Raw genomic sequence first — 57,671 nt, 5'->3', positions numbered from 1 at the left:
TTGGGGTGAAATGTATCGGGGGAAAGCTCGCCGACCCAATGCCATATACGACAAACGGTGGACAAATTGCACTGCACTGCAACTCGTCCACCGTCTTGATCCGGTCTTTTTTATGAAGCGAATCAGAATTCGCTTGTAAAGTGGAACCGGATATTTTTGAAATCCATCTGTGCCATCTGCAACACATAGTTCGAATCGGCCAGGAAAACATCGCGTCCTTCACGATCCTTGGCCATATACTGATATTTACGTTTCTTGAATGCTTCCAACTCTTCCAGGTCATCGCTTTCAATCCAGCATGCTTTGTACAAACTCAACGGCTCCCAACGGCAAGAAGCATTGTATTCGTTCAGCAAACGATATTGAATAACCTCAAACTGCAACTGACCTACCGTACCGATAATCTTGCGACCGTTGAACTGATTGACAAACAACTGGGCCACACCTTCGTCCATCAACTGGTCGATGCCCTTGGCAAGCTGTTTCTGCTTCATCGGATCGGCATTCTCTATGTACTTGAACATCTCCGGTGAGAAGCTCGGCAAACCACGGAAATGAAGCTGTTCTCCTTCGGTAAGCGTATCGCCAATCTTAAATGTTCCGTTATCCGGCAAACCGATAATATCTCCGGCCCAAGCCTCATCAATAGTTGTCTTACGTTGTGCCATAAACTGGGTGGGTGAGGAGAAACGCATAGTCTTACCATGACGTACATGCAGATAAGGGGCGTTTCGTACAAACTTACCTGAACAGATTTTGCAGAAGGCCACGCACGAACGGTGATTGGGGTCGATGTTAGCCGTAATCTTGAAAATAAAACCGGTAAATTTAGGCTCCTCGGGGATCACCTCACGCTCTTCGGCATGTACGGGACGGGGGGCGGGGGCAATCTCAACAAAACAATTGAGCAGTTCCTGCACACCAAAATTATTTAAAGCCGAACCGAAAAAGACCGGTGCACACTCTCCCTGCAGATATGTTTCTACATCAAATTCGGGATATACACCTTCTATCAATTCCAAATCACCGCGTAACTTATCTGCCAGCGTATCGCCGATCTGCCGATCCAACTCGTCAGAATGAATATCTATTTCCACTTTCTCCGTCACCACTTGTTTGGAAGGTTGATAGAGGTCCAGTTTCTGTTCGTAGATATTGTAAACTCCCTTGAAGCGGGGTCCCTGTTCGATAGGCCAAGACAGAGGACGTACCTGAATCATCAGTTCTTCTTCCAATTCATCCAGCAAGTCAAACGGATCTTTACCTTCACGGTCCATTTTGTTCACAAAGATGATTACCGGCGTATTCCGCATCCGGCAGACTTCCATTAGCTTGCGGGTCTGGGTTTCCACACCCTTCGCTCCATCTACCACGATGATGACACTGTCTACCGCCGTCAAGGTACGATAGGTATCTTCGGCAAAGTCCTGGTGCCCCGGAGTATCCAGAATATTAATCTTATAGTCCCGATAGTCAAACTCCATCACCGAAGTTGTCACCGAGATACCACGTTGTTTCTCGATCTCCATCCAGTCGGAAGTTGCCGTCTTTTTGATCTTGTTACTTTTTACTGCTCCTGCCACCTGAATCTGTCCGCCAAACAACAGTAACTTCTCAGTCAACGAAGTTTTACCGGCATCCGGATGTGCAATAATGGCGAAAGTGCGCCGTCTTAGTATTTCTGTATTATCTGCCATATTTCGAGAATTGAGGATGAAGAATCAAAGTGTCTCCATTCTTAATTGATTAATGCAACGTTTCAGGCTCTCCTCCCAATGCGGGATCTCAATGCCAAATGTATCTTTTATCTTTGTTTTATCGAGTACGGAATAGTGCGGACGGGGTGCCTTTGCCGGATAATCGGCGGTATGCAACGGTTTTACCTTGCACGAAGCAATGCCCGCCAGGCGATGGATGGCTATGGTAAAGTCATACCAGGAACAAACACCTTCGTCACTGAAATGGTAAATGCCACGGACAACGCCTTTATTGATCGCTGCAAAAATAGCTTGGGCCAAATCATTAGCGTAAGTCGGTGTACCGATCTGATCGAAAATGACTCCCAAAGAATCACGCTCCTGCCCGAGACGAATCATTGTCTTTACAAAATTATTGCCATAGATGGAGTACAACCATGCCGTACGAATTACCATAGCTTTCTCGCAATGATCCATCACGTTCTGTTCGCCCGCCAGCTTGGTAGAGCCATAAACCGAAGCCGGACAAGTAGGTTCCTCTTCCGTATAAGGGATATGCGCTGTACCGTCAAACACATAATCGGTAGAAACTTGAATCATTGCAGCGCCATTAGCCTGAGCCGCCCGTGCCAGATATCCCGGTGCTATATTATTCAGTTTGTCGCAAAGTTCGGCATTATCCTCAGCCTTGTCTACCGCTGTATAAGCAGCGCAATTCACGATGATGTCAATCTTATGTTCACTCACATAGGCATAAACAGCCTGTTCATCACAAATGTCCAACTCCTGTACATCCGTAAAAAAATACGTATGCTGCAGGTTTTCTCTGGCAAGTACCTGCATTTCATTGCCAAGTTGCCCGTTGGCTCCGGTGACCAATATATTCATCTCGGTATTTTTTTAGTTGGATTCACCACAGAGTAACACGGAGTCTCACAGAGTTTTAACCTCTTGTTTATAGGATATTAAGAGAAAACCATCTCTATGGAACCCTGTACTACTCTATGGTGAGTCTGATTCGTTTTATTCCAGTTTTAACTCTCCTTTTCTATCCTTATCATAATAGTTGGCCAACATAGACAAAAAGCTACTGATAGCTTCCATTGCCTTCGTAGTCTCCGGACTGACCGGCTTCTTTTGCAAGCGCAACAGCATCATGCCATACAAAGCTTCGAAACAGGTTTCCAGCTCCGGTTCTTCCTTCTGACCGTTTTTATTTCGTAATTCTACAATAAAGGGTAATGCTTTGAAATAAGCCGAACTATAGAAAGGAAATTTAGGTGATGCCAACAGGGCAGCGTGCAATTCGGTCAGGTTGATGATTACGTTCCGGTTAATCTGGAGATGTCCTTTCTCACGAACTCCCTCTTCCCGCATCATCGAAGCCAGATTAGCATACCATTCTGTCAGTTCACGACGCTCTTCATCGCTCACTTGATAACGGGAAACGATATTCTCCTCAATCCGGTCGACATCACAATCATTGGCACGGATCAAATCCTCTATCTGCCACATATAAATAAGGTATTCGGCAATGTTCTTCTCCTTGAGTTGTTGCGCTATTTTCATCTTCTGTCTTTTCTCCTATCAATAAATAGATTCTCCCAGCAAAGTGAATATGAGTCCGAACACGGATACTGCCATCACGATACTGCCAATCACCCGGTTCAAAATCCAGATACCCCGCAAATTGAATCGCGTCCGCACTTTATTAACAAAGAAAGTTATTCCAAACCACCACGCCAGCGCTCCGAGGGCAATGGCCAGATAGCCCGTAATCTCTTCAAAGACCAATACTCCGGGTTGCACAAAAGCAAAACGGGCAAACAGACCGATGAAAAGAAAAATAATAAGCGGATTGGAAAGTGTAACCGCAAAGGCGGTAATGAAGTTGTGGAAATAAGAACCTTTATTGGCCGATACAGGCCGAATGGATTGCACAGGATTGCTGCGGAATGTATAAATACCAAAAGCCAATAGCATGATACTTCCGAGGAGTTGCAGATAAAAAATATTTTTATTGATATAATCGAATACGAAGCTCATGCCATATCCCGTCAAAAGAGCATAAGCAATATCACTCAACGAAGCCCCCAGTCCGGTGACAAATCCATACCAACGCCCTTTGTTCAAAGTACGCTGAATACAAAGGACACCTACAGGCCCCAGCGGCGCAGAAACCACAATGCCGATAACGAATCCTTTAACCAGTATATCAAGTATAGTCTCTATCTGAATCATTCCGCAAATATCGCATTTTTTTATGATATGCCAGTATCTTGTTAACGTTTTCTATCACAATTTTGTCCTATTAACCGGTACACATCTTCATTCTCACCTACCACCCACACTACATCTCCTTCTTCAAAAGGAACATTCACGTCAGGCGTCATCAAAGCTTCTCCTCCCCGCTCCACGCCGGCAATCAGGCAATGGTATTTATCACGAATGCCCGATTCACGCAGCGTTTTGCCCAGAAAAGCAGAGTCTGTATCGATCAACAATTGCTTCAAAGTCATTTCACTCTTCTCAAACACTCCCGAATCGATCACAGCAACATGCGACATCTCTTCTGCGAAGGTATTCAGCTGGTCATCAGTACCGATCACTTGTATTTTGTCCATCGGAAACAGACGGATAGAACCACCCGGAATGTTAATCCTACGTTTTCCCCGAAGAATGGAGACTACATGCACTCCATACTTCTTACCCAGATTCAGTTCAAGCAAGGTTTTTCCGGCCCAAGCCGACTCTCCCGGTATTTCAAAATCAGTCAGATGCAGGTCTCTTGAAAGCAAACGTCCGGCATAAGCCGGTTTTTTCTCTCCCAAATACTCAGCGCGTATATCACGTGAACGAAGATTCTGAAAAAATTTACGTTCTATCAAAATGGATTGTTTTTTTAACTGCCTCGAAAGTATCATCAGAATCACCAGTAACAAAGCCACTCCGAACATCAGTCCTACCGAAGCTTTAAACAAACGGGTAATGACAAACATAACAAACAGAACTGACACTGCGACACGAAATACAACCGTGGAAACCAGCGGTCCGCGATTGACACGATTATCATTCCACAAAGTTATAAATTCGACCGAGTGATTCTTCTTCACCATAATGGCCCGCAAAAAAGGGGATATGCACAAGATAGTAAAAACAGCTCCTGCCAATGGGCCCCAGATACCCGGCAAATGTTCGCGTAGCAAAGGTACTACAAAACGGAACGAAAGGGTAATTACCGAAATACTGACAATGGAATACACCACCAGAATACGTGCTAAGGCAAACAATAGCTTCCGCCACAAACTTTCGTGATTGACAGTCCGCGTACCGGTAGTATATCGCATCAGGAAACGTCTCCAGGATTCGGGTAACTTACGATCGACGAAGTTTGAGGCAGGCTCGGCAACACGAATCATATAAGGAGTCAGAAATGTCGTGATCACGGAAACAGCCACCACAATCGGATATAGGAAATCACTGGTCACATGCAGTGATAAGCCCAGAGAAGCAATAATAAAAGCAAACTCTCCTATCTGCGTCAGGCTAAAGCCACACTGCATGGCTGTCTTTAAAGGCTGTCCTGCCAACATAACCCCCATTGTTCCGAAAAAGGCCTGTCCCAGAATCACTGCCAACGTAATGACTATGATAGGAACCGCATATTCAATAATCATCGCAGGATCTACCATCATCCCGACCGATACAAAAAAGATAGCACCAAATAAGTCTTTCACAGGCTTTACCAATCGATCGATAGATTCCGCCTCAATCGTCTCGGCCAGGATAGACCCCATAATGAAAGCACCAAAAGCAGCCGAGAAACCGGTATTGGCAGCAATAGCCACCATACCGAAACAAAGAGCCAGAGATACGATTAACAGCGTTTCTTCACTCATCAGTTTCCGACAACGCTTCAGGAACTCGGGTATGGCATAAATGCCAACGACAAACCAAAGAATAAGGAAAAAAAGTAACTTACCGATACTGCCCAGCATTTCTGTCCCTTCAAAGTTATTGCTGACTGCCATCGTCGAAAGCATTACCATTAAAACAATGGCAAGTATATCTTCAAGAATAAGAATACTGAGTACTAAACCCGTAAACTGTTTCTTCCGCAATCCTAAGTCATCAAATGCCTTATAAATAATTGTAGTAGAAGACATGGCGATCATACCTCCCAAGAACAGGCTATCCATACGTTGCCAGCCGAACCCCATACCGACGGCAATGCCAAGAAGAATCATACAGAAGATAATGGTACAGGCGGCAATAACAGCCGTCCCTCCCACCTTGACTATCTTCTTAAAACTAAATTCCAATCCAAGAGCAAAAAGCAAGAAGATGACTCCAATATCAGCCCAAGTTTTAATATTGGCCACATCCATCACCGAAGGTGTATAGGGCATGTGTGGACTGGCAAGAAATCCGGCAACCACATAGCCCAGCACAAGCGGTTGCTTCAACTTCTTGAATAACAGAGTCATTATACCGGCACAAATCAGAATCAGGGCGAGGTCGGCTATTAATGTTGGAAGTTGTGACATTCGAATAGAATTTAAATCGAATGCAAAATTAGTGTTTTCTGTTAACTAACAACAGAAAAACTATAAAATCACACTTTATAATCTACTCATCTCCCCTTCCACCTGTCGGGCTTTCGAATCGGCAAGTGAATGTCCCAGTTGTGCAGCATGTTCAAAACATTCTTTTGCTTTGTTCAGAATATAGTATCTGGTGTTTTTAATATTCCGCTTATCTTTTCTTCCTTTTACTTTTGGTAATTCTTCTACGACAGAGTGTAGCTCAGTACCTAATTTATACCACATTTCCTGTTGTTTATTCATTAACTCCTGACTCTGGGCATCGATCGTCACCTGTTGGTTGGCAATTGTATTTTTCTGATTAGCTATTGTCTGTTGTTGGTTCGCAATCTCCTGTTTGAGATTGTTGATTTCAATCTCTTTTTGCTCAATAATACTTTTCAATTTATCCATCGTTGCCAACAGGTTCTTACTGCTGTCACTACGCTTACCCTCAACAGCACTTAAGCGCTTTTTCAGAGTCTGAAGTTTCTGATTGATCTCTTCTGCCTGGCTCAATTCCCCTACTCCATGCTCTACATTCACACGCAAAGAATGTGTATTGCCGGCTATCTGATTTAATTCTGTCACCACATTATTAATAATTTTACTTTTCTCTAAATTATCTTCAATAACAGCCGCTTGCTGTTCGTTCAACTCCTTATACTCGGCAATCTTAGCATCATACTTACTTTTAGCAACCATCTCAGTTGATGAGTTACTGCAGGACACGATAATAAAAAACAAAAACGGAATCGAATAAATCACTTTGAAATTGTCCATGTCGTTTGTTCATTTATATTAAATACTATTTTTATTTTATCCAAATCTTTATCATAGTGAATTGCTCCATTACCCAGTTCTCCTGAAACAAATATCATTTTATCAGAATTAAAATCCAACTTATACACTTTAGGAGAAGATTTACCGGTTATCAAAAGTTGAAACGTTCCATCTTTCACTTTTTTAATAATACCACTGGATACTTGGATCTGCCCCGCAATAGATTTACTAACAGTGTAATTTCCTTCCAGTCTATCCGGAGCAATCAATTCCATCTTCATTTCATTCTGATCAATTTCTTTTTTATCCGGCATGGGATTAAAAAACAGTCCTATCAGAACAGTAATAAAAGCTATTACAAAAATGATAAGTAAATTGGTTATTAATGCCCTTCTTCTATCTCCCTTTATTTGTGCCGGAAGCGTATGATTACTCACCACATGATAAATCTTCACACATTGTCCGGCCAACGGGTAAATGGTTAAAGCAATACCCATTATAATCAAAGGCCGCGGAATCAGAAATAAAGCCGCTATTGCCAATGAAACAATAGTCACGGTTTCCCGTTTAGATACACGCGAAGTGAACAATTCGGAATATGGTTCGGAACTTGTTTCAACTTCATTGAGATCCGCTTCGTGTCCTATGACCAAAGCAGTCTTTTGAGCATCGCTCAAACTACGATAAACTTCCTGCTGCTTGGCTGGTTCCAAAAGAATCATTAAAAAGATATCTGATACGATATTTCGTTTCAATGCATACATTAAAACAAAAAAGAAAGCGGCAACAAACGATGTTTTCAAAACATAATCTGCAGCGGCAATCTGAAAATTCTCCATAAAAGGAATTCCAATGGCCTGCAACGCTATCGCATCTTCCATTCGTCCACTGGATAAAATAATAGCCGAAGCTGCTGCAGAAATTGAAAACAATAAACCAAGTCCCCAATTAATGATCTTTTGAGTCCACATAAGGGCTATAACATTCTCTCCCAATAAACGCTTCACCAGCATAAACATCATCCAACGGCATAAAAGCATTATCAGACATACAAACATGAAGGTCAATAACCATGATTTAAAAATATAATACCCAAATGATGTTATTTTTAAAATGGGGGTTAAAACACACTTTCCGTAAAAGTTCTCCGAAGGAGTTCCTATATATTCCAAACAAGTAGAAATTACTGAAATCGCAGAGTTGATTCGATATTTTTTATATGAAGGTAACTCATTTAGTTCCTGAATACGAACTGAAGTATTTTGCAGAAACAATGGAAGAGTTTCTTCTAAACCTCTCTCCTGTATTTGCTTTTGCAAATCTAAATAATCCAGTCCGGAAGTTGCTCCTGTCATATTGCAATAAACCCGATATCGATTACCCAAACGTATTTGAATGAGCTTCGGATTTTTCGAAACAAGCACCAACATCCCCCTGTACTTAAAATCTCTTGACTCGGATATCGAATCTACAAGATCATTAAAACATTCATCAGCATAAGCTCCCATTTGGATGGGTTCGATACTATCTACAGCATAAAGAATTGGAACAATCCCGGCAGGGTAATCAAAATTAAGAAATTCTTCTTTCACTCTATTGCTCAATAGATTACCCGTATCAAAAACTTTAGGGGAATATAGACATTGCTCAGTATCGTCAGTACAAGCCGAAAACAAAAAGAGAGCAATAAAAAACGACAAAAACAAATATGTCTTTTTCATATAAAAGCCCGTAAGATTAACAATGTAAATTATAGTAAGTTAGTATTCAGTTCAAAGAACAAAAGCTGTTCTTCAATACACATACAAATTCAGTAAACCTTCTGACAAAAGAAAAATATGAAAATTTTCTGATATTCCGCATCCCCGCAAACATTACCGTCAGAGTTGCGATATCATATAAATAAAACTCAATAAGCCCAGGAACCTCTTTAATCTTGTTTCATTTAACCTGTGCTCCGGCACTTCTTCCTGTTCTCACCATATTTTTCATTTTTTATGTCTTTATTCCTCTGACTGTTCCCCCTTTCTTCAAGAGAACATTACGGTTACCGATGAAATTCGTCATTGTCGGTAGTTTCCATTATCACCAGAATTACACAACTTTTATTAAGAAAGCAACGACAAAATCCATTTTCTAATATCCAGTTTTCTAATACCAATAAAATATTTGTTATGTAAGTGTAACACCTCTATCAAATCTTATTATCAAAGTTCTCTATTTCTACTTAGAAGATCTTTTCTAAGAAAGAAAAGATAATCATCGAACAATCGATTAACATTCTTTCAATATCTTAAATTTTCTATTTAATATCTTTTAGTGTTGCAGCAAATATAGCGCTTAGATTTATTATTTCCAATAATTAAGAAAAAAAATATTTCAATATTTACTAAATCCATGTTATAAGACTCACTATTTACCATTATAAAACGATATTTAATACACATTTGTCACTGAAAACAGTGATACGCCTATCACTTTTATATTACACATTCAGTTCATAGAAAACAAAATTCAATCATCTAATTGACCTAATGATTCTTTCTATTGCATTATATATACAGATCAAAAATACAAATAAATATTAATTCTAAGAAATCAAAAAAAGTAGAAATCAGAATATAATGCAAATATAATAGCCTATATAGGCAGAAATAGAGATCATTCTGAAATAAAAATATTTCATAGATATAACCGAGAATAATATTAGAAAGGGAATAATATGTCTGAGTATAGAGACAAATTGACTGAGGAAGACTTTTATATCTGTTAAATGAGACCTCTAATATTCCAAACATATCCGAAAGAACGCAAACTTTCCATTTAAACAAAAATCCCCCTCTGCCTTTAAAGACAGAGAGGGATTTCAACGCTTTATTCGTCAATATTCTATTTACGGAAAGGCGGTTTTACTACTACAGCTTTCAACTTACGTCCACGCATATCAATACATATTTCTGTACCGATCTTACTATATTCAGGTTTCACGTATCCCATACCAATACCAATCTTACGAATAGGAGACATTGTACCTGATGTTACTACCCCGATTTTATCATCTTCCGCTGTTGTCAACTCATAACCATGACGAGGAATCCCCCGGTCAATCATTTCAAAACCTACTAATTTGCGAACGGTGCCTTCAGCTTTTTGTTTTTCAAGCATCGAACGATTTGTAAAGTTCTTGCCATCCACAAATTTAGTGATCCATCCCAGCCCGGCTTCAATAGGAGATGTAGTATCGTCCAAGTCATTACCATACAGACAGAATCCCATTTCAAGACGAAGAGTATCACGCGCACCAAGCCCTATCGGTTTTATGCCGAACTCAGCCCCGGCTTCAAAAACAGCATCCCAAATCTTCATGGCAGCATCCGGATAAAAATATAGTTCAAATCCACCTGCTCCGGTATATCCCGTATTGGAAATAATCACATTCTTCTCACCGGCAAACTCACCGACTTTAAATGTATAATAAGGAATATCGGCAAGATTAATATCTGTCAATTTTTGCAGAGCTTGAATGGCTTTCGGACCTTGTACGGCAAGTTGTGCCATATTATCTGAAGAGTTTTCCAACTCAGCACCTTCCGTATTGTGAGAAACGCACCAATTCCAGTCCTTCTCTATATTCGAAGCATTAACAACCAAAAGATATTTTTCCGGTTCATATTGATAGACCAGTAAGTCGTCAACAATACCGCCATCTTCATTTGGAAAACAAGTATATTGAATTTTACCCGGCACCAAAGCTGCCACATTATTTGAAGTCACTTTCTGCAAAAAATCCAACGCATGAGGACCTTTCACCCAAAATTCGCCCATGTGTGACACGTCAAAAACACCGACACCGTTACAAACAGTAAGGTGTTCGTCAATGATGCCCGAATACTCAATAGGCATGTTATATCCTGCAAACTCGTGCATCTTAGCACCAAGTGCAATATGTTTCTCGGTAAATGGAGTGGTTTTCATGAAATGAGAATTTAAGAATTATATAAATAATGATTACTTCGAAGCTACCAGTTCAGCGATCTTCACAATGACTTTCATTGCCTTTTCCATATTCTGGATGGGAACAAATTCATAGCGACCGTGAAAATTCAAGCCACCGGCAAAGATGTTGGGACAAGGCAACCCCTTGAATGATAATTGTGCGCCATCCGTTCCTCCACGAATAGGTTTCACATTCGGTTTCACCCCTACGGCTTCCATTGCAGCAAAAGCAGTGTCGATAATATGCATTACGGGTTCTATCTTTTCACGCATGTTATAGTACTGGTCACGCAATTCAAGCGTAGCAGTGCCTTCACCAAACTCTGCATTAATCTTATTCACCAAATGTTCTATCTCTTTTTTACGATCCTCAAATTTATTACGGTCATGGTCACGAATAATGTAAGATACAGTGCTCTGTTCCACATCTCCTTGGATGCCGATTAAGTGGTAGAAACCCTCATATCCGGAAGTATGTTCCGGAGTCTCGTGCCGGGGAAGCATGGTAATAAACTGATTGGCTATACGGATCGAATTAATCATTTTATGTTTAGCATATCCCGGATGCACATTACGCCCTTTGAAAGTGATCTTGGCAGCGGCAGCATTGAAATTTTCAAATTCCAACTCTCCAACTTCTCCTCCGTCCATCGTATAAGCCCACTCACAACCGAACTTCTGAACATCAAACTTATGAGCACCCTCACCTATTTCTTCATCCGGATTGAAACCGATCCGAATTTTACCATGCTTAATTTCGGGATGCTCCTGCAGATAGACAACAGCTGATACTATTTCAGCAATACCTGCCTTATCATCTGCCCCTAACAGAGTTTTACCATTGGTAACGATCAGATCCTCACCCTTATGCTCGAGCAACTCAGGAAACTGACTTGGTGAAAGTACGACATTCTCTTCGGCACAAAGCACAATATCCGAACCATCGTATTTTTCTACAATACGTGGAGTGACATTTTTTCCACTCATATCGGGACTCGTATCCATATGTGCTATAAAGCCGATGACAGGCAATTCTTTCTCTGTATTGGCAGGTAAAGTAGCGAAAAGATAACCGTTCTCGTCCAATGTTATATCTTCTAACCCTAACGACTCCAACTCAGACTTTAGATATTCCGCAAATACCATTTGGCCCGGAGTGCTGGGGGTAAGTCTTGTCAGTTCATCCGACTGTGTATCAAAGCTTACGTACTTCAAAAAACGTTCTACTAAATTCATATCTTTAAAATTTAATAATTTGCTAAATTCTTATTTTTCACGCCTGTAAAGGTAAAAAAAGAGCCGTGAACTGCCAAGCAATTCACGGCTCTTTTTTTATACATAATCTTATATTAAGTCACTAATAGCCACTTAGGAACAACTGGATCCGTCAAAACAATGGGTACAAACTTTACACTTTGGTAATCCGATGGCTTCAATCAGTGTTTCAATCGTATTGAATTTGAGAGACGAAAGTCCAAAACGCTTGGCGATGATGCCTACCATCTTCTCATATTCCGGCGAACCTGTAGTAGCATATTTATCCAGATTCTTATTTTCATCTCCCTCCAGTTCTTTTATTATCTGCCTGGTGATGAGTTCCATATCCGACTTTGAAGCCGTAAAACCAATAAACGGACAGCCATAGATAAGCGGTGGGCATCCGATACGCATATGTACCTCTTTTGCTCCATAATCAAAAAGAATCTTCACATTATCATGCAACTGCGTACCACGCACAATGGAGTCATCACAAAAAATAATACGCTTATCCTGAAGCATAGCACGGTTAGGGATCAACTTCATCTTGGCCACCAAAGAACGTAATTCCTGCTTGCTCGGAGTAAAACTACGGGGCCAGGTAGGAGTATACTTGGTAATAGCACGATGATAAGGAATGCCTTTCCCTTCTGCATAACCCAATGCCTGCCCGATACCCGAATCCGGAATTCCACAAACACAATCAGCATCGCAGTCGTCTTGTTCACCCATTTTCAACCCGCTCGTAAAGCGTACCTCTTCTACATTCCGGCCTTCATAACATGAATTAGGAAAGCCGTAATATACCCACAAAAATGAACAGATTTGCATTTTGTCATCAGGCTTGCGAAGTTGTTCAAGACGGTCAGCATGCATACAGACTATTTCACCCGGTCCTAAATAGCGTTCTATTTCAAAATCAAGATTCGGAAAGCTGTTAGATTCACTCGTGGCTGCATAAGCACCCTCCTTCTTCCCGATAACAATAGGAGTACGTCCCCATTTATCTCGTGCGGCAATCACTCCATCTTCTGTCAACAGAAGCATAGAACACGAACCTTTTATATGGTTATATACATTCTCTATTCCTTCTACAAAATTTTTACCCTGAATAATCAATAAAGCGATAAGTTCCGTTTGATTGGTACTACCCGAACTAAGTTCAGCGAAATGCATGTTCCGTGAAAGTAGTTCCTCTTCAAGTTCTTTAAGATTTGTGACCTTAGCAACCGTAACAATAGCAAATCTACCGAGATGTGAGTTAATAATAATAGGTTGTGCGTCTGTATCACTAATAATACCGATACCGGCATTTCCCTTAAATTTATCCAGTTCTTCTTCAAACTTAGTACGGAAATATGAACTTTGCAGGTTATGGATCGAGCGGATAAATCCCTGTTCTTCACTATATGTCGCAAGTCCTCCCCGTTTTGTTCCCAGGTGTGAGTTATAGTCTGTGCCGTAGAATAAATCGGTCACACAGCTCGTTTTCGAGACTGTTCCGAAAAAACCTCCCATATGATTCTTTTTTGATGTTGTTTTTAAAAAGATGGCGCAAAAGTACAAAAAAAGATTCGTGTTGGCATAAGTTTCTCCGAGAAATCACTTTTTCAAACGTTCCTCCAAAAAAGCTTGTAAAATACGGGCATGATTATAAACCGGCTCCTTTGAAGCATACAAAAGAGTCACTGATCTACAGGATCGTATCCGGGATAATAACTCGGACGTTTTATCAGAAGCTTCAAGTTCTTTTCGATACATCTCCGCAAACTCTTTCCAGTGTCCCGGAATATCGTCATGAAACCATTTTCTTAAATCAGATGAAGGAGTCAGCTCTTTTGCCCAATAGTCATACTTTAAATATTCTTTTTTCATTCCACGTGGCCAAAGTCGGTCTACTAAAACACGATACCCATCCGCATCAGAAGAATCTTCGTATACACGTTTTATTTTTATTTCAGTCATACCTAAATCCTATTTTAATAAAACAACCCATAAAAACCGAAAAGGTTTATCAAGAAGACAACCTCAAACAGCCACAAAAGGCTTTTCACGAAAGTTACAGACATAATCAGTAAACCGGCCTCCTTCGTTTCTTATAATGGAAGTTACAAAAGATGAAATATAGAACATCCCTGTTTAACATACCTCTTACCAGTGCTACAAAGAGATCATAATAATGAATACCTTTTTAATAAAGACAATATACTGAGAAACAAATAAATGGGAAAGCAATTGTATACACGAATTGTCTTGATTTCATTCACAAGCATATAATCTTCTATTTCACAAAGCTTTGCATCTTTACAAAATCAGACAATCTTAAAATAAATGAAGAAATATTTGCAACCAACAAAAACTATTTATATTTTTGCGACCGTTTTGCGAATTAGGCGTATCAAACGCCGGATTACTAAAAACAATTATTGGCGAATAATAACAATTAATGTTTAACCAAAACCAATTTAAAATTTAGAAAAATGAAAAAAAGTATTTTTTTGTTTGCATTAGCGACATTGATGAGTGCAAGTGTATTTGCTCAGGATAATGATGCCAAACGTCTTCCGGGATATAAAACAACCTTTGAGGGCAATGGATTTTGGAACAACTGGTTCATGTCAGCAAACTTTGGTGCACAATCTCTGTTCGCAGAAAATTCAAAAGACGCTAAATTCAGAAACACAATCACTTTCATGCCGACACTTTCTGTAGGTAAATGGTTTAATCCTTACTGGGGAGTTCGTTTACAAGGTACAGGCGGTTCACTGCACGGATTTACTTCTGGCGCTAACTCAATGTTGCACTATCAATATGGTGCTGTTCACGCAGACTTTATGTTCGGACTGATCAATTTCTTTGCTCCTTATAAAGAAAATCGTCGTTTTGACATCGTTCCTTTTGCAGGTATTGGGGGAGCATTTATTCGTAAAGGCGACCAGTCGTTTACAATCAATGCAGGTATTCAGGCGCGTTACCGTATCTCAAAACGCTTCGATATCAACGTTGAATACCAAGGAGCTATCCTGGATGACGATATGGTCGTTCGCGGTGGTTTCCCGAATGATGGAATCAGCGGTCTGACAGCCGGTGTTACTTTCCGTTTCGGAAAGACAGGCTTCAAGAAAGGTTACTCTTCACGCCAGTACAACGCAATCAAGAACAACTACTCTGATCTGGAAGCAAATTACGCAACTTTGAAAAAAGAAAATGCTGCGCAACAAGCTGAAATAGCAGAACTGAAAGCACGTAAACCGAAAATTGTCAAAGAAGAAACTGTAATTGACAATTCAGAAATCAAGGCTCTTCCGAGTACAATTACTTTCCCATTCAACAGCAGCAAAATCGAGCTTTCACAGGAAGTAAGTATCTTCAATATTGCTGAATTCCTGAAGGCAAATCCTGAAATCCGTGTTCGTCTGACAGGTTATGCTGACAAACGTGGTTCAGAACAAGCTAACAGAATCGTTTCTGAAAGACGTGCCAATGCAGTAACTGACGTATTTGTCAACAAATACGGAATTGCAAAAGACCGTATCACCACAGAATTCAAAGGTACCAGCACTAAGTTTGAAAACGATGACTGGAACCGCGCAGTAGTAGTAGAGTTGATTAAGTAATAACAATTATATTACCTTTCAAAAAAAGCGCATTGATGAGAATATCAATGCGCTTTTCTTTTAATGATCTTTCTTCAGCTCTGCCGCACATTCAGCACAACATCCTTTTAAGACATAATTTATACTTCGTACAGCAAATCCCTCAGGTAAATCGACCACAGGAACGTGGATATTCTCAAGGCAAAAGGTCTTATGACAGTATTCACAATAAAAGTGCGTATGCAAATCCTTTACCGCACAAGTACATTCACTATCACAAACCGCATATTTCAAAGATCCTGTACCATCATCTACACTATGCGCCAAATGATGAGAGACAAACAAAGTAATCGTACGGAATATGGTCGACTTATCAACTGTATCCAGCTTATTTTCCAAATCAAGAAGTGAAACAGCCTGCTCCGTCTCTATCATGGCCTTTAAAACCAACATCCGTATGGCTGTAGGTTTTATGCCTCTCTGCTCCAATATCTTCAAACATAAATCTTCCATTATCATTTAATCATTTTCTGTATACGAACAGCATTGATTATTGCAATCAATGTAACACCAACATCCGCAAAAACAGCTTCCCACAAGGTAGCTATACCGCTTGCCCCTAAAATCAGCACCAACAACTTCACCCCAAATGCCAACAATACATTTTGCCAGATAATCCGACGCGTACAACGCCCAACCTTAATAGCTGTTGCCACTTTTGAAGGCTGATCGGTCTGGATGACTACATCCGCCGTTTCAATGGCTGCATCGCTACCCAAGCCTCCCATAGCAATACCCACATCACTCAAAGCAAGCACCGGGGCATCATTCATCCCATCACCAACAAAAGCAATCTGATTTCCCTTCTCCTCCTTCAATCTCTCAATATGCTCCACCTTTCCCTCTGGCAGGAGATCACCATAAGCTTGAGTAATTCCCAACTTATTTGCAAAAATGGTAACAATACTCTGTTTATCGCCCGACAATATCTGAATATTCTTAATATTTAACTCTTTAAGTGCCTTGACGGTATCTGACGCATCGTCTTTTAACACATCCGACAAGATGATACAACCTATATATTTATTCCCGACAGCACATACAACCGTTGTTTCTGTTATTGAAAGCACAACCTTCGGAAACTCAATGGAATATTTCGATAACAATCTGGTATTACCTACCAGTACCCTTTCTCCACCAATCTCAGTCATCAGCCCATAACCAGCAATCTCTTCTATATTTTTAGTGACAATAAGATCAATCCCTTTATCTTGGGCATAAGCTACAATAGCCTTGGCTATCGGATGGTTACTGCTTTTTTCAATGGAAGCAACTACACGCAATAAATCTTCTTCTGAAGTCTCGGGAACAACCCGACAAGATTCTACTTCGAAAACTCCTTTAGTCAGAGTACCTGTTTTATCGAATACGACTGTATTCACCCGAGTTATGGCATCCAGATAATTCCCACCTTTAAACAGAATACCCAATCGGGATGCTGCCCCAATTCCCCCAAAATATCCTAATGGAATACTGACAACCAATGCACACGGGCAAGAAATCACCAGAAAAACCAATGCCTTATACAGCCAATCATTAAAAACAAACCCAAACAACGGATTTATAAATGAATAAATATATGGAATCAACACTATCAGAAATGCAAAGCCGATAACAATAGGAGTATAAATACGTGCAAATTTTCTAATAAACAATTCTGCAGGTGCCTTACGTTCGGAAGCATCCTCTACAAGTTCCAGAATACGCGCCAATGCACTTTTATCAAAAGGCTTTGTCACCTTCATCCGGATTACTTTGTCTGTGACAATCATACCTGCAAGTACCTCTTCTCCCCTACTAATATCCCGGGGAACACTCTCTCCGGTAAGAGCTGCCGTATTGAATGCCGCCACTTCATCCAACATTACTCCATCTAACGGTACACGCTCACCGGCTTTTATCTCAATGATTTCATTTATAAGAACCGATCTCGGATCCACCGTAACAATCTCGTTACTTCTCACAACCGCTGCCTTTTCAGGTCGGACATCCAGCAAAGCACTGATATTACGCTTAGCCTTGTCTATCGCTTTATCCTGAAATAATTCACCAACTGAATAAAATAACATAACGGCAACTCCCTCCGGATATTCACCAATATAAAAAGCGCCTAACGTTGCAACAGACATCAACGTAAACTCACTAAAGAAATCTTTCTGAAGAATACTCTCCCATGCTTCTTTTATCACAGGTAAACCTACAGGCAGATAAGCCAGTATATACCAAACCAAAGATATCGTATTATCTCTGAAAAAAGCAACATCCAACTGATTCATTATTGCACCCGCTATCAACAGTAACAATGAAAGCATTACCTTCCAATATTCCTTTACGAAGCCATTCGCTTCCTGACAGCTTTCTACTCGCACATTTGCATTCATTTCACATTTACAATGTCCCATAATCCAATCTACTATTAGGTTTATGATGCAAAGGTAATAGTTTGCAAGTGCAACAAAGTTGCAAAAATTCTATCGGGAAAAGAATCAAGGATATTCGGAGACCGGAAGAAACATCTTCTTACATTAAAACAGGAGCAAGGAGTTTTACCAAAAAATATCCTCCGACAATTAGCCATAAATACAGCAAAGAAGCAAGTACAAATGGTTTGGCACCAGCTTTCTTAAATTTGTCGATACTGGTTTCCGCACCTAATGCAGTCATTGCCATAGTCAGCAAGAAAGTATCCAAATTATTGATAAAAGCTATTAAACTTTGTGGTAATAGATCAAAGGAATTAAAACCGATAACCGCTAAAAAACCGATAGCAAACCACGGAATAGATATGTCCTTCATACTACCTCCTTGTCCACCTGCTTTCACGGCAGCCCTGGATACCATAAAACTGGTTATCAATAAAACAGGTACCAACATCATCACACGAATCATCTTCACGATAATAGCAACATCCGAAACTTCCTTCCCCATCGCATTTCCTGCACCAACAGTGTGCGCCACTTCATGCAACGTAGCACCGGTAAATATCCCCATCTCGTTGGGTGAAAGTACAAAAGTTCCATTTCTATATAATATAGGATAGATAAACATGGACAAAGTTCCGAAAATCACTACAGTAGAAACAGCTACCGCCGTTTTATATGGTTTTATCTGAATGGTCGACTCAGCCCCTAAAATAGCTGCCGCACCACAAATTCCACTACCGATAGAAGTAAGTAACGCCACTCCACGGTCCATCTTAAGCATACGACCGATTAAGATACCTCCAAGAATTGTTACAGTCACTACAATAGCATCAATAAAGATTGCGGGCAGTCCCACCGCCAATACATCCTGAAAAGTCAACTTAAAACCATATAGGATGATACCTATCCGTAAAATACGTTTTGAACAGAACTGTATACCCGGCACCCATGTCTCAGGAAGGTTGTTTCGGAGACTGTTAGCATACAACATTCCCAAAATGATTCCGACAATCATCGGACTGAAAGAGAGTTTTTTTATGAACTCCATGTCACCTATATAAAAGGCTGCACATGAAAACAGGGTTATTAACAAAACCCCGTGAAGCATACTGTTTCTTTTCTCGCTCAACATAAATGAATTTATTTATAGTGTCTTTAATTAGTACACCACAAAGGAAGCACTTTAAATTGAGAGGCAAGCACTTAATTTTTTTATCCCTTATAACCTATGGTTATTCACGTCCACTGAAAAGGACAGTAAAACAGCCGATAGTTTGGAACAACAACCACACCATTCAATTCAACATGTGATTCTCCGGTGCATCTACCAATGATAAAACTACTGCAAAACAACTTCCTTTACCTTTTTCAGAGTGTACTTCTATACGTCCGGACAACCGCTCGATAATAACTTTAGAGATGGCAAGACCAAGACCGCTTCCCTGTTCAAACTCGTCAGTTTTATAGAAACGCTCAAAAATCATCATAAGTTCCTTTTCATCAATTCCCTTACCACTATCTTCCACATATATGCGAACCTCCCTATGCTTCTTGTCTACTTTACACCCCAAAGCGATATATCCATTTTGGGTAAACTTGTTAGCATTATTCAATAAGTTTGAAATAACCTGAGCAAAACGGAGACGATCTATATGAACAGGCACAGGAACAGTATCATCCAATTCGAGACGAAACTGTAAAGAAGACCGGATTAAGGGTTGGTACGTCTTATAAATCTCTTTGACAATATCTGTCATATTCCATTCCTTCATGTCAAAATCCAGACTTCCGGAATCCAGGCGGGAAATTTCCAGTACATCATTAATGAGCTTCAAGAGCAATTCATTATTATGATTGATAATCTCAAGCATACTCGCCTTTTCATCCGGGTCAATCTCCTCGGAGCCTTCACCCAACAATACATTTGTAAACCCCACAATGGCATTGAGTGGAGTACGGATTTCATGACTCATATTATTAAGGAAAGATTGTTTCAGTTCAGCTTTCTCAGCCATTTGTTTCGCCACAATCAACTGATGCTCATGTTCTACCGAGTCCTGAATATTCTGTATGATCCCCGCCAGCATCATCTCGCCTTTAATATCCTTCAGACTGCGGCACCGTAATTCATACCATTGATAACCTTTCTTTTCATCAAAGCGGAAACGTACCCGTTGTATTTCTACACCCGGAGATTTGCACAACATTTCATAAAAAGAACTTAATAACAGTGAGTCATCGGGGTGTACATACTCTAAAAAATCAGTTCTCTTAAACTTCCTTTTTTCTACTCCTGTCAAACGCGTATAATTATCATCAAACTCAATATCACTTCCCTGCATATTCCAAAGTGAAATCTGTCCTCCATCCGTAGAAAGAGTCAAACGCTTGTGTGCTTCTTCCAATATTTTCAAGTTTTTGCGTTCAATCAGTGAACGCCTCCGAGTATGCAGTAAACTGACGGAAATAAAAATGAATGCAAAAACAAATAATACACCTAATAAATAAAGCTCGTCACGGTAATGATCATAAATAGGATAATTAATAATGCGTACATTCTTGCCCACGTTTTTAATATCATAACCATTATAAGTAGAAAAAACGCTCCAATCGAGAACATATTCTTTTCTCAAATCCCTTATTTTAGGCATACCTATTTTTTCTTTATTCATCAATCGGGTAGACAGATCGGCTGCAGCCTGCACAGAAATCTCTTTGGTGGCCATATAGCCGCCAACAATTTTATTTCCTTCTCCGAATCCGGCATGTACACAACTAAATGAAGGTATACTTAAGGCATTCACTATCGGAAACGATACCATATCGAATTTATCAAGCAGAAATGCTTTCTTCCCCTGCTCACTTTTTGAATTTTCCATCATTACAAGCAAAGAAGCACCTTTAATATACCGGAAAGGGCAAAGGCTTATTGTCAGCTCATTCTTTTTTATCCGGTTATTTGCTACGGCAGGCATCAGATTATAAAACTCAATCATTTCTCTCATTTCTTTATATTCATACTCCATGGAGAATACTGATTTATGTCCCAGAATCTGTACATCTTTTCTATCAACCACCTGATTTAATAAGTCAAAAGATTTATGACCGAGAGGCGTCAAGTCAATGTTATAAACGATTTCCAGACCAACATGTGGCTGCAAAGACCTTATAAATTCCATATTATGCTTAAAGTCGGGGGTATCTCTTAGAGCATATACTTTTCTGGATTCATATTCTTTTAAAAGACCTTCATCAGGAAAATGCACATTACAAGCTATTACCGGAATGGAATAGAGCAGAGGATGCCGAGTCGATAATAAAGAATAACTTGCCTGATCTTCCATTACCAAGATAAGGTCTATCGGCTTAATTTTCAGAGTTTCAAGATAATTACCGATGTGTTCTATTTCTACTTTCTGACTAAAATGATTGCAATCAAGATAAAATTTATCAAATATAGGTTCTACACCTTTCGATCTAAATTCCTTCTTTAGCAGTTCTTCAAATTGTCCCCGGTCAGCCTCTTTTTTTGAACAGGAATATATAAGAGCAATATGTTTTTCGATCCGATGGTTAGTTACATACCATTGTTTGAAATTATATCCACATAAAAAGACTTCTAGCAAAAGAATGAAGGCCAAAATATACTTAAATTTAAGATTTATGAATTCCATAGTTAGTTCTTTATTCATGCAAAAGTAACATAAATTTAATTAATAAAACAATGCGTGACTAGAAAATGACAGTTGCATTCCATCTTTTATTCTTCTCAGAATCCGGATTTTACCCAATCCCATTTCTTAGCTTTTTTCTTGTAAACCCAATCTCTTTTTAATATCTTTATCCCCCGATCATAATGTATCCATGATCATCTTGTTCCAATCAATTCATAACCTTTTTAACTAACCACAATGAACAGTAAAATAGTTTATCAAAGTTTAATGGGAGTCTTCTGCGGTACATGCTCCATAACAGTAAGTGCACAAGAACGCCCCAATATCATTGTTTTTTTAGTCGACGACATGGGATTAATGGACACCTCCGTTCCCTTTGTTACAGACGAAAACGGAAATGCACAGAAACAACCGTTAAACGATTGGTATCGTACTCCCAATATGGAGCGCCTGGCAAACCAGGGAATCCGCTTCTCCACTTTTTATGCGCAAAGCGTGAGTTCCCCCTCCAGAGCATCCATCATGACCGGCCAAAATGCAGCCCGTCACCGCACTACGAACTGGATTAATGCAGAAAGTAACAACCGCACTCCATACGGACCATTCGATTGGAATTGGAAAGGGCTCACTCATCAGGATATGATCTATCCCTATTTATTACAACAAGCCGGATACAAAACGATCCATGTGGGCAAAGCACACTTCGGATGTCTGAAAAGCGAAGGAGAAAACCCTACCAATCTGGGCTTTGATGTCAACATAGCCGGTTCGGCAATCGGCCATCCGGGTAGTTATCATGGAGAAAATGGGTACGGTTGGATCAAGGGTCAAAGAGCAAGAGCCGTACCCGACTTGGAACAATATCACAAAACTCACACCTTCCTGAGTGATGCTCTCACATTAGAAGCCGGTAAAGAGATAGAAAAAGCCGTAGTAGAAGAAAAGCCCTTCTATCTAAACATGGCACACTATGCCGTTCACTCTCCATTCGAAACCGATGAACGCTTCATCAGCCACTATACCGATCCAAACAAATCTCAACAAGCACGCGCTTTTGCCACCCTGATCGAAGGTATGGATAAATCCCTGGGAGACATTCTGGATAGACTCGAAGATATGGGAATAGCGGAAAATACTTTAATCATCTTTTTGGGAGATAATGGTGGTGATGCTCCACTCGGGGATGCTGCCGATTATGGTTCATCCTCCCCATTCAAAGGAAAAAAAGGATCGGAATATGAGGGGGGAGTCCGTGTTCCTTTCATCGTCAGCTGGGCACATCCCGACCAAAACAATAAATTCCAAAAGGCATATCCTATAGCCCGGAATGTCATACAAACCCAAATGGGAACGGTTATGGATATATATCCAACCGTACTTTCCGTTGCCGGTGTCAAGCCCGCCCCCAACCATATTTTAGACGGGGCCGATTTAAGAAAACTGTTAAAGGGAAAGAGAGATAAAAAGCATCGTGATGATTTCTTAATGCATTTCCCACATGAGCACCGCGGTAGCTATTTCACCTCTTATCGTAAGGGGGACTGGAAATTTATCTATTATTATAATCCACAGACTCCGGAGGCACCTACCTATAAACTGTTTAACCTCTTAGAAGATCCTTACGAAAAAAATGATCTGTCAAAAACAAACCAACAAAAAGCGAAAGAACTCTTCCGTCTAATGGTTCAAAGACTGGAAAAAGAACAAGCTCTCTATCCGGTAGATACCAATAAAAATGTATTGAAACCGATATTTATTGCCAAATAATCCCTAAGACAGGGAGCTCGCAACAATCTTTTCACTACGAATTACACGGATTATCACAGACTGAAAGCAAATAAAGCAGTACTTTTCTTGATAATCCGTATAATTCGTATTGCCTTTTCAGGATTTAAAGTCTTTCACTGCTTTCTTCAGCCTTTCTAAATCCAGTTCTCCGGATTGCCTCCAAAGCTGTTCGCCCTCTCTCATTAAAATAAATGTCGGGACCGATTCGATCGTATAGAAATTAGCCAGAGCATCTTCCTGATCGATATCGACCTGTACCACCTCAAGAGTCCCTTTCATAAGTTTCCTGAATTCTTCTACAACGGGCTGCATGCGTTTGCAATGAGGACACCACGTAGCATAAAATTCTGCCATTACCCAATCAGCGGTTGCTAATTTTTCCCTGTTCCGTTCTTGACGGGCTTCTTTTTTCTCTTCCATATCGGTATGTTTTTAAATAACTGACTGCACTCCGAAACAATACCCAAAAAGAAAAGTTTGCAGTATAACATTTATTTAGGCTATAGCGATCTAAAGAAATTGAATTTGAGGCTATGGGAAAATACTTTTTAATAAGAACCGGACAACTGTAATTATAAATTCGGTAGATTACTCTTTAAGACTTGGAGCACAAAGTTTCCCAAAAGCCACAGAAACAGCACCACCACATTAAGCGAATCTGCACGATGCGACAGGGATGCGAACCATATAGCCAACTTCGAAGATTGTTTCGTACGCCACATCCATATCTATGGTACAAAGAATATTGATCCCATGGATACCCTGACCACACGGCGATTGAGTAAGGCACAAAAGTTATGCAACGGCAAAACGGCATCTCTGCCGAAGGAAACAACCGAACAAAGAATTGCTCCAATGTTAGTTGTGCCGACAGCTCTATCTATCACCACGATACGTTTGGCTTCCCGGCATACTTCTTCCACACTTCGTAGTTAGGGACACCACATGACATAAAGTACGTATGCTACACATAAATATATATCACGCTCATCTATATAGACCGAAAAAGTCAACGCAAACACTCCACTATCCGCCTCCCGTTATAGCTATCTTGATAACTCTCTCCAGCTTGTTTTCAAAGATACGATAAGCTTCTTCTATTTCGTTCAACGGAAACCTATGCGTAATAAGAGGAGTAGTGTCTATCCTGCCTTGCTCAATCAGACTGAGAATCTCGGCACAATCGCAACCATCTACCCCACCTGTTTTGAAGATCAAGTTCTTGCCATACATATCGGGCAAAGGTAAAAACTGAGGTTTGTCATAAAGGGCTACGATGGTAACGATGGCATTGGGGCGGGCACACTCCCACGCCAGACGGAAAGTTTCTTCGGAACCCGCCACTTCCAACACGACATCCGCTCCACCATGATCGCTGTTGCAGAGTACAAAATCCCTACAGTTTTCAGGTTCTGTCACCAGCACGTCAGAATAATGTTCACGAACAAACCGGATTCTCTCAGCAGACCGTTCACAAACAATAATGCGCCGTGGCTTCTTTAACATCACACACAGCAAAGTACAGATTCCGGTAGGGCCGGCACCTATAATTAAAACCGTATCATCTTCGGATATCTCTGAAATGCGAGCAGCCCAGAACCCCGTCGCAAGCACATCACCTACAAACAGAGCTTGTTCATCACTGACATTATCGGGAATGCGGTTCAATCCTTGGTCAGCATAAGGGACCCTGACATATTCCGTCTGTCCGCCATCAATACGGCAACCTAATGCCCACCCTCCATCGGGATCAGTACAATTGTTCACATATCCGTGTCGACAGAAGAAGCATTCTCCACAAAAAGTCTCGACATTGACTGTCACTCTATCACCGGGTCTGACGGAAATGACGCCGGAGCCTACTTCCTCCACAATGCCCACCATCTCGTGGCCGACTGTAATACCAGGAACTGCACGCGGAACACTGCCATGTTTAATATGAAGATCACTGGTGCAGATACTGCCAAGTGTTACACGTACGATTGCATCCCGGGCATCTTTTATTTGTGGCCTCAACTTCTCCAAAAGTTCAAACTTCCCATGTTCGACATATGTATATGCAAGCATTATATCTCCTCCTGATTAATCAATATATCCATATATGCAGCAAAAATAGTGATTTCATCGGTAAAACATATACTTTAATATCTGTTTCTGACTCATGGATAGCATCACTTCACCGGATAGAGTATGTTTTCTGTGTACCCTTCCCTGGAGCATTGCCACTTCAATATCGGCCTGTTTCCCCGTTTCTTTCTATAATTAAGTATACTTTTACAAGTGGTATGCCGTACATTTTTATCAGAATTACGCCAACATTGCATCGTGTCTTTTTGTTTTCTTTAAAGTATGGAGAACGGGATTAAAAAAATATTAAGAGATAAATATGGACTTTTTGAAAAAGATATAGAAATATTGCTTGAAAAGTTCACAAAATTTTCTGTGCCCAAGAGAGAGATTATCCTTCAAGAAGGGCAAACAGATCACTATATCTATTTTGTTGAGAAAGGGATTGTAAAAAGTACGATTCTAAGAGAGGGCAGAGAATTTATCATATTTTTTGCATTAGAAAATGATGCCCCACTCAGTTCACCCAACCTGACAGAGAGCAGACAATCACTATATACTTTAGAGGCAGTAGATACTTGTATTTTATGGAGAATCTCCCGTAAAGACTTAGCCACCTCATTCAAAGACTCTCTTAATTTATCCAATTGGGGAAGAATGATTCTTCAGGAATGGCTTACTTCATCTTCTTTCTATTTTTCATCTATCCACTGGATGAGCAAAAAAGAACAATATCAATATCTACTTAAAGAAATGCCCAAACTGATACAAAGATTATCAATGAGAGACCTCTCCGCATGGCTGGACATAACTCCACAATCCTTAAGTAGAATCAGGGCCGATATGCATTAATTATCTTTTGGTAACTTTTCATTCTTCCCTGTAACCTACCTTTGCGCTCAAATTTTAATTCTGTATGATATGAAAAGTTTAAAAGGTATTATTTATGCAATGATTTCATCAGGTACATTTGGGCTCATTCCATTATTTACAATTCCATTAATGGGAAATATGGAAATGAATGAATCCAACATTCTTTTTTATCGATTTCTATTTTCTACCCTTATGATGGGAGCAGTATGTCTTTTGCACAAAAGTACTTTAAAAATAAATATGAAACATCTGATCTCTATCATCGGTTTAGGTGCCTTGTATGCTCTTACAGCGCTATTTCTTATTTATTCCTACCATTATATAACTAGTGGAGTGGCTACAACCATTCACTTTCTCTATCCAATTTGTGTCAGCTTCTTAATGGTAGTATTCTTTAAAGAACAAAAATCCAAATCTCTATTCTTAGCAGCCTCACTCTCACTAATCGGTGTTGCACTTATGTGTTGGTCGGGAGGAGGCAGTATCCGATTGATGGGTATCGGACTCGCAGCTCTTACGATATTAACCTATGGGATATATATTGTTGCTCTGAATCAATTGGATATAGGTAAATTACCTGCTGAAGTGCTTACGTTCTATGTGCTTTTAGGCGGTTGCGTAATCTTTTTCATCTACAGTCTATTTACAGCAGGTATATCCTCCATCCCCAGCACAAAAGCCGGATTTTATATTTTGGCATTGGCATTTCTATCTACCGTCATCTCCGACCTTACGTTGATTTTAGCGGTAAAATATGCCGGTTCGACAACAACAGCCATCCTTGGTTCAATGGAACCTTTGGTCGCAGTGGTTGTAGGCGTATTGGTATTTTCGGAACATTTCACATTACAATCATTAATCGGTTTATTACTGATACTAATGTCTGTTATCATTGTAATATTAGCCGATCAACAAAAAAAGTCGAAGAGAATCACAGAACAGAAAATCATTAAGCCACATTGAGGAATAGAACTCACAATTAGTCTCAGACAATTGTCTTCTACCAATATCTTTATTAAAAGCGTAATGAAAAGTCATTAGAAGGAAAGAGAGGGTATCTGATTAGCATATCTCTGTCGCCTTCCAGCACCTTCCTGTATTCAGCGATACAATATACCTATGGGGGACAAACGAGAAAAGTCCGATCATGCGCACATGACGAGGGTCAGGAGACCGATCCGCAAGTAGCCGATTCTGATAATCATGAATATCGTGAAAATCATCGTCACAATAACGGTCATTCTTTCTAAGAATCTGTCTCCCCCCTTCATACCCCGATTAAATGTTTATTTCTCACAACCTTTTTATTTTGATATTTTCAATCGCTTTCTACTTTCTTTCTTCTTCTCATTCTCTCTCACTACTTGCAGCATTTCATTGATCAATTCCTCTCCGTCTTGCGAATAAAAATACTTTGTCTTTTCCACCCTCTCAACCATATTTCCCCATTTATCATATTTAGAAAGTACAATACGTTTAGACGTATCCGAAAGATAAACGCATCTTACCTCTTTCCCATTCTTATAATAAGTGCTATCAATATCCGTGCAATCGTCCAGTACAATACGATCAACGTGAATATCAAAACTATCCGACTTAAATTCCGTGAAACTACCTGTGAACTTCATGTCAGCGTCGAATATAAATTCCTTTTTCCCTTTTTCGTCAACAATCGTCTTGTTAATAGAACTGACAATACCATTCTTTATACATTTCCTGATAAGGGTGTCTCCTGCCATTTTCTCTATATCGCACACGATGTCATAGTCCTCGTCTGTACGGGGAATCCTTTTTTTAGCTTCCTCATAAGATAGTCCCCGAAAGAAGTAAGTGGTTCTTTTTTTCCCTATGTCAAAATAGTATTGCACTCTTTTTGTTAGATTACCATTCCCGTCGTATTCATTCTTTTCCTCATAGTCGTTGTCTTCATGCAGTACATAGTCATTGTTTATATTTCTAACATACACTAATTTGAGTTTACTTTTATCATAATATTTCTGCAATAAATAATCAATGGTATCCCCTTGAGCATTTAATGTTAACACCTCCTCCCTTTGGGGAGCATATCTCATAATCTTGATATTTCCCGACCTCTTTGACTTTCTTCTTACTGTAAACTCTTCGTTGTTGATATACGTATAATAATACGTGCTTTTATCATCAATTAAATCAATTGTTTCAGAATCTTCTTCATACCTATGATGAGATGTTCTGGTCAATTGTACCTCTGACAAACGATTATTTTCATCATACTTGTTTTCATAAGTCGTCATGGTTATTCGATCATAAGATTTCTCTTCCGAAACCGTTTTAGTTCCACACGCATACAAAACGAAGACCAAAAACAATAATTTTACTTTCATTGTATATCTTTTTTGGGGCAGGGCAGTGTCGGCAAATCAATAGATTTTCTTATTAATAACTCCTTCCTGTAAATCCCGTATCGTTAATCGTTGATATTCTTGTTTTCTTCTCATGAATGTCACATCAGAATACGTATTCGAACTTCCTGCGTATTCTTCTATTAGCCTAATCAAATCTCTATTTATTTGTATTTTCATTTAAATCATCAACTTCGACAGATCCCATTAGTGTCAAAGCACAATAAATTTCATTTTTCACACATTCATTACATAAGGGCAACCTATATAAATCGGCAGATTGTTGCTTTGGTTGAGACTTACCTAAACAACTTATGACAAACAACATGCAACAAACAATTCTATTGATTTCATAATACAAAATTAGTGTATAGTCTTTTTGCCCGTCTGTACAGCCTGCAAACGTTATTTGATTATTGTTATGTTCTTGGCTGCGATGACAGGCTAATCATGTTTTTCACTTGTCCAAGCATAAATATAAAAAGTCTCGTAAAACCTTGATTTTACGGGACTTACTTTTACTTTTCCGTCATTTATCTTTGACGCTCAGCGGAGAGACAGGGATTCGAACCCCGGGTACCTCGCAGTACAACGGTTTTCAAGACCGCCGCAATCGACCACTCTGCCACCTCTCCAGAACTACGGTTAAGTAGTGCTTTTCTCTTAAAGCGATGCAAAGGTACGAATCATTTTTAAATCCACAAACATTTTGCCATTTTTTTCGTGGAATAATCGTATTTTTGCGGAACAATTCAATTGAAACTGTTATATAGATAAATTAGATAATCCATGATATATCCCCAGAATTTTGAGCAGAAAATAGGATTCGACCAAATCAGACAATTATTAAAAGACAAATGTCTCAGCACATTAGGAGAAGAGAGAGTGAACGAAATGAATTTTTCCGATCACTTTGAGGAAGTTGATAAACTGCTGAATCAGGTTGCAGAATTTGTTCGCATCATACAAGAGGAAGATAACTTTCCCGACCAATTTTTTTTCGATGTCCGCCCCTCTCTGAAACGAATCCGGATAGAAGGAATGTACATGGACGAACAAGAATTATTTGATCTACGACGTTCGTTGGAGACCATCCGGGACATCGTCCGTTTCCTGCAGCGCAATGATGATGAAGAAGAATCGGATTGTCCCTACCCCAGCCTGAAAAAACTGGCCGGTGACATAACTGTCTTTCCACAACTTATCACCAAGATTGATGGCATTTTAAATAAATATGGCAAAATCAAGGATAATGCTTCGACCGAACTGTCACGCATCCGACGGGAACTGGCTAACACGATGGGAAGTATCTCACGTTCGCTTAACAGCATACTCCGAAACGCACAATCCGAAGGCTATGTGGACAAAGACGTGGCACCAACCATGCGCGACGGTCGATTGGTTATTCCAGTGGCTCCGGGATTAAAACGTAAAATCAAAGGAATCGTCCACGATGAATCGGCCAGCGGAAAAACTGTATTTATCGAACCAGCGGAAGTAGTGGAAGCCAACAACCGTATCCGTGAACTGGAAGGGGATGAATGCCGGGAGATTATCCGTATCCTGACTGATTTCTCTAACACCCTGCGTCCTTCTATCCCGGAAATACTGCAATCGTATGAATTTCTTGCCGAGATAGACTTCATTCGTGCCAAAAGCCACTTCGCCATTCAGACAAACAGTATCAAACCCAGTCTGGAGAACGAACAATTATTGGACTGGACAATGGCCGTCCACCCACTATTACAACTTTCGCTTGCCAAACATGGAAAGAAAGTAGTGCCTTTGGACATAGAACTGAATCTCAAACAGCGTATCCTTATTATATCCGGCCCCAACGCCGGAGGTAAATCCGTATGCCTGAAAACAGTCGGGTTACTACAATATATGCTGCAATGCGGCATGCTCATACCCATGCACGAACGAAGTCATGTAGGGTTGTTTGGCAGTATCTTCATCGACATCGGTGATGAACAATCCATTGAAGACGATTTAAGTACCTATTCTTCACACTTGACCAATATGAAAATCATGATGAAGAACTGCAACGAACGAAGTCTGATTTTGATTGACGAGTTCGGTGGAGGTACAGAACCCCAGATCGGCGGAGCTATTGCCGAAGCTGTACTGAAACGATTCAACATAAAGGGTACTTTCGGTGTTATAACTACACACTACCAGAATCTAAAACATTTTGCAGAAGATCACGAAGGTGTAGTAAACGGTGCCATGCTATATGACCGTCATCTGATGCAGGCACTTTTCCAACTTCAGATCGGTAATCCGGGCAGTTCATTCGCTGTAGAAATCGCTCGTAAAATCGGATTACCGGAGGATGTGATCGCAGATGCTTCTGAGATTGTGGGAAGTGAATACATCAATGCCGACAAGTATTTGCAGGATATCGTACGTGACAAACGTTATTGGGAAGGAAAGCGTCAGACTATCCGCCAGCGCGAAAAGCATATGGAAGAAACCATTGCCCGCTATCAGGCTGAGATGGAAGAATTACAAAAGTCGAGAAAAGAGATCATCCGTCAGGCAAAAGAGGAGGCGGAGCGGTTGTTGCAAGAATCAAATGCACGTATCGAGAATACCATCCGTACCATAAAAGAGGCACAGGCTGAAAAAGAAAAAACACGTCTGGTACGCCAGGAACTGGCGGACTTCCGTGAATCGATAGACAACCTGACTTCCAAGGAACAGGAAGATAAGATAGCCCGAAAGATGGAGAAGCTGAAAGAGAAGCAAAACCGCAAGAAGGAGAAAAAGCAAAACGGCACCAAAGAACAGCCGGCAGTTCAGCAAACTCCCAAAGCGACTCCCATCACCGAAGGGTGTCCGGTACGTATCAAAGGACAAAGTTCGGTCGGAGAAGTACTTGAAATCAACGGGAAGAATGCCGTGGTAGCCTTCGGCAGCATCAAGACAACTGTAAAGACGGAGCGGCTGGAACGCAGCAACGCAGTCCCCCAAAAACAAGAGTCTGCCAAAAGTTCTTTTGTCAGCCACCAGACTCAGGACAGCATGTACGAAAAAAAGCTGAACTTCAAGCAAGACATCGATGTACGGGGAATGCGAGGAGACGAAGCTCTACAAGCTGTAACCTACTTTGTAGACGACGCTATCCTGGTCGGTATGAGCCGGGTACGCATCCTGCATGGGACCGGTACGGGCATCCTGCGTACCCTTATCCGCCAATATTTGCAAACCATACCGGGAGTCCGCCATTTTGCCGACGAACATATCCAATTTGGGGGTGCAGGTATCACGGTAGTCGATTTGGCATAAAAAAAGAAAAATATGAAGAATAACCTGTTAAGTGAAAGATTAGTTTATAACGGTGAGAGCCAGACTCCCACCCACCTGCATTTGTGTACTTACAACGCTCTTGTGATGCAGGAGGTTTCAGATGCCAATTTCCAGACTGTCGCCAATTCTCTCAACCGCGAGCAGATCAACTGGCTACAGGTGCACGGACTTCAGAACACTGAAGTCATTCGGGAAATATGCAGTCACTTTGAAATAGACTTTCTTATCCTTCAGGATATTCTGAATGCCGAGCATCCCACTAAAATAGAGGAGCATGACAAGTACACAGTGCTTATCATGAAGCTATTCCGCTTCAACAACAAAGAAGAGAAAAGCCCGGAAGATGAACTGGATGAACTGGAACAGCAACAAGTATGCATCATCCAAGGAAGCAACTTTGTACTCACCTTCCTGGAAAACGAAACCGATTTCTTTGACGATGTCACCTCTGCCCTTCACAATGATGTACTAAAAATACGGGGCAGACAAAGCGACTACCTGCTCAGTGTCTTACTAAACAGCATAATGGGGAATTACATCGCCACCGTATCTACCATCGACGACTCCCTGGAAGACCTGGAAGAAGAGTTGCTCACCATCAGTGACGGTAACGATATCGGCATCCAGATACAGGCACTCCGCCGGCAGTACATGCTGATGAAGAAAGCCATTCTTCCATTAAAGGAACAATACGTGAAACTCCTGAGGGCGGAAAACTCCCTGATGCACAAAGTGAACCGTGCTTTCTTCAATGATGTCAACGACCATCTGCAATTCGTATTGCAAACCATCGAAATATGCCGGGAAACCCTATCGTCCCTGGTTGATCTTTACATATCCAACAATGACTTGCGGATGAATGATATCATGAAGCGCCTCACCATTGTTTCCACCATCTTTATTCCGTTGACTTTTCTTGTCGGAGTGTGGGGAATGAACTTCAAGATTATGCCCGAATTAGACTGGCGATATGGATATGTATATGCCTGGATATTGATGCTCCTGGTGGGCGGAGCCGTATACTGGTTTTTCCGAAAGAAGAAATGGTATTAAGTTACCAAAAATGTTGAAAAAACAATTACCTTTGCGCAACAACCTAATTAGCTAATATGAAATCAATAAAAGAACTCTATCGCATTGGAACCGGACCTTCGAGCAGTCACACCATGGGACCTCGCAAGGCAGCAGAAATGTTCCTCACACGACATCCTGAAGCAGCATCGTTCAAAGTGACCCTCTACGGAAGCCTGGCGGCGACAGGAAAAGGACACATGACGGATGTAGCCATCATTGACACACTGAAACCGACCGCACCGGTAGATATTATATGGCAACCCAAAATCTTTCTTCCTTTCCATCCGAACGGAATGAACTTCGTGGCACTTGATGCCGGCGGCAATGAACTGGAAAACTGGACTGTCTACAGTGTAGGAGGAGGTGCATTGGCCGAAGACAACAAACAACCGTCTATTGAAAGCCCGGAAGTATACTCCATGAACAGCATGACCGAAATTCTGGATTGGTGCGAACATACCGGAAAGAGTTACTGGGAATACGTGAAAGAATGCGAAGATCCTGATATATGGGACTATCTGAAAGAAGTATGGAATACGATGAAGGAGTCTGTCCAGCGTGGTCTCGAACAAGAAGGAGTGCTGCCCGGCCCGTTGAACCTGAGACGTAAAGCTTCCACATATTATATCCGCGCTACCGGGTACAAGGCTTCTTTGCAGTCGCGCGGATTGGTATTTGCCTATGCGCTTGCCGTAAGTGAAGAGAATGCCTCGGGAGGCAAAATCGTAACGGCACCCACATGCGGATCGTGCGGAGTGATGCCTGCCGTTCTTTATCATCTTGCCAAAAGCCGTGAGTTCAGTGAGATGCGTATCCTCCGTGCATTGGCAACAGCCGGATTGATAGGTAACATCGTCAAGCAAAATGCTTCCATCTCCGGAGCAGAAGTCGGTTGCCAGGGAGAAGTAGGTGTGGCATGCGCCATGGCATCGGCTGCCGCCAACCAGTTATTCGGAGGAAGTCCGGCCCAAATTGAATATGCTGCCGAAATGGGACTGGAACATCACCTGGGGATGACTTGTGATCCGGTATGCGGATTGGTACAGATTCCCTGTATCGAGCGTAATGCTTACGCGGCCGCCCGCGCATTGGATGCCAATCTATACTCTTCATTTACCGACGGAATGCACCGTGTCTCTTTCGACAAGGTAATACAAGTGATGAAACAAACCGGCCACGACCTCCCCTCACTCTATAAAGAAACAAGTGAGGGTGGACTGGCAAAGGATTATAAGCCGATGTAAAAAGCAATTCTCCATAAAGCGCAAGAGGATGTGCAAAACTCACCACAGATTGCACATCCTCTTGTTTTTACTATTCACGTGCCTCGGTCGGCACATTCAACCTTTAAACCCTGGGCCAATGTGTGTCGTCACCGTTGGTAACATCTTTTTCGTGCAGCAAACCACCGCCTTCCGAAAAATACAAGTCTACCTTTTTACCCTGTTCCACAGTCACCACAAATTCCGTAAAGGGTTCATTCGGATATTCCAATATCGCCACATCATCCACTACCCAATTGCTGTAACTCGACTCCATAAAAGCCGTCAACACTGCCGGCGGCAGGTTATTGATACTGTTCAACTCTGTTTCCGTCATCAGCCAGTTGGCATTGGCATCGAACCAAACTTCCTTCTCTCTGCCGTCGGCCTGGCAGTCGGCTACGTAATAAACGCCCTTTTGCTCCCATTTAATGGCAGTGGCATTGGGATAAAGCTTCTTCAGTGCATCCTGAATGGCCTGGCTCGGCGGAAGATATCCCGTATCGTCATCATCGCCACACGAACTGAAAGCAAACACAACCGACAGCAACACGGCTGTCAACAAACTAAATTTCAAAGATTTCATAATCAAGGTCTTTTTTAATAGGTTTATTCCAATTTATCAATGCTCCGCTTTACGAAACTTACCGTCTTTGGTAAACTTCAAGCTCAAATCCGTATTCAACTCGACTTCATACCCCTTGCGGTCGCGCTCTATCTGAGTCACAAATTCAGAGTGATACCCATTGGCTTTCATATATTCCTTCACGAAGTCAGGGACAATTGTTGCAGGAACAGCCGCTTTTTTACAATCCACTTCAATCCAGTTGCCCAGGTTATCAAAGTCGATCTCGGTTGCATTAGTCAACAACACATCGTACTTCTTTGTTTGCAGAATCCCATTTTCTATCTTAATATGCGAAATCTGCGGATTAGAAAAGTGCTGATTAATAAAGTTACGTGCCGGAAGAGGCAATTTCATCGCGTCCTTCGTAATGATTTCACCTGCAAATGCTAATTGGACGGCTACGATAGCCAATACAAGAATAGATAAAATCTTTTTCATAATCGTTATTTTTTTAGTATCAATAATAAGTTTCGGAACTATTTTACACTGCAAATAACGAGTTAGAAACAGGAAAGATTTGGGAATAAATGAAGAGAAGAGACCTTTTTGTATTTTTTAACGGGCGGATGTGTCTTCATCGTACACCTCTTCCAGAAGCTCTTCTTTCTTCATACTTATTTTTCCGTCGGGTGAGATCGTGATGGAAATAGGTACATACAGGTCTGTCTGCGGATAGCAGATACTGGCAGCATAGACAATTCCTTCGGGAGTCGTTTTATCATAAACAATCCCTTCCAAGATAGATTTCGCCATAAAATCATCTCCTATCAGAGACCCGAACTGCTTTTTGGTAAAAGTCCGGCTGAAAACACGTTCGTTCCCACGCGTCAGTCTAAGCACTATCTGATTGTCGACATACGTATTCCCCATCTGGCTTACCACCCGGGGAAGCGAATCATTGGGCGTACGGGAAATAAACGAATGGTACTCTTTGCCTTTATATTTAATATCTACCTCGCTCTTACGGGCCGTCATGCGCTGCACTCCATGTGCATCGGTGCTATCCTGCATCAAAACACGGATATCGCTCTTTTTCTTTTCAGCCGAACCGGAACAAGCAGCGACGGCCATAAGCATTGCCAACCCAAGCAGATAAATAAGCTTTTTCATATTCGAATTATCAGTTTATTAAATCGTACGGCAAAGGAACAAAAAGCGAGGGAAATATACAAGTATTTTGGTAATTAGTAATTGACAATTAGTGGTGGGCCGGCCACTATGCCGATGTCCGGTCCATCACTAATCATCAACGCAGAAGTTTATCTTCCGCCTCCTCTTCTCTGCTCCCGCTCGGCCTGCTTCTTGGTATAAGCAGCATACTGGTCTTTCGTCATAATTTTCTTCAGACCGGCCTCGTAGGACTCACGCGAAGCTTTCATCTCCTGACGCATCTTTTCTCTGTCCTCTTTAGACATGCGAGGAGCTTTTCTCTTATCCTGTTTACAAGTGCAGCTGTCGGTAGCCTGACTCTGCCCCTTCTTACCTTGTCTCATTTCCGGCTTCATCCTTCCGGGACGCTCTCCCATCTTTTGCACGAAAGCCATATTAACCTCAAGCAACTCTTTCTTCTGAGTTTCATTCAAGGAGTATTCTTTCGCCATACGTTCGGTCATGCGTTCGGCACGTGTTTTCGGGTCCATATCCTGACCGCCTCTGCGCGGACCTTGTGCCATCGCCATTCCTCCCATCATTAACAGGGCTGCTAATAAAAAACTTATTCTTTTCATTGTTCTTTCCTTTTTTAAGTTATCAAATAATCATCTGTCTTTTTTGTTGCAACTGTTTATATGACTAAAAAGTAAGAGGGAAGTTTAAAGGTGAGGGCAACTTTAACAAAACGCAAACTTCTTTCTATTTTGATTAGATTACTCGAATTCACGCACTAACGACTCATAGGCATTGGATGCGGATAAGGAAGGGCGTTAAAGTAGCATTCTGTCATATTGATAATCGAATGGTCCCAGATTGGCTTTTTTCCGGGCAAAGATACGGTGAAGTGATTTTTTCGTCTCCTTTTCCCGTCAGCAATTTCCGTTTTATCACTTTAAGTTCCTGTTTCTATGCAAGGAAGCGGTTCTTCAAGAAAGAAAAGAACAAAAAGGACAGTATTCAATCCTGATGCTTCCCTTTTATCTTTTTCAGCATGTTCATTTCCGGAGGGCAACCAGAAAGAAATCCTTCTTTTTTCCTCTTCGGAACAATTACAATATATGTAATGAGGGAAAACATATAGAGATATTCCAAAAAGAAGTAAGCATTTTCTCAACTTGCTTGCGTCTTTCGGAGCAAATGCTTACTTCTTTTTCGGAAAACACCGGCACTTCCCGACCCAAACACCGGCTTTCGGATATCAAAAGCCTGCTTTCTGGGGAAAAAATGCCCTGCTTCGGCACTTCCGCTCTTCCCGTTTGACTTGAACCGCAAAAGACCCGGTTACTCCCCAAGGGATATTCTTCTCTTTCTGACAGCTAAAAGAAGAAAAAGGTATCAAAACGAAAGCCACTCCCATTTATCGTACACCGGACATACGAAACAAGGCAGCCTATAAGGTTTCATCTATCAGCCGATAAATATTATCAATCGGATTTTTTGCTGAAACGGGAAAATTCGCCCTATTTTTGCATCGGAAACAAATAAGAATGAATCTAAATAAGAAACAATTATGGAACCAATTATCAACTCACAGATGCCTGAATTCAAAGTACAGGCTTTTCAGAACGGAAGTTTTAAAACAGTAAGCAGCGAAGACGTAAAGGGAAAATGGGCTATTTTCTTCTTCTACCCGGCGGACTTTACCTTTGTGTGTCCGACCGAACTGGTAGACGTTGCCGAGAAATACGAACAGTTCCAAGCTATGGGTGTAGAAGTATACTCGGTAAGCACCGACTCACACTTCGTACACAAAGCATGGCACGATGCTTCGGAAAGCATCCGTAAGATCAAATATCCGATGTTGGCAGACCCGACAGGCGTATTGAGCCGTGGATTCGGTGTGATGATTGAAGAAGACGGAATGGCTTACCGCGGAACGTTCCTCGTCAATCCGGAAGGAAAAATCAAGATTGCCGAAATACAGGATAACAACATCGGACGTAATGCCGACGAGTTGCTCCGCAAAGTAGAGGCCGCGCAGTTTGTAGCTACTCACGACGGAGAAGTTTGCCCCGCTAAATGGAAAAAAGGCGAAGCAACCCTGAAGCCGAGCATCGACCTGGTCGGTAAGATCTAAACAGCAATCCTATGAAGACCGGTATCCCACATATCGGTCTTTTTTAGCTCTTGACGATAAATCTTTCCAAATCATTCATCTCTAATCTTCGATATAATGTTAGACTCAGCTATAAAAGAACAATTACGTACCATCTTCGCCGCATTGGAGGCGAACTATACATTCGACATCACCGTCTCACCGCAACACGAAAGCCGCAACGAACTTCTGGAACTCCTGAACGATGTGGCATCCTGCTCCGAGAAACTCTCTTGCCGGATCAATGAAGGCAAAGGACTGGAATTTACACTTCTCAAAGGAGAACACAGGACAGGTATCACTTTCCGGGCCGTTCCCAATGGGCATGAATTCAGTTCCCTACTGCTTGCCATCCTGAATGCGGACGGAAAAGGCAAGAACTTTCCGGACGAAGGCATCTGCAACCGGGTAAAATCATTGAAAGGACCTGTCCGCCTGACAACTTACGTGTCACTGACCTGTACCAACTGCCCCGACGTGGTGCAGGCACTCAACGCCATGACCACGCTGAACGGACAGATTCAGCACCAGACCGTGGACGGAGCCATCAACCAGGCGGAAGTAGAGGAACTGAAAATACAGGGGGTTCCTTCTGTCTTCGCAGACGGTAAGCTGATCCACGTGGGACGTGGTGACTTTGGCGAACTGTTGGCCAAACTGGAAGAACAATATGGAACGGAGACGAACAGTGCGGAAACTTCCATCAAAAAATATGATGTGATTGTAGCCGGCGGAGGTCCGGCCGGTTCGGCCGCTGCCATCTATTCGGCCCGTAAAGGCTTGAATGTAGCGGTCATTGCCGAACGGATCGGCGGACAAGTAAAAGAAACAGTAGGCATAGAGAACCTGATCTCCGTACCTTCGACAACCGGAAGCCAGTTGGCCGATAATCTGAAAACCCACATGTCACAATATCCCATCGATTTGCTCGAACATCGCCAGATCGAAAAGATAGAGCTTGATGGAAAGGATAAGGTTCTGACAGCCAAAGGAGGAGAACGTTTCTCAGCTCCGGCGGTAATCGTTGCCACCGGTGCAAGCTGGCGCAAACTGAACGTACCGGGTGAAGCGGAATATATCGGCCGTGGGGTGGCTTTCTGTCCGCACTGCGACGGACCTTTCTACAAAGGGAAGCAGGTAGCTGTCGTGGGGGGAGGAAATTCCGGAATCGAAGCAGCCATCGACCTGGCAGGTATCTGCTCCAAAGTTACGGTGCTTGAGTTTATGGACGAGCTGAAAGCGGATCAGGTTTTACAGGAAAAACTGAAAAGCCTGCCGAATGTAGAAGTTCTTGTTCATTCGCAGACAACCGAAGTAGTAGGCAATGGAGATAAGGTGACCGGCATCCGTGTCAAAGACCGCAAAACAGAAGAAGAACGGGTGATCAGCCTGGATGGCATCTTTGTACAGATCGGTTTGGTAGCCAATAGTGGTATTTTCCGCGATGTGGTTGAAGTAAATCGTCCGGGCGAGATCGTGATCGATGCACATTGCCGTACCAACGTGCCGGGAATTTATGCTGCCGGAGACGTTTCCACCGTCCCCTACAAACAGATTATCATCGCAATGGGAGAAGGCGCCAAAGCCGCATTAGCCGCATTCGAGGATCGGATGCGAGGAGAAATTTAAACGACAGGATAATATCAAGGGGGCATTTATTCACCACAGGGTAACACAGAGTTCCACAGAGTGAGTATTAAGTCACGGATTGTCGACATGAATACTCTGGGTTATTCTGCGTTACTTCGTGTTATTCTGTGTTACTCTGTGGTGAAACATTACTTAATCTTAAATGTCACCAGCAGTCCTTTATGGTCGGTTGGCCATACATCCAACGGTAACAGGAAATTATCTTTTGATGTCTCCTGCACCCTCTTATTACGTACGATAGAGCCTTTCGGGCCAAAGACAATCGCTTTCTTTGCTTCAAGATTCTTTCCTTTGTAGAAAATAAAGTCGATACGGTCACGTTCGTCCGCTTTCGGTGCCCATGTCAGTTTACCGGGTTCTTTCAACGGATTATCTGCCGGATATGTAAATCCCGGATGAGTCAGTGGATTCGGATAAATGTGACGATATGTATCCACAAACCCGTTTTGCTCTAACAACGTAGTTACTGTCCAGGGAATTACCAGGCCATTGTGATCGTACAGATTCTTATTAGCCTCAATCCAATCCAGATGTGACGGTTCATTGAAGTCACCGCCTATAATCACGCTATAACCATTTGCAATATCCTTTTGAGCCTGTGCAATGAACATCTTGATGGCATCGTCACGCTGAGAAGCCACATTCACCTTCAAAACTTCTTCTACAGTAGTCGGAATAGGTATCTCTTTCCAGCTGGAACCGTCATAACCCCGTACGTTATAGTAAGCACAATCCAGGTAATCCAAATGGCTGGTGTAGACTGCCACCTTGTGTCCGTTTACGGAACTTGTCAGCCTGTAGATACTTCCGTGGTCTCCGTTCTCGGGGAATACAGTGAGCGAGTCTGTGATCGGATGCTTGCTCAGCAAACCTGTGTCATACGTATAGAAAGAATAATAATCCAGTCCTTTCTCTTTCAGAGAAGCCACAATACGCTCGTTGAAGCGAGTGTTATGATAATTACGCACCTCGCTGAACGTCACAAAGTCGGGTTGCAAGCGCACTATCTCGTTAACGATTGCATCATATCCTCCCGGAACCATTGTACCTTCCTGCCATACATTCCATTGCAGAACCGTAAACTCACCCTTTCCTTTACTTTGTCCCATCATGGCGACAAGTAGGAAAAGCGTCATAAAAATAATCTTTTTCATTTTATCAAATTTATATTATGTGCATTGTTTTTCTTCAGGTTGTGACAGTACTGTTTATTTGAAGACCTGTATCATGCGTCCGATCGCAAGCAAACAGACTAAAACAAATAACTTTTTCATGGTATTCTATCTATATTTAAGTTTTGTCTTTTGTGTATCTTCTATTCTTTAATGAAATCGGCAGGATAGGTTACCTGTTGTACGACTCCTTCCTTCAGGCGTATCCACGTACGGAAGCTGTTTGCATTTTCATCCAACTCAATCACTCTCGCACCATTTGTAAGGTGATTATATACTGTGTTGCCACCCGTATAGCGTCCGTATGCCAGCAAGATTCCCTTCCATGACACGGCATAATCATCATCGTGATCGTGTCCCACAAATACACCTCTCACATCTCCCATCTCTTTCATGGCGGCAAACAAGCCCGAGTTTAACTGGGGGGCGCATGCTTTTTCTTTACGAATGCCATAAAGTATTGCACTCTCGGAAGAGGCAGCCTGATTATACTCCGGCAAAGCTATATGAAAAAACGCATACGAAGAAACCGGAACGCCATTATTTTCTTCAGTAAACTTCTTACTGTTCTCACGATACCACTGTATCTGGTCAAATTTGATGTAATCGTATCCATTCACTCCCTTGATCTGTGAATAAGAATGAGAGTCGATACAATAAAGAACCGTTGCATTGCGCTTGCCGTCGGAAGCTTTCACCGGTAAGATAAAATTTGTCACTCCCGAAATGCCCGGAGTAGTCTGTGTCAGGTTAAAAGGAACAGATTGGATGATCTTCAACAATTCTTCACGGGTCAGTCCCTGTTCGTTATCGTGGTTACCGAAAGTCACCGCAAAAGGGATTTTTCTTTTAGATACCAGATTCAGCACTGTACGCATTCCTTCTTCCGCCGGTTTGCCATAAATCACATCTCCCGTAAAAAGAACAAGGTCGGGCTTTTCCATATCCAATACCTGATTGATACGTTCGATCGATACATCCGAACGAGGATCATTATAGATATAATGAACATCGGTAAACTGGACAATCTTAAACTTACCGTCTTTGTTAAACTGAAGAGTCTGTTGCTGCGCATTTGCCAGCTGAAGGCTTCCCAACAGGATGGCCAACAATAAATAAATTTGTTTCATGGGTTTGATTATTTGGGTATAAAGAAGGGGGGATGTGTCATAACTCTTTTTTCACCACGGAGTAACACAGAGTATCACAGAGTCTTTTATTAATAATCAACAACTTAAAATTACCTCTGTGTTACTCTGTGTCCTCTGTGGTGAGTTATGAAACACCCTCTTTCTTCAAAAAAGTAATGTTTACTGAAGAATCCACATTAACTTGTTCACATCGTCCGAACCATTGTACTGACGCTGAACAGCTTCGTTGGCATTATCAGGATTGTAACTGAACTCAGCTTCCGGATACATCCATCTTGTAGGAATCTTATCTTTTTCCGCATTCAGGTTGGTATTCGGGTTGATAGGCAATACCGGATATCCGGTACGGCGATAATCATAATAAGCATCATACGGATGCTGCAGGAACGAGGCGAGATAACGTTGCAGCAAAATCATTTCCAGATCTTTCTCCTTGTCGCCGGACAACTGTATAACCGGTTGTGCCAGATACTCCTGGATATACTCTTGCGTTATGGCACGTCCGTGAGTATATTCTTCTTTATCGGGGGTATTGTCTGCTATGAAATTCATACTGGCTTCTATACCTTTCTTATAATAAGTAGAAGCATCTTCCGAAATCCAGCCACGTACAGCTCCTTCTGCCAGAATAAAATTCTGTTCTGCATAACTCAGCCGCATCAAAGGCTCACCTTCCGGAACACGGGTATAGCGGAGGTTTGCCAGGCAAAACTCACCTTTTCCGTACGATACGGAGATATTTGAATAGCTGTCCGAGGGATCAATCGAAAGATAAGCATCCCACTCGGAATCCTTTATACCTTTATCTGTCTGGGCTTTGGCGGGAGAAGCATAATAGAACATACGATAATCGTTGAACTTCTTCAGGTTATCGATCATCACACTCGACATCATCAGATAATCAGAATGTTTGTTCTGAGTGTAATAGAACGGATAAAGTTGTCCGGCCTTATTAGAGTATACCAACTGGAAGTTGTCCGCATTCGAAGTCATCAGTGAACCCGAAGCTGCCAGGCGGGCAAAGCGTTCTTTCACTTTCAGATCCGCATCCGCATCTTTCTTACACAAGTGAGTCAGCACTTTCAGTTCAAAAGCGACTACAGTCTTTTTCCAGTTTTCGGTGTCACCGCCAAAAACAGGATCACCGTCAAAGTCACTGCCCGATGTGAATAAAGTATACGCTTCTTCCAAGTCTTCCAATACCTGGCGCATCACCTCTTTCTGTGTATCGTATTTAGGTTTCTGAACGCCCTCTTCACCTTTCAATGCGTCACTGTAAGGAATATCCCCCACTTCCAGCGATTTATAGAACAGCTTGTAGGCTTTCATAAACTTAGCCAGAGCTGCATACGAATCTTTATCTCCCTCATTGGCTGCATCGACCATCTTCTGACAGTTTGTAAGAATGGTATAGCCGTCAAAATCTGTCCTGCCAAACAAATTGTATTGTTCATCCGAAGCATTTTCCGACCATGCAATCTGTTTGCTCAGCATGCTGTGGTACACAAAGTTCTTAGCAGAGCCCTGTTGTGTGATGTTCAGGATAAGTTTTGTAGCCAACATAGGTGCTGTCACCTTGGTTGCGGCATCGGGGTTCGTATTCAAATCATCAAACTTGTTACAAGATGCCAGAATCGTAGCACTTGCTGTAAGTAAAAGCAACGTTTTATTTATTAGTTTCATAATTTCCTTTTTTACAAATCAAACTTAACATTAAATCCGACATATCTCATAGAAGGTGAATTCAGGTCATCCGAATCCACATCCGGGTCAGCATACTTAAATTCTTTCATCCAGATCAATAAGTTCTGTCCGATCAAACCGAGTGTAACGCCTTTCATGTGAATCTTTTCACAAACTGACTTAGGCATTGTGTACAACAATGAAAGTTCACGCAACTTCAGGAATGTACAGTCATGCACGTTCTGGTAAACCTTACCACCTGACCATGGATTGTAATTCTTGATATAACTTTCATAGGATACCTGAGTGTCATTCGGTGCAAACACACGTGTATCGCTCACAATCTTTCCGGTTGTGTCGTATTCAACTTTACCCGACACTACTTTCACACCCTGACCTACATAATTCTTTTTGCCGTTCACTACTTCGTCATAACGCCATTTGTTATCACTGTCGGGGTGTACACCGGTATTCCACATAGTCTGTTCCGTACGAGAGTAAGCCATACCGCCTACACGTCCGTCCAACGAAATTCCCAATGTCCAGTCTTTATAACGCAAGGTAGTACTGAGTCCCCAGATCCAGTCCGGATATTCATTACCCATCACTGACTGATATTTACTTTGTACCGGATATCCGTTTTCATGGATAATGTTTCCCTGAGGGTCACGTTCCCAATCGTAGATACCATACCAGTCCCAACGCTTGCCGGCAGCTACCCAAGGTTTCTGTGTAGAATATACAGGATCGACTTTCGCATAGAAATAGCGGTCACGGGCCCAGTTGGCATTCACTTCCCAATTCCAGTCTTTCGTCTGAATCAGAGAAGCGGTCAAAGAAACCTCCACTCCTCTACGAACCTGCTCTTCATCATAGTTCACCAATGTTTTAGTAAAACCGGACGAACCGCTGATAGTGGCTTCACGTGTCAGATTGTATTTCAGTTTATTGTAGTAAGAGATATCAAAACGCAAACGGTTGTCCCATACATTGAAGGCAGTACCGATTTCATAAGAACGTGCAGCGGTCGGTTCAAGGGTCGTACTGCGGATCATTTCCGGATATACGGCAGTATTCATTCCGTCCCATACGTTGGTGCTAACACTGTAAGCCTGATTCGTATCATAAATACCTAAGTCGCTCTTCGTTACAGTCCAGGCACCTCTCAGTTTCCAGAAGTTCAGCCATTCGGGCATCTTCAGCAACTGTGACATAATGATACTTCCCGATACAGCCGGATAAAAGTAAGAACGAGTCTCCGAAGGCAAAGTAGACGACCAGTCATTACGTGCCGTTACATCCACAAACACAGTGCTCTTCCAGGAAGCTGAGAATTTTCCATAAATAGAATTTACCTGTTTCTGCTTGTATGAACTTGAAGAGGCAATTGGATCAACCGATGCTTTCAATGAATAATATCCCGGAATACTCAATCCGTTACGGGTATTCGATGAAATAGCGTCATCATAATAATAGTAAATCGTACCTCCGACAAAACCGTCGATAGCAAAATCACCGAAGCTGTGATTGGCAGACAACAAAGCGTCACCATTGAAACTGAATCCGGTAGATTTGGATGTATAGAAGTATCCGTTCTTGTCCCATCCGCCGCGGGCGCTCATTGCGTTTTTCTTTTCCGTACGGCTGGCATAAGCATCGGCACCGGCTCTCATCGAAAAGTTCAACCAAGGCATGATGTCATATTTACCGGACAAGTAAGTATTTACTTTATCGTAGTCATTGGATGAAGTCATTTCATGAGCCAGATAATAAGGATTATCATACCACACATCGTTCATCCAGTTCTGTTCTTCGTCTTTCTTTCTCCAATAGTTTTTATAGTCGCGTACATCATAATCGGTACCCGTCCATACCAACAGGTTATAGATGTATCCACCGCCACCATAGCCGGCTCCTTCTCCATTCGGATAGAAACGCTTGTTATAAATGGCACCACCTTCGAAACTCAGTTTGCCGAACTTCATATCCCCACCTACCGAGTAAGTAATCTTATTCAATCTCTGATTGGGATACTGTCCTTTATTATAAACATGTGACAGAGAAGAACGGAAGCTTCCATATTTACCGGTCTGGCTGATGCTGATGTTATTATTGGTAATGAAACCTGTCTCCAGGAAATTCTTAAAGTTGTCTTTACCTTTCGATACCAATGGCATCTCTTTCCATTCATAAGTATACGGGTCATACTGTACAGCTGTACGGCCGATGTCCAGTTTATCACCCCAAACGAAGTCGGCAGCGGTATATTTACCTCCCTGACCGGTACTGTATCCGTGTTGTACTTCCGGCAATACCAGATAACCGGCATTGAACATCGTACTGCTGTTTACCGAAATATTGAGTCCCTCCTGACTACCTTTCTTCGTAGTTACCATGATAGCTCCCGAACCTCCGCGGGCACCATACAGGGCCGATGCGGTAGCACCCTTCAACACGTCAACAGATTCAATATCGTCTGCTGCAATGTCATTCAGAGAGATATTGCTATACGGCACACCGTCTACTACCAACAATGGAGTTTCACCACGCAGTTTGAGAGTCGGGGCCGTATTGAACTCTGTACTGTTGGTTACATTCAAACCGGCAACTTTACCAGTCAGTGAAGTAGCAATATTAACGGGCTTCACAGTAGACAGCTTACTTCCGCCCACTTTCTGCACGGCATATCCCAATGCCTTTTCTTCCCGCTTGATACCCAAAGCAGTTACAACCACTTCGTCTATCATTTCAGCATCTTCCGCCATCTTAATTTTCAACATGGTTTTTCCGTTCACCGCCACTTCCTGCTGCTGATATCCGATAAAAGAGACGATCAGTACACCATTGGTAGGCACTTCCAATTTAAAGTTACCTTCCACATCCGTAATCGTTCCGGTTCCCTGAGCACCTTTCAATTTGATGTTAGCACCGATTATAGGCTCGCCTGCGGTATCTACGATAGTTCCCGAAACCAGAACCGTATTCTTTTTTTGTTGGGGAGATACCGCCAAAGACTGTGCGTCAGCCTCTTTGCGTACATGAAGAGAAATATAATTATCTGCAAAATTATAAGAAATATTATTTTTAGAGAGTACCTCTCTCAGTAAATCGGCCACTCTATGTGTTCCCTTCTTTACAGTTACCTGACGAGAAGCATTGATTTCTGCATCACTATAGATAAACAGATAATCGGTTTGTTTTTCAATCTCCGCCATAAACTCCTTTAACGGAAGTTGATTTCGAGACATGTTTACCCTTGCATTTTGTGAGCTTACGCTGGCATGTGCCTGAAGAATAAGCAAAAATAACAGCAAGACTGTGCATTTCATAATTCGCAAGATTTGAATAATTTCACGTTGTTTAATTGCATAAGATAACAGCAATAAGTTTTTTTTCATACTTTTGCAATGTAATAAGGTTAATACTTTGTTGTTTTTTTATTTGGCTCTGCCAAATGTGTTGACTTTATCGGGAGGGAAAGGTGTACCAGACCATTTCCTCCTTTTTTTTCACTTCAAACTGTTTTTTTATATCATAGGCATCTGCTTTTAGTTAAGTGTATCATTATATTTATCAATAAATAATTATTTCTTCTTCACTAACTATTTTATACTTGAAAGGCATAGCGCCTTGCAAGGCTTTTAATATACTCTCCAAAGAATCGCTTTGCCTGAATTTTCCGGAGATCCGCTGCGTCGCATTAACTGACCGTTCTATTTTAATATTCACATCATTCCATAAAGCGACACTATTCAGCACTCTCCCGAATGGCTCGGACAGAAAACTGACTACTCCGTTCTTCAGATATTCTTCATTATCAAAGTCAGACTCCCGCTTCATCAATCGGTCTCCCCACAACACCGCTTTTTCTTTAGGCTGTAGAAACACTTCGTTCCTTATATCCGCCGGATCATAGATATGTACGCAACCTTCCACAAGATCGGTCTCAAACTCTGTACTATTCTTATAAGCCGATATATTGAATTTAGTTCCAAGCACTCGGACCCGGTAACCTTTAGCCGAAACAACAAATGGCTTCTCGGGATTCTTTGCCACATCAAAATAGGTAGCACCGTCCAACTCTATTTTACGGTCCGATTCATTGAAAGAGGCCGCAAAACGAAGACGGCTACAGGGGCTCAGCCAAGCAATGGTTCCATCAGGCAATTCTATTTTTACACGCTGTCCCTTGGGAGCCGTAACTATGGTATAACTTTTTCCGAATTCCTCAGATAAATAGAACTTCGCAGCATAGAAAGTTCCTACCACTAATACCACGAAAACAGCAGCATATTTCAAAGAAACCGTTATCGCCCGCTTTAATCTTTTACGGAAAAGAAGTTGCATAAAATGCTGTTTCCCTTTACGGCTGGTCTCCGGATCATCTTGCCGGGAGAGTATTTGGGTTAACGCCACTACATTTTGCATCCGAAGAAATTCTTTCTTCAGAGCCTCATCACTTTCTATCCGGTCGAAGAGATCTTTCTTCTCTTCACGGGTCATCTCTCCTGCAAAATATTTATCTATCAGTTCACTCATTTTGGGGATATTCTATTAATAAGGCGTAATAGCTTTTAAAATCCACTAAAAGAAAAGAGACTTTTTTAAAAAAAACTTTTCCCCTATCATGGTAAACCCCTATCAATCAATATAAAAAAATTAAATACTTATATCTTTCCGTTTCTGAAATAATAAGAAAAAAACAAAGAACAAATGAGCTCGGGAATCCTCCCGGCTCCGGTTGTTCATACTTTGATTGAAATAAAATCCATCCATAACCTGACTTACAACGAAATTAAAATCGAATATAATCTCCATATACCGATGAAAGTACTTTAGAATCTACCTATAGAATTAACGTGAGTTATTCTACATAACCGACTCCGTGTCAGCAGGAGTTCAGAACGAACGGCATAGAAAACCCCAAAAGAGCAAGCCGATTCCATAGCGAACCTAACGCATTATCAACAAACACTTTACATCTTTCTAAAGTATCTTTATCTCAGCCCGGGTATGCGGGACGAGATAAGAACCCAACCATTTTCACTAAAGATACTAAAAAAAACAAACTGCTTTAAATGGTATAAACGGATAGGATAACAGATACATCTATCTGCATATCAATCACATACCATGAATCGAACTTGCCAAATCGAGGGTGGAAGATGGAAGATCGAAATGCATTTTTCGTATGAGAGAGACTGCAGGGCGCGTTTGAAAAGAAAACAGTTCCTGCACTGGATACTGAATAATCAGAATACTTGGTGATATTGAATTCCGCTAAAATTATTATTCATACCTTTGTAGATCGTATTACAAAGAACCCAATCATATATGCAAAAAAGACTTATACATTTATCCATTATCTTCTTTCTGCTATGTCCTGCCCTGGTAGTTGCGCAGAACAGTCCTCTTGAAACTCAACTCAAGAAAGCCATAGAAGGGAAAAAAGCCGAAATAGGAATAGCAGTCATTATCGACAGGCAAGATACGATAACGGTCAACAATGATATTCATTATCCCATGATGAGTGTTTTCAAATTTCATCAGGCATTGGCATTGGCCGATTACATGCATCATCAAAAGGAACCTTTGGAAACCCGGTTATTGATTAAAAAGTCGGATACCTGTTCTTCTGCCCGACGGACATGCCTATAGCATAGCCGTCTTCGTGAAATACACCTCCGTTTACAATATCGATACCCGATAACAAAACCGGCTACAGATACAACCGTCCACTATCACCATCGGTGACTTGAGAAATCCGGTATCTGTAGTCGGTTCGTAAAATCAGCTTTGCTTGTGCAACCTTTTGTTTCTACACATCCTCAAAACATTGATTCTATTTCTTCTTAGACTTCTTAATCTTTTGTGCAGGCACTCCTTCGAAAGTCATCTTTACAGGATTAATAAATCCATCCTTATCAAACGTCATTTTATCAATGCATGTCACACGATGATCGCGTGCATTATCATTCAGTGGACGACGATGATAGACAATGTAATAATCATCTGTTCCGGGAACATGCAGTAATGAATGATGACCGGCACTGGTAGCTACCGAAGGATCTTGTTGCAGAATCTTAGCTACCCGTTTAAAAGGTCCGAACGGAGAATCGGAAATAGCATAAGCTACAGAGTAATCGGGACCTCCCCAACCACCTTCACTCCACATGAAATAATATTTACCGTCTTTCTTGAACATAAACGGACCTTCAACATAATTCTCCGGAGTCACTTCTTTATAGACAGTACCATCTTCAAAAGGAACGAGTCCTGTAAAATCGTCGTTCAACTGTACAACATTGCAATGCCCCCAACCACCATAATACATATAATAATGTCCATTATCATTGTATACAAACTGATCGATCGGTTGTGCTCCATTCACTATTTCATTAATCAAGGGCTTACCCAATAAATCTTTATAAGGTCCTTCAGGACGATCGCTAACCGCTACGCCGATACCGCCAATCTCTCCTTCATGAACGTCATTCGCTCCAAAGAAGATATAATATTTCCCATTCTTTCTGATCACCGAAGGAGCCCACATCGCTTTCTTAGCCCATTTCACGGCAGTAGTGTCCAAAACCGAAGCATGTTTCGTCCAATTCACAAGATCTTTGGAAGAGAAACAATCGAAAAAAGTCTGATTTTCGTAAAGATCACTCCAAGTTGGAAAAATCCAATAAGTATCATCATAAATGATGCCTTCCGGATCAGCATACCATCCTTGAAATACAGGGTTCCCACTTGTGGCTTTATTAGAAGCCACTTTCTTTTGCTGAGCAAAGCAGCAAGCACCGACTGTCAACAGAGCGATGCAAATAACTAAGTGTTTCATTGTTGTGTTTTGAATATAAAAATAAATAATGATTTGACAAAAATAGGGAATATTTTTCAGATAATGAAAACAAAGAGGGGAAAGTAATCTTTCAAGTCTTCTTTTAATTTACGCAACGCTATGACAATCTGATTTTCAACCGTATTGGGGGAAACATTCAACTTTTCAGCTATCTCTTTATAACGGAGATTTTGCAAACGGCTCATAATAAATATTTCACGGCACCTCTCCGGTAAACGATTGATGGCATTATTCAGTATTTCTTCAATATCGGCATCTGAAAGACGATCATTATCAAATGCTTCCAATGAATACAGTTTCAATTGAAGTTCTCTGTTCTCTATTTCCGAAAGCGAACCTTTACAAACTTCACGGACCATCTCCTTACGAAAATAGTCTATACAACGATTTTTTGCTAACGTAAACAGATAGGCATTCAGATTCTGAAGAGTCTCAATGATATCTCTGTGTTCCCACAAATAAATAAAGATTTCTTGGACAATATTCTCCGATTCATCTTCCGAAATCAGATACGTCTTGGTAAAACGCAGCAACTTCGGAAAATAAATATCATAAATTTCAGAGAAACCGTCTTTTTTCATACTATTATCCTGTTGTAAGCTAAAGAAGCGATATTTATTACACAGGTTGCAAAGATATAAAAAGATTTAAAATTCATTATTACTAATTTATGAATATTACTCTTATCTTTGTGAAAAACTAACATAAATACAACATGAAACATTTAACAGTCTATTTTTTATTGGCATTGCAAGGAGTTCTGTTCAGCTTCTCGCTTTCGGCCGCAACTCCCCAAAATGCAATAGCCTATCATGATGAAAACGTGCGTTTTAGCGTCCTGACAGATGGGGTAATCCGTATGGAGTGGAGTCCTTCGGGTTCGTTTACCGACGATCCCTCTTTTGTAGCAATCCACCGCAATCTACCTGTTCCCAAGTATACAGTACAAAATAAAAATGCTACGGTAGTGATCAGTACCACCCGAATGAAACTAAAATATAAGAAAGGACAAGGTCCCTTTACGAAAGATAATTTAACGATCACATCAGCTAAAGGGATGTTCCCCTTTCAATGGACACCGGGAACAATACAAAAAGGAAATTTGAAAGGGACAGACCGTACATTGGATGGTTTTGAAGGAGACCACAATATATACAGCCACCAAGATATGAAGCTGGAAGACGGTCTTCTATCGACAGATGGATGGACCTTGATTGACGATTCAAAGAATTTCCTGTTCGATGATTCGGAATGGGCCTGGGTAAAAGCACGTGAACACAAAGACGGACAAGACTGGTATTTTATGGCTTACGGTCATGATTACAAAGCTGCCTTAAAAGATTTTACTGTATTTGCCGGTAAAGTACCTCTTCCACCCCGTTATGCATTCGGCTATTGGTGGTCAAGATATTGGAGCTACTCAGACAAAGAAATGCGTCAATTAGTAGATAATTTCCACACTTATAATATCCCCTTGGATGTATTGGTAGTAGACATGGACTGGCATTATACCGATCCGGGCTTCGGCGGATGGACAGGCTGGACTTGGAACCGCAGGCTATTTCCCGATCCCGCCAAATTTCTGGGTTATCTGAAAAGCAATGACCTGAAAATCACACTAAACCTGCATCCTGCCGATGGTGTAGCTCCATATGAAGAAAAATATCCGGAAATGGCACAATGGATGGGAGTAGATACAGCTAAACAGGAACGTATTCCCTGGGTGGTTTCGGACAAACACTTTATAAACGGTATGTTCAACAAGGTACTCCGCCCGATGGAAAAACAGGGAGTGGACTTCTGGTGGCTCGATTGGCAACAATGGATGTATGATAAAAAAGTAGACAGCCTCAGCAATACCTGGTGGATCAATTATGTTTTCTTCTCAGACATGGAACGCAACCGTGACACTCGCCCGATGCTCTACCACCGCTGGGGAGGACTGGGCAATCACCGTTATCAGATTGGCTTCTCAGGAGATGCCGTCATCTCTTGGAAATCACTCGAGTTCCAACCTTACTTTACCAACTGCGCTTCCAATGTGCTATACGGCTACTGGAGTCATGACATCGGAGGCCACATGTTCAAGGGAGGAGACAAAGAAATACTCGACCCGGAACTCTTTACCCGTTGGATGCAATATGGTGCCTTAACACCTGTAATGCGCACACACTCTACAAAGAATGCAGTTCTAAATAAAGAATTATGGAATTTCAAGGGAGATTATTTCGAAGCATTGCGTAACTCCATTCTGTTCCGTTATCAACTGGCTCCTTATATCTACACAATGGCGCGTGAAACTTATGATAACGGCATTTCTATCTGTCGTCCAATGTATTATGATTATCCGGAAGCCAAAGAGGCATACGATTTCAAGAGTGAATACATGTTTGGCGATCAAATTCTGGTAGCACCTATCACTACCCCCATGCAGAACGGACTTTCTACTGTAAAGGTATGGTTACCTGAAGGAAACGACTGGTTTGAATGGACCACCGGAACCCTATTGAAAGGCGGACAGATAATAGAACGTTCGTTTACCCTAACCGAATATCCGGTTTACGTAAAAGCCGGTTCCATATTGCCACTTTACAACCGTGTGAAGAATCTTAATAGTAATAACGAAGAGATTATCGTAAACATATTCCCCGGAGAAAATGGTTCATTTACCTTTTATGAAGATAATGGTAATGATAAATATTATGCCAATGAATATGCTCGTACCCGGATGTCCACTGAACGGAAAGAGAACCACTTAACTGTAACAATAGGCCCTCGCCAAGGCAACTATCGCAATATGCCAACTGACCGCCAATTTAAAATCAAGGTATTGGGTTCTGCCATTCCGGAGACAATCACCATTAATGGCAATAAGACTGAATATGAGTACATCGGCGATGAATTAGCCTTATGGATCACTATCCCTCAAACAGCATGTGATCAGGAAAAAACGATAGAAATCCAATACCCGGCTTCCATTCCGGAATTAAACGACGGTATCGTTTCGCAGTTCAAACGATTCAGCAAAGCAATCACTGCTTTAAAATACCGGGATGCCGGAATTGTATTGACGCCTGCTATGGGAGCAACCGAAGCTACCAGCATTGCATTAACCTACGCACCGGAATGTTTTAACGAACTGATAGAAACGTTTAAAAGAAACTACAGTCAAATGCCGGAAATGCTCAAAGAACAGAAGCTGAACGAAACCAATAGCCAATGGTTTATGGAGACAATCGGCTGGAAGAAATAATAATATCACCAATATCGTCGGCAGGATGTATTTCTGTCGACGATATACACAGTTTCCATGTTTCATCAGGCTTTACTTTACGCACTGTCTCTATAATTCACATCATAATGTATGTCTTAAAATCGATTCATCACAGAAGAACACAAAATTCGCAGTAAGTTCACCTATTTATTTCCACTTTCCCCCCTTGTGATAAATCATATTGGGGCTATTTCCTTCCCAAACTACTAATTTACCGGATGAATCCGGATAAAAGATCAAATTCTTTTCAAAAAAACATTTATAAAACCTATTATATTCAAGTTATATCGATATCTTTGATAGAAATAGATATTACCTATTTATGGATTGAAATTATCTATTTGACAGGTAAATGATTTAGCTCTACATTTGTCAGGTAATAACACGGAAGAAGGGCTGTAAAAGACTTCACATCATTGAAAGCTTTGTTTCCGCTAAAATCAAAATTATATGGAAAATAAAAAACTCACAGCAGCTAATGGTCGTCCCATCGCCGACAACCAAAACAGCCAGACAGCAGGACCTCGCGGGCCAATTATGTTACAAGACCCATGGTTGATTGAAAAACTTGCTCATTTCGACCGTGAAGTTATCCCTGAACGCCGTATGCATGCCAAAGGATCCGGAGCTTACGGTACATTCACCGTCACACATGATATCACCAAGTACACACGAGCAGCTATTTTCAGTCAAGTAGGCAAACAAACAGAATGTTTTGTACGTTTCTCCACTGTAGCAGGAGAACGCGGAGCTGCTGATGCAGAACGCGATATCCGGGGATTTGCCATGAAGTTTTATACAGAAGAAGGAAACTGGGATTTGGTAGGTAATAATACTCCTGTCTTCTTCTTACGCGACCCACTAAAATTTCCTGATTTAAATCATGCTGTAAAACGCGATCCACGCAACAACATGCGTAGCGCTAACAATAATTGGGATTTCTGGACCTTGTTGCCCGAGGCTCTCCATCAGGTAACTATCACCATGAGTCCACGCGGCATTCCGGCTTCTTATCGCCACATGCACGGATTCGGCAGCCATACTTACAGCTTCCTAAACGCAGAAAACAAACGAATTTGGGTTAAGTTTCATCTAAAGACTATGCAGGGCATTAAAAACCTGACTGATCAGGAAGCTGAAGCAATCATTGCCAAAGATCGTGAATCGCATCAACGTGACCTATACGAAAGCATCGAACGGGGTGATTTCCCAAAATGGAAGTTCCAAATCCAGTTGATGACTGAAGAAGAAGCAGATAACTATCGTATCAATCCGTTCGACCTTACCAAGGTTTGGCCACACAAAGATTTCCCATTGCAGGATGTAGGCATTCTTGAATTGAACCGTAATCCGGAAAACTATTTTGCAGAAGTAGAACAATCTGCTTTCAATCCGATGAACATTGTTGAAGGTATCGGCTTCTCACCCGACAAGATGTTGCAAGGACGATTATTTTCTTATGGTGATGCACAGCGCTACCGATTGGGTGTAAACTCAGAGCAGATACCGGTAAACAAACCACGTTGTCCGTTCCACGCTTTCCACCGTGACGGAGCAATGCGAGTGGACGGCAATTATGGTTCAGCCAAAGGCTATGAACCGAATAGTTATGGCGAATGGCAAGACTCGCCTGAGAAAAAAGAACCGCCTTTAAAGGTTCATGGAGATGTATTCAACTATAACGAACGTGAATATGATGACGATTACTACAGTCAGCCGGGTGATTTGTTCCGACTGATGCCTGCGGATGAACAACAATTATTGTTTGAAAATACCGCACGCGCCATGGGTGACGCAGAATTGTTCATCAAACAACGGCATGTACGCAACTGCTACAAAGCTGATCCGGCTTATGGCACAGGAGTAGCTCAAGCATCAGGTATTGATCTGGAAGAAGCCTTGAAAGGATAATCTAACTTCTTCGATATGCGCCTCAAATGTCATTCTGTTACATTTGAGGCGCATTTATATAAAGAAAGAGCACAATCTCACTATAATTTACCCTTATCACAATGCCTTCCACAATTTCTGAAAATCACTATATTTACCATAGCACACCAATACGTCATCCGGACGTATCTTGGCATCTTCCGGCAATTCGTTTACAATCTTGTGCTCCACCAAAGAAATACCCAGGCAATTCTTGATCGTATTGGAACGCTTCAATCCGATCAACTTCAAATTGAATTCTTCATCTAAATTCAACTCGTTAACAAAATAACCGACAAACTTCTCGGGAACATTGAACTTAACCACATAATATTCTGAATCTACCCGAAAGGTTTCCATCTTTGTACCAAAATCCAATAGCTGCACCAAACTCCGGGCCGCATCTTCCTCCGGAGTCAAAATCTTCTCCAACCCAAAAGCCTCAAGTACCGCTTTGTGAACCCCGTCAATGGCACGTGCATAAATATGCTTTACCTGCTTTTGCTTCAACATAGCCACCACACGAATTGAAGCTCCGAAATTTTCACCGATAGCGACAATCACCATATCAACACTGTTGAGAGGCAGGACGGAAAGAGACTGCTCGTCCGTCGCATCGATCACAAAGGCTGTGGCAATCTTATCTTTTATGCTATCTACCCGCCCTTCATCCAAATCAGCCCCTATCACCTCGTGCCCTAAGGTAGAAAGTTCTTCGGCCAACACATGACCGTAATTTCCAAGACCAATAATAATGTATTTCATAATGAATTCAACTGATTAGTTTATGATAATGTTATCGCTCGGATAACGGTATTTCGTATTCTTTTTCTGTTTCACAATGCCCAGTATCAGTGTAATAAATCCCACACGGCCGATAAACATAAGCAATGATACCAGCAACTTACTTTCGTCACACAGCAAAGGAGTCGCATTCAGGCTGGAACCAACCGTACTTAAAGCCGACACACATTCAAAGGTCAGGGTCATGATGGACATCTTAGGCTCCAGTATACTTAAAATAAATATAAATACAAACAAGATTCCCAATGAAACAACCACAGCCGCATTGGAACGACGAATAGAATCGTATGACAACTCACGACCGAAAACTTCTACTCTCTCTGTTCCTCTCAAAACCGCAATTAAGTTGAGTGAGGCCACGGCAAACGCATTTACTTTCACACCACCGGCCGTAGACTGTGCCGCACCACCAATCCACATCAGAAGAATATAAAGCATAATG

The 57,671-nt window shown here is 41.5% G+C and carries 42 protein-coding genes, 1 tRNA gene and 2 pseudogenes (1 of these 45 cut by a window edge); 12 read left to right on the top strand and 33 right to left on the bottom strand.

Features of this window, described 5'->3' with window-relative positions:
* Positions 1-122 precede the first annotated feature (122 nt).
* The 11 genes from FDF36_RS09225 to FDF36_RS09175 all read right to left on the bottom strand — a co-directional run bounded on the left by FDF36_RS09225 (position 123) and on the right by FDF36_RS09175 (position 14,281).
* Positions 123-1,697, bottom strand: coding sequence for a peptide chain release factor 3 (locus FDF36_RS09225; protein ID WP_005786020.1), 1,575 nt, complete (start codon positions 1,695-1,697; stop codon positions 123-125).
* A gap of 24 nt (positions 1,698-1,721) precedes the next feature.
* Positions 1,722-2,585: a dTDP-4-dehydrorhamnose reductase gene (gene rfbD, locus FDF36_RS09220; protein WP_220391136.1), complete on the bottom strand. Its 864-nt coding sequence runs from the start codon at positions 2,583-2,585 to the stop codon at positions 1,722-1,724.
* Between the two features lie 135 nt (positions 2,586-2,720).
* Positions 2,721-3,266 carry a DUF4924 family protein gene (locus FDF36_RS09215; protein ID WP_005786016.1) on the bottom strand — a complete coding sequence of 182 codons (546 nt, stop codon included), beginning with the start codon at positions 3,264-3,266 and terminating at the stop codon, positions 2,721-2,723.
* Positions 3,267-3,284: 18 nt separating this feature from the next.
* On the bottom strand, positions 3,285-3,938 hold the full coding sequence (locus FDF36_RS09210; RefSeq protein ID WP_005786014.1) for a LysE family translocator: 654 nt from the start codon (positions 3,936-3,938) through the stop codon (positions 3,285-3,287).
* Positions 3,939-3,979: 41 nt separating this feature from the next.
* The gene (locus FDF36_RS09205; protein ID WP_005795550.1) at positions 3,980-6,244 is read right to left on the bottom strand and encodes a monovalent cation:proton antiporter family protein; all 2,265 of its coding nucleotides are present in this window, start codon (positions 6,242-6,244) and stop codon (positions 3,980-3,982) included.
* A 75-nt stretch (positions 6,245-6,319) separates the two neighbouring features.
* Positions 6,320-7,063, bottom strand: a complete 744-nt coding sequence (locus FDF36_RS09200) for a hypothetical protein (RefSeq protein ID WP_220391135.1) — start codon at positions 7,061-7,063, stop codon at positions 6,320-6,322.
* Positions 7,045-8,784 carry a hypothetical protein gene (locus tag FDF36_RS09195; RefSeq protein WP_220391134.1) on the bottom strand — a complete coding sequence of 580 codons (1,740 nt, stop codon included), beginning with the start codon at positions 8,782-8,784 and terminating at the stop codon, positions 7,045-7,047. The genes FDF36_RS09200 and FDF36_RS09195 overlap by 19 nt, the downstream gene beginning before the upstream one ends.
* 1,168 nt (positions 8,785-9,952) lie before the next feature.
* Positions 9,953-11,038, bottom strand: coding sequence for a glycine cleavage system aminomethyltransferase GcvT (gene gcvT, locus FDF36_RS09190; RefSeq protein ID WP_220391133.1), 1,086 nt, complete (start codon positions 11,036-11,038; stop codon positions 9,953-9,955).
* Positions 11,039-11,071: 33 nt separating this feature from the next.
* Complete coding sequence (pepT, locus tag FDF36_RS09185; protein ID WP_220391132.1) at positions 11,072-12,295, bottom strand: peptidase T; 1,224 nt, start codon at positions 12,293-12,295, stop codon at positions 11,072-11,074.
* 132 nt (positions 12,296-12,427) lie between these two features.
* Positions 12,428-13,834: an amidophosphoribosyltransferase gene (locus tag FDF36_RS09180; protein ID WP_220391131.1), complete on the bottom strand. Its 1,407-nt coding sequence runs from the start codon at positions 13,832-13,834 to the stop codon at positions 12,428-12,430.
* Between the two features lie 84 nt (positions 13,835-13,918).
* Positions 13,919-14,281 (bottom strand): DUF488 domain-containing protein, encoded by a 363-nt coding sequence (locus tag FDF36_RS09175; RefSeq protein WP_220391130.1) that lies wholly within the window; start codon positions 14,279-14,281, stop codon positions 13,919-13,921.
* Positions 14,282-14,796: 515 nt separating this feature from the next.
* Here FDF36_RS09175 and FDF36_RS09170 point away from each other — a divergent pair.
* Positions 14,797-15,933 (top strand): OmpA family protein, encoded by a 1,137-nt coding sequence (locus FDF36_RS09170; protein WP_220391129.1) that lies wholly within the window; start codon positions 14,797-14,799, stop codon positions 15,931-15,933.
* A gap of 60 nt (positions 15,934-15,993) precedes the next feature.
* Here FDF36_RS09170 and FDF36_RS09165 read toward each other — a convergent pair whose 3' ends face one another.
* The 4 genes from FDF36_RS09165 to FDF36_RS09150 all read right to left on the bottom strand — a co-directional run bounded on the left by FDF36_RS09165 (position 15,994) and on the right by FDF36_RS09150 (position 22,069).
* Positions 15,994-16,425: a Fur family transcriptional regulator gene (locus FDF36_RS09165; protein ID WP_005816414.1), complete on the bottom strand. Its 432-nt coding sequence runs from the start codon at positions 16,423-16,425 to the stop codon at positions 15,994-15,996.
* A 2-nt stretch (positions 16,426-16,427) separates the two neighbouring features.
* Positions 16,428-18,374, bottom strand: a complete 1,947-nt coding sequence (locus FDF36_RS09160) for a heavy metal translocating P-type ATPase (protein ID WP_220391128.1) — start codon at positions 18,372-18,374, stop codon at positions 16,428-16,430.
* 118 nt (positions 18,375-18,492) lie between these two features.
* On the bottom strand, positions 18,493-19,527 hold the full coding sequence (locus tag FDF36_RS09155; RefSeq protein WP_220391127.1) for a YeiH family protein: 1,035 nt from the start codon (positions 19,525-19,527) through the stop codon (positions 18,493-18,495).
* 163 nt (positions 19,528-19,690) lie between these two features.
* Entirely contained in the window at positions 19,691-22,069 is a 2,379-nt protein-coding gene (locus FDF36_RS09150; protein ID WP_220391126.1) for a sensor histidine kinase, read from the bottom strand.
* A gap of 237 nt (positions 22,070-22,306) precedes the next feature.
* On the opposite strand from FDF36_RS09150, the gene FDF36_RS09145 reads away from it, so the two are divergent.
* Complete coding sequence (locus FDF36_RS09145; RefSeq protein WP_220391125.1) at positions 22,307-23,836, top strand: sulfatase; 1,530 nt, start codon at positions 22,307-22,309, stop codon at positions 23,834-23,836.
* Positions 23,837-23,953: 117 nt separating this feature from the next.
* Here FDF36_RS09145 and FDF36_RS09140 read toward each other — a convergent pair whose 3' ends face one another.
* From FDF36_RS09140 to FDF36_RS09130, 3 genes and pseudogenes are all read right to left on the bottom strand, one after another.
* Complete coding sequence (locus FDF36_RS09140; RefSeq protein ID WP_220391124.1) at positions 23,954-24,277, bottom strand: thioredoxin family protein; 324 nt, start codon at positions 24,275-24,277, stop codon at positions 23,954-23,956.
* Positions 24,278-24,588: 311 nt separating this feature from the next.
* Positions 24,589-24,789 (bottom strand): annotated as a pseudogene (locus FDF36_RS21215) (TrmH family RNA methyltransferase); the annotation flags it as partial.
* A 94-nt stretch (positions 24,790-24,883) separates the two neighbouring features.
* The gene (locus FDF36_RS09130) at positions 24,884-25,924 is read right to left on the bottom strand and encodes an alcohol dehydrogenase (protein WP_220391122.1); all 1,041 of its coding nucleotides are present in this window, start codon (positions 25,922-25,924) and stop codon (positions 24,884-24,886) included.
* 282 nt (positions 25,925-26,206) lie between these two features.
* Between FDF36_RS09130 and FDF36_RS09125 the strand changes: the two genes are divergently transcribed.
* Entirely contained in the window at positions 26,207-26,776 is a 570-nt protein-coding gene (locus FDF36_RS09125; RefSeq protein WP_032567553.1) for a Crp/Fnr family transcriptional regulator, read from the top strand.
* A 69-nt stretch (positions 26,777-26,845) separates the two neighbouring features.
* Positions 26,846-27,760 (top strand): DMT family transporter, encoded by a 915-nt coding sequence (locus tag FDF36_RS09120; RefSeq protein ID WP_005785992.1) that lies wholly within the window; start codon positions 26,846-26,848, stop codon positions 27,758-27,760.
* Between the two features lie 341 nt (positions 27,761-28,101).
* Here the strand turns inward: FDF36_RS09120 and FDF36_RS09115 are convergent, their stop codons facing one another.
* Together FDF36_RS09115 and FDF36_RS09110 are read right to left on the bottom strand one after the other, a co-directional pair.
* Positions 28,102-29,160, bottom strand: a complete 1,059-nt coding sequence (locus tag FDF36_RS09115; RefSeq protein WP_011202350.1) for a hypothetical protein — start codon at positions 29,158-29,160, stop codon at positions 28,102-28,104.
* Positions 29,161-29,728: 568 nt separating this feature from the next.
* Positions 29,729-29,813 (bottom strand) — tRNA-Ser (locus FDF36_RS09110).
* A 154-nt stretch (positions 29,814-29,967) separates the two neighbouring features.
* Between FDF36_RS09110 and FDF36_RS09105 the strand changes: the two genes are divergently transcribed.
* From FDF36_RS09105 to FDF36_RS09095, 3 genes are read left to right on the top strand one after another with little or no spacing between them, the layout of a single operon-like run.
* Positions 29,968-32,469, top strand: coding sequence for an endonuclease MutS2 (locus FDF36_RS09105; protein ID WP_220391121.1), 2,502 nt, complete (start codon positions 29,968-29,970; stop codon positions 32,467-32,469).
* Positions 32,470-32,481: 12 nt separating this feature from the next.
* Entirely contained in the window at positions 32,482-33,543 is a 1,062-nt protein-coding gene (corA, locus tag FDF36_RS09100; protein ID WP_220391120.1) for a magnesium/cobalt transporter CorA, read from the top strand.
* Between the two features lie 56 nt (positions 33,544-33,599).
* Positions 33,600-34,808 carry an L-serine ammonia-lyase gene (locus tag FDF36_RS09095; RefSeq protein WP_220391119.1) on the top strand — a complete coding sequence of 403 codons (1,209 nt, stop codon included), beginning with the start codon at positions 33,600-33,602 and terminating at the stop codon, positions 34,806-34,808.
* Positions 34,809-34,911: 103 nt separating this feature from the next.
* Here FDF36_RS09095 and FDF36_RS09090 read toward each other — a convergent pair whose 3' ends face one another.
* From FDF36_RS09090 to FDF36_RS09075, 4 genes are all read right to left on the bottom strand, one after another.
* On the bottom strand, positions 34,912-35,412 hold the full coding sequence (locus FDF36_RS09090) for a PepSY-like domain-containing protein (RefSeq protein ID WP_220391118.1): 501 nt from the start codon (positions 35,410-35,412) through the stop codon (positions 34,912-34,914).
* A 36-nt stretch (positions 35,413-35,448) separates the two neighbouring features.
* A complete protein-coding gene (locus FDF36_RS09085; protein WP_220391117.1) occupies positions 35,449-35,892 on the bottom strand; it encodes a PepSY-like domain-containing protein in 444 nt (147 codons plus the stop codon).
* A gap of 117 nt (positions 35,893-36,009) precedes the next feature.
* Complete coding sequence (locus tag FDF36_RS09080) at positions 36,010-36,564, bottom strand: DUF4738 domain-containing protein (RefSeq protein WP_220391116.1); 555 nt, start codon at positions 36,562-36,564, stop codon at positions 36,010-36,012.
* 149 nt (positions 36,565-36,713) lie between these two features.
* Positions 36,714-37,181, bottom strand: a complete 468-nt coding sequence (locus FDF36_RS09075; protein WP_220391115.1) for a DUF4890 domain-containing protein — start codon at positions 37,179-37,181, stop codon at positions 36,714-36,716.
* 935 nt (positions 37,182-38,116) lie between these two features.
* Here FDF36_RS09075 and ahpC point away from each other — a divergent pair.
* Positions 38,117-38,683 (top strand): alkyl hydroperoxide reductase subunit C, encoded by a 567-nt coding sequence (gene ahpC, locus FDF36_RS09070; protein WP_005775969.1) that lies wholly within the window; start codon positions 38,117-38,119, stop codon positions 38,681-38,683.
* A gap of 96 nt (positions 38,684-38,779) precedes the next feature.
* Positions 38,780-40,330 carry an alkyl hydroperoxide reductase subunit F gene (gene ahpF / locus FDF36_RS09065; protein WP_220391114.1) on the top strand — a complete coding sequence of 517 codons (1,551 nt, stop codon included), beginning with the start codon at positions 38,780-38,782 and terminating at the stop codon, positions 40,328-40,330.
* Between the two features lie 149 nt (positions 40,331-40,479).
* Here ahpF and FDF36_RS09060 read toward each other — a convergent pair whose 3' ends face one another.
* The 5 genes from FDF36_RS09060 to FDF36_RS09040 form a co-directional block, all read right to left on the bottom strand.
* A complete protein-coding gene (locus tag FDF36_RS09060) occupies positions 40,480-41,487 on the bottom strand; it encodes an endonuclease/exonuclease/phosphatase family protein (protein ID WP_220391254.1) in 1,008 nt (335 codons plus the stop codon).
* A 179-nt stretch (positions 41,488-41,666) separates the two neighbouring features.
* The gene (locus tag FDF36_RS09055; RefSeq protein WP_220391113.1) at positions 41,667-42,653 is read right to left on the bottom strand and encodes a metallophosphoesterase family protein; all 987 of its coding nucleotides are present in this window, start codon (positions 42,651-42,653) and stop codon (positions 41,667-41,669) included.
* 180 nt (positions 42,654-42,833) lie between these two features.
* Complete coding sequence (locus FDF36_RS09050; RefSeq protein ID WP_220391112.1) at positions 42,834-44,357, bottom strand: SusD/RagB family nutrient-binding outer membrane lipoprotein; 1,524 nt, start codon at positions 44,355-44,357, stop codon at positions 42,834-42,836.
* An 11-nt stretch (positions 44,358-44,368) separates the two neighbouring features.
* Positions 44,369-47,755, bottom strand: a complete 3,387-nt coding sequence (locus tag FDF36_RS09045) for a SusC/RagA family TonB-linked outer membrane protein (RefSeq protein WP_032562606.1) — start codon at positions 47,753-47,755, stop codon at positions 44,369-44,371.
* 175 nt (positions 47,756-47,930) lie between these two features.
* Positions 47,931-48,896, bottom strand: a complete 966-nt coding sequence (locus tag FDF36_RS09040; RefSeq protein WP_220391111.1) for a FecR family protein — start codon at positions 48,894-48,896, stop codon at positions 47,931-47,933.
* Positions 48,897-49,691: 795 nt separating this feature from the next.
* On the opposite strand from FDF36_RS09040, the pseudogene FDF36_RS09035 reads away from it, so the two are divergent.
* Positions 49,692-49,982, top strand: a pseudogene (locus FDF36_RS09035) (hypothetical protein); the annotation flags it as partial.
* A gap of 217 nt (positions 49,983-50,199) precedes the next feature.
* Here FDF36_RS09035 and FDF36_RS09030 read toward each other — a convergent pair.
* Positions 50,200-51,201: a glycoside hydrolase family 43 protein gene (locus FDF36_RS09030; protein WP_220391110.1), complete on the bottom strand. Its 1,002-nt coding sequence runs from the start codon at positions 51,199-51,201 to the stop codon at positions 50,200-50,202.
* A 56-nt stretch (positions 51,202-51,257) separates the two neighbouring features.
* Positions 51,258-51,803 (bottom strand): RNA polymerase sigma-70 factor, encoded by a 546-nt coding sequence (locus tag FDF36_RS09025; RefSeq protein WP_220391109.1) that lies wholly within the window; start codon positions 51,801-51,803, stop codon positions 51,258-51,260.
* A 134-nt stretch (positions 51,804-51,937) separates the two neighbouring features.
* On the opposite strand from FDF36_RS09025, the gene FDF36_RS09020 reads away from it, so the two are divergent.
* Positions 51,938-54,475 (top strand): glycoside hydrolase family 31 protein, encoded by a 2,538-nt coding sequence (locus FDF36_RS09020; RefSeq protein WP_220391108.1) that lies wholly within the window; start codon positions 51,938-51,940, stop codon positions 54,473-54,475.
* Positions 54,476-54,946: 471 nt separating this feature from the next.
* Positions 54,947-56,407: a catalase gene (locus tag FDF36_RS09015; protein WP_220391107.1), complete on the top strand. Its 1,461-nt coding sequence runs from the start codon at positions 54,947-54,949 to the stop codon at positions 56,405-56,407.
* A gap of 96 nt (positions 56,408-56,503) precedes the next feature.
* On the opposite strand, the gene FDF36_RS09010 is transcribed toward FDF36_RS09015, so the two are convergent.
* Both FDF36_RS09010 and FDF36_RS09005 read right to left on the bottom strand, forming a co-directional pair.
* On the bottom strand, positions 56,504-57,190 hold the full coding sequence (locus FDF36_RS09010; RefSeq protein WP_220391106.1) for a potassium channel family protein: 687 nt from the start codon (positions 57,188-57,190) through the stop codon (positions 56,504-56,506).
* A 15-nt stretch (positions 57,191-57,205) separates the two neighbouring features.
* Positions 57,206-57,671, bottom strand: partial view of a TrkH family potassium uptake protein gene (locus FDF36_RS09005; protein ID WP_220391105.1) — the end only. 1,370 nt of this gene lie beyond the right edge of the window; 466 of the gene's 1,836 nt are visible here — the last part of the coding sequence; its start codon lies beyond the right edge, outside the window — the gene reads right to left on this strand; the stop codon is at positions 57,206-57,208.

Source organism: Bacteroides fragilis (assembly GCF_019583405.1).
Lineage (GTDB): Bacteria > Bacteroidota > Bacteroidia > Bacteroidales > Bacteroidaceae > Bacteroides > Bacteroides fragilis_B.
The sequence above is the reverse complement of the archived record's forward strand: the minus strand, read 5'-3'. Positions and strand labels throughout refer to the sequence as shown.

Coding starts and splice junctions, on each gene's coding strand:
- FDF36_RS09080 (WP_220391116.1), bottom strand. CDS start 36,564: ATGAAAAAGCTTATTTATCTGCTTGGGTTGGCAATGCTTATGGCCGTC.
- FDF36_RS09155 (WP_220391127.1), bottom strand. CDS start 19,527: ATGTTGAGCGAGAAAAGAAACAGTATGCTTCACGGGGTTTTGTTAATA.
- FDF36_RS09025 (WP_220391109.1), bottom strand. CDS start 51,803: ATGAAAAAAGACGGTTTCTCTGAAATTTATGATATTTATTTTCCGAAG.
- FDF36_RS09145 (WP_220391125.1), top strand. CDS start 22,307: ATGAACAGTAAAATAGTTTATCAAAGTTTAATGGGAGTCTTCTGCGGT.
- FDF36_RS09060 (WP_220391254.1), bottom strand. CDS start 41,487: ATGACGCTTTTCCTACTTGTCGCCATGATGGGACAAAGTAAAGGAAAG.
- FDF36_RS09115 (WP_011202350.1), bottom strand. CDS start 29,160: ATGAAAGTAAAATTATTGTTTTTGGTCTTCGTTTTGTATGCGTGTGGA.
- FDF36_RS09020 (WP_220391108.1), top strand. CDS start 51,938: ATGAAACATTTAACAGTCTATTTTTTATTGGCATTGCAAGGAGTTCTG.
- FDF36_RS09215 (WP_005786016.1), bottom strand. CDS start 3,266: ATGAAAATAGCGCAACAACTCAAGGAGAAGAACATTGCCGAATACCTT.
- corA (WP_220391120.1), top strand. CDS start 32,482: ATGAAGAATAACCTGTTAAGTGAAAGATTAGTTTATAACGGTGAGAGC.
- ahpF (WP_220391114.1), top strand. CDS start 38,780: ATGTTAGACTCAGCTATAAAAGAACAATTACGTACCATCTTCGCCGCA.
- FDF36_RS09055 (WP_220391113.1), bottom strand. CDS start 42,653: ATGAAACAAATTTATTTATTGTTGGCCATCCTGTTGGGAAGCCTTCAG.
- FDF36_RS09175 (WP_220391130.1), bottom strand. CDS start 14,281: ATGACTGAAATAAAAATAAAACGTGTATACGAAGATTCTTCTGATGCG.
- FDF36_RS09180 (WP_220391131.1), bottom strand. CDS start 13,834: ATGGGAGGTTTTTTCGGAACAGTCTCGAAAACGAGCTGTGTGACCGAT.
- FDF36_RS09085 (WP_220391117.1), bottom strand. CDS start 35,892: ATGAAAAAGATTTTATCTATTCTTGTATTGGCTATCGTAGCCGTCCAA.
- FDF36_RS09105 (WP_220391121.1), top strand. CDS start 29,968: ATGATATATCCCCAGAATTTTGAGCAGAAAATAGGATTCGACCAAATC.
- FDF36_RS09040 (WP_220391111.1), bottom strand. CDS start 48,896: ATGAGTGAACTGATAGATAAATATTTTGCAGGAGAGATGACCCGTGAA.
- FDF36_RS09200 (WP_220391135.1), bottom strand. CDS start 7,063: ATGGACAATTTCAAAGTGATTTATTCGATTCCGTTTTTGTTTTTTATT.
- FDF36_RS09120 (WP_005785992.1), top strand. CDS start 26,846: ATGAAAAGTTTAAAAGGTATTATTTATGCAATGATTTCATCAGGTACA.
- FDF36_RS09125 (WP_032567553.1), top strand. CDS start 26,207: ATGGAGAACGGGATTAAAAAAATATTAAGAGATAAATATGGACTTTTT.
- FDF36_RS09195 (WP_220391134.1), bottom strand. CDS start 8,784: ATGAAAAAGACATATTTGTTTTTGTCGTTTTTTATTGCTCTCTTTTTG.
- gcvT (WP_220391133.1), bottom strand. CDS start 11,038: ATGAAAACCACTCCATTTACCGAGAAACATATTGCACTTGGTGCTAAG.
- FDF36_RS09140 (WP_220391124.1), bottom strand. CDS start 24,277: ATGGAAGAGAAAAAAGAAGCCCGTCAAGAACGGAACAGGGAAAAATTA.
- ahpC (WP_005775969.1), top strand. CDS start 38,117: ATGGAACCAATTATCAACTCACAGATGCCTGAATTCAAAGTACAGGCT.
- FDF36_RS09030 (WP_220391110.1), bottom strand. CDS start 51,201: ATGAAACACTTAGTTATTTGCATCGCTCTGTTGACAGTCGGTGCTTGC.
- FDF36_RS09050 (WP_220391112.1), bottom strand. CDS start 44,357: ATGAAACTAATAAATAAAACGTTGCTTTTACTTACAGCAAGTGCTACG.
- FDF36_RS09150 (WP_220391126.1), bottom strand. CDS start 22,069: ATGGAATTCATAAATCTTAAATTTAAGTATATTTTGGCCTTCATTCTT.
- FDF36_RS09010 (WP_220391106.1), bottom strand. CDS start 57,190: ATGAAATACATTATTATTGGTCTTGGAAATTACGGTCATGTGTTGGCC.
- FDF36_RS09210 (WP_005786014.1), bottom strand. CDS start 3,938: ATGATTCAGATAGAGACTATACTTGATATACTGGTTAAAGGATTCGTT.
- FDF36_RS09160 (WP_220391128.1), bottom strand. CDS start 18,374: ATGGGACATTGTAAATGTGAAATGAATGCAAATGTGCGAGTAGAAAGC.
- rfbD (WP_220391136.1), bottom strand. CDS start 2,585: ATGAATATATTGGTCACCGGAGCCAACGGGCAACTTGGCAATGAAATG.
- FDF36_RS09205 (WP_005795550.1), bottom strand. CDS start 6,244: ATGTCACAACTTCCAACATTAATAGCCGACCTCGCCCTGATTCTGATT.
- pepT (WP_220391132.1), bottom strand. CDS start 12,295: ATGAATTTAGTAGAACGTTTTTTGAAGTACGTAAGCTTTGATACACAG.
- FDF36_RS09075 (WP_220391115.1), bottom strand. CDS start 37,181: ATGAAAAGAATAAGTTTTTTATTAGCAGCCCTGTTAATGATGGGAGGA.
- FDF36_RS09045 (WP_032562606.1), bottom strand. CDS start 47,755: ATGAAAAAAAACTTATTGCTGTTATCTTATGCAATTAAACAACGTGAA.
- FDF36_RS09015 (WP_220391107.1), top strand. CDS start 54,947: ATGGAAAATAAAAAACTCACAGCAGCTAATGGTCGTCCCATCGCCGAC.
- FDF36_RS09095 (WP_220391119.1), top strand. CDS start 33,600: ATGAAATCAATAAAAGAACTCTATCGCATTGGAACCGGACCTTCGAGC.
- FDF36_RS09130 (WP_220391122.1), bottom strand. CDS start 25,924: ATGCTTGCATATACATATGTCGAACATGGGAAGTTTGAACTTTTGGAG.
- FDF36_RS09090 (WP_220391118.1), bottom strand. CDS start 35,412: ATGAAATCTTTGAAATTTAGTTTGTTGACAGCCGTGTTGCTGTCGGTT.
- FDF36_RS09165 (WP_005816414.1), bottom strand. CDS start 16,425: ATGGAAGATTTATGTTTGAAGATATTGGAGCAGAGAGGCATAAAACCT.
- FDF36_RS09225 (WP_005786020.1), bottom strand. CDS start 1,697: ATGGCAGATAATACAGAAATACTAAGACGGCGCACTTTCGCCATTATT.
- FDF36_RS09170 (WP_220391129.1), top strand. CDS start 14,797: ATGAAAAAAAGTATTTTTTTGTTTGCATTAGCGACATTGATGAGTGCA.